Raw genomic sequence first — 57463 nt, forward strand, 5'->3', positions numbered from 1 at the left:
CCTCCCACATTTGATCTCCACAGGACACACCCCAGCAAAAAGCCCCCGACTCTCACGAGCCGGGGCTTTTTGTTGGTGCGCTACAACGGCTTAGCCGTTGAACACATCATCCACGCTTTGCAGCGGGTAGTTCTTCGGATACGGCAGAGTGGCCACACCGGTCTCGATGGCGGCTTTGGCCACGGCATCGGAGATCAGGGTGATCAGGCGCTTGTCCATTGGTTTCGGGATGATGTACTCACGACCGAATGCCAGCGGGGCACCACCGTAGGCGTCGCACACGTCCTGCGGCACTGGCAGTTTGGCCAGTTCACGCAGGGCGTTGGCGGCAGCCACTTTCATCTCTTCGTTGATGCGTTTGGCGCGAACGTCCAGGGCACCACGGAAGATGAACGGGAAGCCCAGAACGTTGTTGACCTGGTTCGGGTAGTCCGAACGGCCGGTGGCCATGATCACGTCGTTACGGGTGGCGTGAGCCAGTTCCGGCGAGATCTCTGGGTCCGGGTTGGAGCAGGCGAACACGATCGGGTTGGCCGCCATGGACTTCAGGCCTTCAGCGCTCAGCAGGTTCGGGCCGGACAGGCCAACGAACACGTCTGCACCGTCAAGGGCGTCAGCCAGGGTGCGCTTGGAGGAAGGGTGGGCGAACATCGCCTTGTATTGGTTCAGGTCAGTACGCTCGGACTGGATCACGCCCTTGCTGTCGACCATGTAGATGTTTTCCAGCTTGGCACCCATGCTCACGATCAGCTTCATGCAGGAGATGGCCGCAGCACCGGCGCCCAGGCAGACGATCTTGGCGTCGGACAGGGTTTTGCCAGCGATTTCCAGGGCGTTGATCATGCCGGCCGCGGTAACGATCGCGGTGCCGTGCTGGTCATCGTGGAATACCGGAATGTCGCACTGCTCGATCAGGGCCTTTTCGATCTCGAAGCACTCAGGTGCCTTGATGTCTTCCAGGTTGATGCCACCGAAGGTGATGGAGATGCGCTTGACGGTGTCGATGAAGGCCTGCGGGCTTTCGGAATCGACTTCGATGTCGAAAACGTCGATGCCGGCGAAGCGCTTGAACAGCACGCCCTTACCTTCCATCACTGGCTTGGACGCCAATGGGCCGAGGTTGCCCAGGCCGAGAATCGCGGTGCCATCGGAAATCACTGCAACCAGGTTGCCCTTGCCGGTGTACTTGTACGCCAGCTCCGGGTCACGAGCGATTTCACGTACGGGCTCAGCCACGCCAGGGCTGTAGGCCAACGACAGATCGCGGGCAGTGGCAGTGGCTTTGGTGAGCTCTACACTCAGCTTTCCTGGACGAGGATGGGCATGATATTCGAGAGCGGCAGTTTTCAAATCAGACATATCGGCATTCCGCTTTTACTGTTGGTCGACGGACCGCCGAGGATACTCGTGTCGTAAAGCCCCTACAAGACTGGGCAGTCACGGGTGTCAAGGCCCCGCAGCGACGTACTTTAGTCTAAAGCCACGGGACACAAGGGCTGGACTGTTCACAATCGACCTAAAAAATGTCTACAATTATTTATTCAAACGTCGATTTGATCATGCCCGGATCAGTCAGCGGCAACAGCCAACGCGCCTGGCCGGGTTTCAGCCCGCCGCGCCTGGAGCGATCCTGCACCCAGCCACGCGCTTCGATCACCTTGCCTTGCAGACCATCGAGCAGGCTGCTGTCGAATTGTCGGGCCAGATCGGGTGCAATGCGTAATACCAGTGCTTCCTGCAATTCGATCCAGATACCGCCGCGATTGCGTTCGATTTTGCTCACCCGGCCGCTGACCAAGGTAAAGCCGGATTGCTTGAGCTGCGCCACGGGTTGCACCGGCGATTGCCGCCAGAGGCCGAGATTTGCCTGACGGGCGCTGTTTTCCGCAGCCTGCTGGCAGGCGACAAGATCCACATTGGGCGCGACACCCACTTGGAATCCCAGGCCCTCAGCCAGCAATTGTGCCTCCAGGTTCTCGCCATCGGCACCATAAAGATGGGCCAGGGTACGACCGTAATGGTCTTTGGGCTCACGCCCCGGTACCAGGCCGACGCGTCCGCCGCTGGCAGCCACCAATGCCTGCAAACGCTGGCGTGCGGCCACAGCATACGGCTCGTCGGTACGGCCCCTTTTACCGGTCTCCGGCGCATTGAGGCCAATCATCCGCACGCTCCGGCCGTCCTTCAGACGCACCGTATCGCCATCCACCACGCGCTGCACTTCGACCTGGGCCGCAGACGTCGGTGCAGGGCAAAACACCTGCGCGTGGGCGGCCGACAGCCAAATCCCAGGCATAAAAAAGGCGCCCGCGAGGGACGCCTTTTTTAACAGCTGGCAAAAGCCCATAAGGCTCTTGAGCCTTACTCTGCTGGAGTAGCAGGCTTCTTGCCGAAAGCACCAAAGCGATCTGCGAAGCGCTGTACGCGGCCGCCGGTGTCCAGAGTCTTCTGCTTACCGGTGTAGAACGGGTGGCACTCGTTGCATACGTCAGTACCCAGTGGCTTGCACAGGTTCGAGCGAGTTTCGAACTTGTTGCCGCAGCTGCAGGTTACTTCGATGGTTTCGTACGCTGGATGGATATCGGCTTTCATGGCACTTCCTCGGGCTAGCGTGCCGCCACTCGACACTATTGTCGAATACCGCACGTAATTAGGCCGCGGATTCTACCAGACCTTTTTAAACGCGCAAGCGGACCTTACGGCCGATTCCCCACATAAAAGCCCCTTTCATCAGAAAACCGTGGCATACCCAAGCCTTCCCCCGTCTGCTAGGCTCCCGCCCTTGCTCATCATCCTCCTTACTATGGAACCCCGCGTGCCCGACGCCATTTTGCGCCTAGCCCTGCCCTCGCCCCTGCGCCGCCTGTTCGACTACCGGGCCCCGGCCGGCGTGCTGCGAGCGCAATTGCAGCCAGGCATGCGCGTGCGCGTGCCCTTTGGCCGACGGGAAATGATCGGCGTCCTGATAGAAGTCGCCGATCACAGCGAAGTCCCGGCCGAGAAGCTCAAACCGGCCCTGGCCATTCTCGACGCCACTGCGCCGTTGCCGCCCGCGCTGTTCAAGCTGTGCCTGTGGACCGCCCAGTATTACCAGCACAGCCTGGGCGACACCCTGAGCTGGGCGCTGCCGGTGCTGCTACGCCAGGGCGAGTTGGCCGAAGCACGCCAGGAACGCTTCTGGTCGACGGTGCCCGGTGCCCGCCTCGACGACCCGCGCATCGCCCGCGCCCCGCGCCAGCGTGAAGCCCTGGCCACGCTGGCCCAGCATCCCCACGGCGTGGCTCATCAGCTCTTGAGCAAGCTGATGCTGAGCAAGGACAGCCTCGACCTGCTGCTCGCCAAAGGCCTGGTGCAGGTGGAAATCCGCAAGCACGCCCCGGACCCGCGCCACGAACACTGGCTGGCCCAGCCGGAATTGCCGCTCAACCCCGAGCAGCGCGCGGCGTATGAAGCGATTCGCGCAGGTTTCGACAGTTTCCATGCGTTCCTGCTGGCCGGCGTCACCGGCAGCGGCAAGACCGAAGTCTATTTGCAGTTGATCCGCGAAACCCTCCAGGCCGGCAAGCAGGCACTGGTGTTGATCCCGGAGATCAACCTCGGCCCGCAAACCCTGGCGCGTTTCGAGCAGCGCTTCAATGCGCGCATCGCCCTGGTGCACTCGGCGGTCAACGACCGTGAACGCCTGGAGTCCTGGTTGGCGGCGCGGGATGGCGAGGCCGACATTATTATCGGCACCCGCTCGGCGCTGTTCACCCCGATGAAGAACCCCGGCCTGATCATCATCGACGAGGAGCACGATGGCTCCTATAAACAGCAGGAAGGCCTGCGCTACCACGCCCGCGACCTGGCGCTGGTGCGCGCACGCCAGGAAGGCATTCCGATTGTGCTCGGTTCCGCCACACCGTCCCTGGAAAGCCTGCACAACGCCTACACCGGTCGGTATGGCCTCCTACGCCTGAATGAGCGTGCCGGCGGCGCCAAGCAACCACGATTCCTGCGCCTGGACGTCAAAAGCCGTCCGCTGGACAGCGGTATTTCCGGGCCGATGCAGCAAGCCATCGGCCAGACCCTCGCCGCCGGCCAGCAGGTTTTGGTATTTCTCAACCGCCGGGGCTTTGCACCGACGCTGCTGTGCCATGACTGCGGCTGGATGTCTGAATGCGAGCGCTGCGATGCACGCATGACCGTGCACCAACGCCACGGCGAACTGCGCTGCCACCACTGCGGCCATGTAGAACGGGTGCCCCGCCACTGTCCGCAGTGCGGCAAAGTCGACCTGCGACCAGTGGGCGCAGGCACCGAACGTGCCGAAGAACGCCTGGGCATTCTGTTCCCGGATTACCCGGTACTGCGGGTCGACCGCGACAGCACGTCGCGCAAGGACGCGATGAATCAGCTGTTCGCCACTATTCAGAAAGGCCAGCCGTGCATCCTGGTGGGTACGCAGATGCTCGCCAAAGGCCACCACTTTCCACGGGTGACCCTGGTGTCGATCCTCGATGCCGACGGCGGTTTGTTCTCCGGCGACTTCCGCGCCAGCGAGCGCATGGCGCAGCTGATCGTGCAGGTCGCGGGTCGCGCCGGGCGCGCAGAGGAGCCGGGCAAGGTGATTGTCCAGACGCACCTGGCTGACCACCCTTTGCTGATCCAACTGACCGAGCAGGGCTATTTTGCCTTCGCCGAACAGGCACTGAGCGAACGCCGTTCCGCCGGCCTGCCGCCGTTTGCACACCTGGCATTGTTGCGCGCCGAAGCCCATAAGCCGGGCCAGGCCGAAGGTTTTCTCGATGAAGCCTGCAGTATCGCCGAAGGTTTGCTCGGCGAACTGGGCCTCACCGGCATCGAACTGCTCGGCCCAGTGCCCGCGCCCATGGAGCGCCGCGCCGGGCGGTATCGCGCTCAACTGCTCTTGCAGGCAACCTCCCGCGCCCCGCTGCATCGCCTATTAAGTAGCTGGTTGCTTGCCCTGGAGCAAATGCCCAGCGGCCGACAGGTGCGATGGTCATTGGATGTAGACCCGGTAGATTTGTATTAACCCACGCCACAGGTCCCGCGAAGGTTGGCAAGCCCGCCCTCGCCACGGATAATGCCCAGTTTTTCCACCTGCGCATCGCGCGCCGCCGCTTGCGGTCGAAAGAGAACACCATGAAAGACACCATTCGCCAGCTGATCCAACAAGCCCTCACCCAACTCGTCAACGAAGGTGTGTTGCCTGAAGGCCTGACGCCGGCGATCCAGGTGGAAAACACCCGCGACAAGACCCACGGCGACTTCGCCAGCAACATCGCGATGATGCTGTCCAAGCCGGCCGGCATGAAGCCACGCGACCTGGCGGAAAAAATCATCGCCGCACTGCCGGTCGACGAGAGTGTGACCAAGGCCGAAATCGCCGGCCCTGGGTTCATCAACTTCTTCCAGAACACCCAGGCATTGGCTTCGCGCCTCGATGCCGCCCTGGCCGACGCCAAGATCGGCGTGCGCAAGGCAGGTCCCGTTCAGCGTGTGGCCATCGACCTGTCGGCACCCAACCTGGCCAAAGAGATGCACGTCGGCCACCTGCGTTCGACCATCATTGGCGACGGCGTGGCACGGGTGCTGGAGTTCCTCGGCGACACCGTGATCCGTCAGAACCACGTGGGCGACTGGGGCACCCAGTTCGGCATGCTGATGGCCTATCTGCAAGAGAACCCGATCACCAGCAACGAACTGTCGGACCTGGAAAACTTCTACCGCGCCGCCAAAAAACGCTTCGACGAGTCCGAAGAATTCGCCGACCGCGCCCGTGGCCTCGTGGTGAAACTGCAAGCCGGCGACCAGGAATGCCTGGAGCTGTGGAGTCGTTTCCGTGACATCTCGCTGTCCCACTGCCAGGAAATCTACGAACTGCTCAACGTCAAGCTGACCATGGCCGACGTGATGGGCGAAAGCGCCTACAACGACGACCTGATCAATGTGGTCAACGACCTCAAGGCCAAGGGCCTGCTGGTCGAGAGCAACGGCGCGCAGTGCGTGTTCCTCGAAGAATTCAAGACCGCCGACGGCGAGCCGCTGCCAGTGATCATCGTCAAGGCCGATGGCGGCTATCTCTATGCCACCACCGACCTGGCCGCCGTGCGCTACCGCAGTGGCGTGCTCAAGGCCGATCGGGCTCTGTATTTCGTCGACCAGCGTCAGGCGCTGCACTTCCAGCAGGTGTTCGAAGTGGCGCGCCGTGCGGGCTTCGTCACCCACCCGATGCTCATGGAGCACATGGGCTTCGGTACCATGAACGGCGCCGATGGCCGTCCGTTCAAGACCCGCGACGGCGGCACCGTAAAGCTGATCGACCTGCTCAACGAAGCCCAGGACCGCGCCTACAACCTGGTGAAGGAAAAGAACCCGGAACTGGCCGAAGCTGACCTGCGCAACATCGCCCGCGTGGTAGGCATTGGCGCGGTGAAATACGCCGACCTGTCCAAGCACCGCACCAGCGACTACAGCTTCAACTTCGAGCTGATGCTCAACTTCGAAGGCAACACCGCGCCGTACCTGCTGTACGCCTACACCCGCGTAGCCGGCGTATTCCGCAAGCTGGGCAAGGACTTCAGCGAAGTCGAAGGCCAGATCGTGCTGGACGCACCCCACGAACAGGAACTGGCCGCCAAGCTGGCGCAATTGGGCGAAGTGCTGAACAGCGTCGGCGAAAAAGGCACGCCGCATATCCTGTGCACCTACCTGTATGAAGTCGCCGGCCTGTTCTCCAGCTTCTACGAGAACTGCCCGATCCTCAGCGCCGACGACGAAGCCCAGAAGCAAAGCCGCCTGCGCCTCGCCGCATTGGCCGGACGGACCCTCAAGCAAGGCCTGGAGCTGTTGGGCCTGGAAACTCTGGAGCGTATGTAAGTTGGCCGCCAAGAAAAAACCTGCACCCAAGCGCGGCGCCAGCCGCTACCAGGCCCCGGCAAAGAAGCCGATTCCGGGCTGGTTGTGGATGGCCATCGGCCTCACGGTCGGCGCGTTCATCGTGTTCCTGATGAAGCTGGATCCTGGCCAAGGGGATGATGTCAAACGGGTCAAACAGGAGCAGCAGAAGGCCACCAAAATGGCCGAAGCCAATAAGACGGCGCCCAGCCCGACCGCACCCGTGAAGCCGAAATATGACTTCTATACCCTGCTGCCCGAATCAGAAGTGATCGTACCGCCCGACGCCGTGCCGGAGAAAACCCTGCCGACGCCGCAAGTGCCGACCACACCGGTTACGCCGGCTGAAGCCGCGAAGATCGACACCGCCCGCGCCCAGGCGGCCCTGGCCGGCATCACCCCGCCACCCGCGCCGCCGGTTGCCGAGACCAAAGCCGCGCCGGTGACCAAGTTCTTCCTGCAAGCGGGCTCGTTCCCGAAACAGGCGGATGCGGATCGCGTGCGTGCGCAGATCATTCTGCTGGGGCAGACGGTGACAGTGGAATCCGGCACGGTGAAGGACGCGACCTGGTATCGCGTGCTGGTAGGGCCCTTCAGCAACCGCGAACAACTGACCGTGGCGCAGAAGCAATTGGCCGGGGCAGGGTTTAGCAACCTGTTGTTACAACAACGCCAGAGCCGCTGATTCGGGCTCATCAGGAATCAAATGTGGGAGGGGCTTGCCCCCGATAGCGGTAGATCAGCCATTATTTTCGGTGACTGACAGACTGCTATCGGGGGCAAGCCCCCTCCCACATTGGTTTCTCGGTGTTCTCGAAAGTGTGTCAGACAAATAGACACCATTCGTCCGCACCAACCACCCAAGGTTGAAATCACCTCCACGACCCCCATATCAGTTTCCATCAGGGCATTTTCGCCCCGCTGCGTGGAGACTCTCCCCTTGACCACCATCGTTTCAGTACGTCGCCACGGCAAAGTCGTCATGGGCGGCGACGGCCAGGTTTCCCTGGGTAATACCGTGATGAAAGGCAACGCGAAGAAAGTCCGTCGCCTGTACCACGGCCAGGTGCTTGCCGGTTTTGCTGGCGCTACCGCCGACGCCTTCACCCTCTTCGAACGCTTCGAAGGCCAGCTGGAAAAACACCAGGGCCACCTCGTACGCGCCGCTGTCGAACTCGCCAAAGAATGGCGCACCGACCGTTCCCTCAGCCGCCTGGAAGCCATGCTGGCTGTCGCCAACAAAGACGCGTCCCTGATCATCACCGGTAACGGCGATGTGGTTGAACCCGAGCACGGCCTGATCGCCATGGGCTCCGGTGGCGGCTATGCTCAAGCCGCGGCCAGCGCACTGTTGAAGAAAACCGATCTGTCGGCCCGCGAAATCGTCGAGACTGCCTTGGGTATCGCCGGCGACATCTGCGTGTTCACCAACCACAACTTCACCATTGAGGAGCAGGACCTCGCCGAGTAAGCCGTAGGCTTATTCCCGCTTGAGGCCGCCAAACACTATGTCCATGACTCCCCGCGAAATCGTCCACGAACTCAACCGCCATATCATCGGCCAGGACGATGCCAAGCGCGCCGTTGCCATCGCGCTGCGTAACCGCTGGCGCCGGATGCAACTGCCCGAAGAACTGCGCGTTGAAGTGACGCCCAAGAACATCCTGATGATCGGCCCGACCGGTGTCGGTAAAACCGAAATCGCCCGGCGCCTGGCCAAGCTGGCCAATGCCCCGTTCATCAAGGTCGAAGCCACCAAGTTCACCGAAGTCGGTTATGTGGGCCGTGACGTCGAATCGATCATCCGTGATCTGGCCGACGCTGCCCTGAAGATGCTGCGCGAGCAGGAAGTGACCAAGGTCAGCCACCGCGCCGAAGACGCTGCCGAAGAACGCATCCTCGACGCCCTGCTGCCTCCAGCACGCATGGGTTTCAATGAAGACGCGGCGCCGTCTGCCGACTCCAACACCCGCCAACTGTTCCGCAAGCGCCTGCGCGAAGGTCAGTTGGATGACAAGGAAATCGAGATTGAAGTCGCCGAAGTCTCCGGCGTAGACATCTCGGCACCGCCTGGCATGGAAGAAATGACCAGCCAGTTGCAGAACCTGTTCGCCAACATGGGCAAGGGCAAGAAGAAAAGCCGCAAGCTCAAGGTAAAGGACGCGCTGAAACTGGTGCGCGACGAAGAAGCCGGGCGCCTGGTGAATGAGGAAGAACTCAAGGCCAAGGCCCTGGAAGCTGTCGAGCAGCATGGCATCGTGTTTATCGACGAGATCGACAAGGTGGCCAAGCGTGGCAACTCCGGCGGCGTCGATGTGTCCCGCGAAGGCGTACAGCGCGACCTGCTGCCGTTGATCGAAGGCTGCACCGTGAACACCAAGCTGGGCATGGTCAAGACCGACCACATCCTGTTTATCGCCTCCGGTGCGTTCCACCTGAGCAAGCCAAGCGACCTGGTGCCGGAGCTGCAAGGCCGCCTGCCGATCCGCGTGGAACTCAAGGCGCTGACCCCAGGCGACTTCGAACGCATCCTCAGCGAGCCGCATGCATCGCTGACCGAGCAGTATCGTGAGCTGTTGAAAACCGAAGGGCTGGGCATCGAGTTCCAGGCGGACGGCATCAAGCGCCTGGCGGAGATCGCCTGGCAGGTCAACGAGAAGACCGAGAACATCGGCGCCCGTCGCCTGCACACGCTGCTGGAGCGCCTGCTGGAAGAAGTGTCCTTCAGCGCCGGTGACCTGGCCGGTGCGCAGAATGGCGAGGTGATCAAGATCGACGCCGAATACGTCAACAGCCATCTGGGCGAATTGGCGCAGAACGAAGACCTGTCGCGGTACATTCTGTAAGCCGCAAGCTGTAAGCTACAAGCCGCAAGTTGAGCACATTCAACTTGCAACTTGTAGCTTGCAGCCCAAGGTGTCCCCAATGCCGAAATTCCCCACCGCTGTTAATTTGCACAAAACCTCCAACACCCTCGGCCTCACCTACGGGCCCGATGAGGTGTACCAACTTCCCGCCGAACTGCTGCGCACCCACTCCCCCTCCGCCGAGGTCCAGGGCCACGGCAAACCCATCCTGCAATTCGGCAAGCTCAACGTGAAGTTGATCAAGGTAGAACCGGCCGGTCAGTACGCACTGAAATTGACCTTCGACGACGGCCATGACAGCGGACTGTTCACCTGGGACTACCTCTATCAGTTGGCCGTGCGTCAGGACGCGCTGTGGGCTGATTATCTCGCCGAGCTCAAAGCCGCCGGCAAAACCCGCGACCCGAGTGAGTCGGTCGTGCGGCTGATGCTCTAGTCCAGGCTTCTCGCTCTTTAGAGGGCATTTTCTAATTTCATCTGTTTGAATGCCCTGTCGCGTGGTCAATGATTGGCCCGCTTGCGAAAAAAATTAAACTCGGGTAACCAATGGAACTGGCAAGTTCCCTGCATTTGACGATGCGGTATCAACGGTCACCCGAGTCGCAGTACCAGGCTTGTGTTGTGTATCGAAGGTGGTGCACAGCGGTACCCGGTACTCGTCTTTCGGACAATGGAGCGTCGTAGATGAGTAACAAGAACAACGATGACTTGAAACGCCAGGCCTCGGAAAACACCCTGGGGCTGAACCCGATCATCGCGTTACGCAAAAAGGATTTATTGGCCTCAGCGAAGATGGTGCTGACCCAAGCCATCAAGCAACCGTTGCACAGCGTCAAGCACGTCGCCCACTTTGGCGTGGAACTCAAGAACGTGATGTTCGGCAAATCCGAGCTGGTACCTGAGAGCGACGACCGTCGCTTCCACGACCCGGCCTGGAGCCAGAACCCGCTCTACAAGCGCTACCTGCAAACCTACCTGGCGTGGCGCAAGGAACTGCACGACTGGATCGGCGACAGCAACCTGTCGGACCAAGACATCAGCCGTGGCCACTTCGTGATCAACCTGATGACCGAAGCCATGGCCCCCACCAACAGCGCGGCCAACCCGGCGGCGGTCAAACGCTTTTTTGAAACCGGCGGCAAGAGCCTGCTCGATGGCTTGTCGCACCTGGCCAAGGACATGGTGCACAACGGCGGCATGCCGAGCCAGGTCAACATGGGCGCCTTTGAAGTGGGCAAGTCCCTGGGCACCACTGAAGGCGCGGTGGTGTTTCGCAACGACGTGCTGGAGCTGATCCAGTACAAGCCGATCACCGAACAGGTGCACGAACGCCCGCTGCTGGTGGTACCGCCGCAAATCAACAAATTCTACGTATTCGACCTGAGCCCGGAAAAGAGCCTGGCGCGTTTCTGCCTGCGCAACGGCCAGCAGACGTTTATTGTCAGCTGGCGCAACCCGACCAAGGCCCAGCGCGAATGGGGCCTGTCGACCTATATCGAGGCGCTCAAGGAAGCGGTCGATGTGGTCACGGCGATTACCGGCAGCAAAGACATCAATATGCTCGGTGCCTGCTCCGGCGGCATTACCTGCACCGCCCTGCTCGGCCACTACGCCGCGCTGGGGGAGAAAAAGGTAAACGCCCTGACTCTGCTGGTCAGTGTGCTGGACACCACACTGGACACCCAGGTGGCGCTGTTCGTCGACGAGCAGACGCTGGAAGCGGCCAAGCGCCATTCCTACCAGGCCGGCGTGCTCGAAGGCCGCGACATGGCCAAGGTATTTGCCTGGATGCGGCCCAACGACCTGATCTGGAACTACTGGGTCAATAACTACCTGCTGGGCAACGAACCACCGGTGTTCGACATCCTGTTCTGGAACAACGACACCACGCGCCTGCCGGCCGCCTTCCACGGCGACCTGATCGAGCTGTTCAAGAACAACCCACTGGTGCGCGCCAATGCACTGGAAGTGTGCGGCACGCCGATCGATCTCAAGCAGGTCACCGCCGACATCTACTCCCTGGCCGGCACCAATGACCACATCACACCGTGGCAGTCCTGCTACAAATCGGCGCAGTTGTTTGGCGGCAAGGTGGAGTTTGTGTTGTCCAGCAGCGGGCATATCCAGAGCATTCTCAACCCACCGGGCAACCCCAAGGCGCGCTACCAGACCAGCGACAGCCTGGCGGGCAAGCCACTGGAGTGGCAGGAGAACGCGACCAAGCACACTGATTCGTGGTGGTTGCATTGGCAGGTGTGGCAAGCGGAGCGAGCGGGCAAGCTGAAAAAAGCCCCGACGGCTTTAGGTAACAAGACCTACGCAGCAGCGGAAGCGGCACCGGGCACCTATGTACACGAACGCTAAATTGAAATGCGGTCAATGTGGGAGGGGGCACAAGCCCCCTCCCACACTGACCTCACTCCGGCTGTAGGACTTCACAGGGCTTGAGCATGCCGCAACCGTTCATCTTTCGTACCATCGACCTGGATGGCCAGACCATCCGTACGGCGGTACGCCCGGGCAAGCCTCATTTGACGCCGCTGCTGATCTTCAATGGCATCGGCGCCAACCTTGAGTTGGTGTTTCCGTTCGTCCAGGCATTGGACCCGGACCTGGAAGTGATCGCCTTCGATGTACCAGGCGTGGGCGGTTCCTCGACGCCCAAGCGGCCCTATCGGTTTCCCGGCCTGGCCAAGCTCACCGCACGCATGCTCGATTACCTGGACTATGGCCAGGTGAATGCCGTGGGGGTGTCCTGGGGCGGGGCGTTGGCGCAGCAGTTCGCCTACGACTACCCGGAACGCTGCAAGAAGCTGATCCTGGCCGCCACCGCCGCCGGGGCCTTTATGGTGCCCGGCAAGCCGAAGGTGTTATGGCTGATGGCGAGCCCAAGGCGTTACATCCAGCCGTCCCATGTGGTGCGCATTGCGCCAATGATCTACGGCGGCTCGTTCCGCCGCGATTCGAAGCTGGCCGCCGAACACGCCAGCAAAGTGCGTTCGGCCGGCAAGCTGGGTTACTACTGGCAGCTGTTTGCGGGGCTGGGCTGGACCAGCATTCACTGGCTGCACAAGATCCGCCAGCCCACGCTGGTGCTGGCCGGGGACGACGACCCGCTGATCCCGCTGGTCAATATGCGCATGCTCGCCTGGCGCATTCCCAACGCACAGTTGCACATCATCGATGACGGCCACCTGTTCCTGATCACCCGTGCCGAAGCAGTAGCGCCAATCATCATGAAGTTTCTGGAGGAGGAGCGCCTGCGCGCCGTGATTCATCCGCGACCGGCGGTGTAAGGACCACACCGCCGCGCAACTTGCCAGGAACCGACTATGGTTCTGAATTGGCGTGCCTGTTGATGGCTTGACGAAGGAGTGTTGGCTCATGCGAGAAAGACCCGTGACGAACCCGGCGCCCACACCCGCCGCGTTCATCAACGCCCAAAGTGCGATCACCGGCCTGCGCGGTCGGGATCTGCTCTCCACACTGCGCAGCGTCGCTGCCCATGGCCTGCGCAACCCGGTGCATACCGCCCGGCATGCACTGGCACTGGGCAGTCAACTCGGTCGCGTGCTGATGGGCGAAACCGTACATGAGCCCAACCCTCGGGACGGCCGCTTCGTCGATCCGACCTGGACGCTCAACCCGTTCTATCGGCGCAGCCTGCAAGCCTATCTGAGCTGGCAGAAACAGACCCGCCACTGGATCGACGACAGCTCCCTGAACGCCGACGACCGAGCCCGTGCGCACTTCGCCTTCGCCCTGCTCAACGATGCGGTATCACCCTCCAACACCCTGCTCAACCCGCTGGCGATCAAGGAGTTGCTCAACTCCGGCGGCAACAGCGTGGTGCGCGGTGTGAGTAACCTGTTTGAAGATTTACTGCACAACAACGGCCTGCCGCGCCAGGTCAGCAAACACGCCTTTGAAGTGGGCAAGACCGTTGCCACTACCCCAGGCTCGGTGGTGTTTCGCAATGAGCTGCTGGAGCTGATCCAGTACAAGCCCATGAGCGAAAAGCAGTACGCCAAGCCGCTGCTGATCGTGCCGCCGCAGATCAACAAGTACTACATCTTCGACCTGAGCCCGGCCAACAGCTTTGTGCAATACGCCCTCAAAAATGGCCTGCAGACCTTTATGGTCAGCTGGCGCAACCCGGATGTGCGGCACCGCGAATGGGGCCTGTCCACCTATGTGGCGGCGCTGGAAGAAGCGCTCAACGTCTGCCGGGCGATCACCGGCGCCCGTGAAGTCAACCTGATGGGCGCCTGCGCGGGAGGCCTGACCATTGCCGCCCTGCAAGGCCACTTGCAGGCCAAGCGCCAGCTGCGCCGCATCTCCAGCGCCAGCTACCTGGTGAGCCTGCTGGACAGCCAGATCGACAGCCCCGCCATGCTGTTCGCCGATGAGCAAACCCTTGAAGCCGCCAAGCGTCGTTCCTACCAGCAAGGGGTGCTGGACGGCCGCGACATGGCCAAGGTCTTTGCCTGGATGCGTCCCAACGACCTGATCTGGAATTACTGGATCAACAACTACCTGCTGGGCAAGGAGCCGCCTGCCTTCGACATCCTGTACTGGAACAACGACAACACGCGCCTGCCCGCCGCGCTGCATGGCGACCTGCTGGACTTCTTCAAGCACAACCCCCTGAGCCATCCCGGCGGCCTGGAGGTGTGCGGCACGCCCATCGACTTGCAGAAGGTGACGGTGGACAGCTTCAGCGTGGCCGGGATCAACGACCACATCACCCCGTGGGACGCGGTGTATCGCTCCACGCAATTGCTGGGCGGAGAGCGGCGTTTCGTGCTGTCCAACAGCGGACATATCCAGAGCATCCTCAACCCGCCGGGCAACCCCAAGGCCAATTACGTCGAAAACCTCAAGCTGAGCAGCGATCCACGCGCCTGGTACTACGATGCCAATCACGTCGAAGGCAGTTGGTGGCCCCAGTGGCTGGAGTGGATCCAGCAGCGCTCGGGTGTACAGCGCGAAACCCTCACCGCCCTGGGCAACCAGAATTACCCACCGATGGAAGCGGCACCGGGCACCTATGTGCGGGTGCGCTGAGCTCAACGATCACATTAAGAAGGCTGGATGAAGACCCGCGACCGTATCCTTGAATGCGCCCTGCAGTTGTTCAACCACAAGGGCGAGCCGAATGTATCAACCATGGAGGTGGCCAATGAAATGGGGATCAGCCCAGGCAACCTCTACTACCACTTCCATGGCAAGGAGCCGCTGGTCATTGGCCTGTTCGAGCGCTTTCAATGCGAGCTGGCACCGTTGCTGGACCCGCCCGCAGACGCACAACTGAAGGCGGAGGATTACTGGCTGTTCCTGCACCTGATCGTCGAACGCATGGCCCACTACCGGTTTCTGTTCCAGGACTTGTCCAACCTGGCAGGACGCCTGCCGAAACTGGCCAAGGGCATTCGCACCCTGCTCACGGCACTCAAGCGCACCCTGGCCTCATTACTGGCACGATTGAAGGCCGCGGGGCAGGTGGTCAGTGACACCCAGGCGCTGGGCCAGTTGGTGGAACAGATCACCATGACGTTGCTGTTCTCGCTGGATTACCAGCGGATACTGGATCGCGAAGGTGAGGTACGGGTGGTGGTGTATCAAATCATGATGCTGGTAGCGCCGCATTTGCTGCTACCGGCCCGGCTGGCGACAGAGCGGCTGGCACTGCGTTATCTGGAAGATGCGGTTTGAAAGCCCGTCAGCCAGGCTCGCCGAACTGCTGAGTAAACTTGAATAGTTCACTGTCGTTCTTGATGCCCAACTTTCGATAGGCCGATTGTTTTTGCGTACTGATGGTACTTGCACTGCGCGAAAACTTTGCTGCAATGGAATTCACCGACATCCCATCCAGAAAACACCGCAGTACTTCCTGTTCTTTGGGCGTGAGACACACATTCAACTGCATCGGCGTTGATACATCCTGCTTCCACTTCATATTCGCAACATGGGCAAAGGACTGCATGCCTTGCAACGCCGGCACCATACAAGGCTGCAAGTAAATGCGCCCTTGGGCGACCGTTCGGATAGCGGTAATCAGCTCAGTCAGATTCTGGGTTTTCCCCAGAACGCCCCAGCAGCCTGCCTTCAAAGACAGCGATACCGTTGCAGGCGTGTAATGGGAACAGACAATCAAAGGCCTGCATTGGCTGAAGCGTCTATTCAACGCCTGGATCAGGCTGAGGCCATCGCTTTGCGACGGTGCCAGGATAAAGTCCATTACCACGACATCCGCCGGCCGCCGGCCCAGGGCGTCCAGCAGCTCCCGGCCAGTACCGAAGGAGCCGATCACCTCAAGATCGGGCTCCATGTTCAGGCTCAACTCAATGCCCTGGCGAACCATTTCATGGTCATCCAGCAACATCACGGTACACGTATTGCCTTTTGAAGTTGGCATTTCCAGACACCCGCATAAGTAAATGCAGCGCCGCACACAGCCTTTTTATTACCTCAGCTACACACAGGCTTCAATACTGCACAGCAATATATAGCGCTGCATCTTACAGAGTTGCCCTACCGAACTTTCTTACAACAACTTTCATGCCACTCGACGCCCTCGTAAAAATTTTAAATAAAACAATACACTTTCGAACTATCTCGAACCAAAACTCGATACATCTCTATAGATGGAATTCACTTTTCGATACAAATTATGTCATCCGCCACAGGCCAGGCATTCAGAAGACCGCGCTTTACCTGTGGCGAATCACCTAAGTCATTCACAACTGGACTCTCCATGAAACTCATCGTTTTATCCCACGTTGCCGCCGCTCTGACCTTGGCTGGCGCTGTCTCACACTCCGCCCATGCCGCCGATGGTGTTATCAACTTCAGCGGCCTGGTGACAGATGTGACCTGCACGGTCGAAGGGGCTGAACCGGGAGCGGGCAAGGTGGTCAAGGACGTCAACCTGGGCGGCGTGTCTGCCGCACGCCTGGCGACAGCGGGGAATCGCGCCAACCTGACGGGCTTCACCATTCGTATTGGCGCTCCGGGCGAGGGCAGCTGCACCAACGGCCGCACCGCCATGGTTGCCTTTGACCCGACCAGCCCGGCCATCGACGTGGCTACAGGGCGTTTGAACATCGACGGTTACGACGACCCGTCCGACACCACCCACGCCAAGAATGTGCAGGTCGAAGTGACTAACCGTGATGGCTCGCCCATTAACGTCTACACCCAGAAATCGGCAGGCGTGGTGATCGCCGACAATCAGGCCGTTATCCCATTGGCCGCACAAATGTACGCAAGCGGGCCCGCCAGCGAAGGCAAGGTCAGCACCCGCGTAGGCTTCACGGTCGAATACGCCGAGTAAGGCCGGGCAGGCCTGCGCATGCAGGCCTCCTTATGTCATGAGACTTCAGACTATGAAAAAAACAGCCTGGCTTGCTGCCCTTGCGTTTGGCGTGTTGTCGCCACTGGCGCTGCCGTCCAACGCCAGCGTAATTATTCACGGTACGCGAGTGATCTACCCTGTCGGACAACCGGAGGTCGTGGTGCGCCTGGAAAACAAGGGAAGCCGCCCCGCACTGGTACAACCCTGGCTGGACAGGGGCGACCGACACTCGACACCGGCGACAACACAGGTGCCTTTCACGCTGTCGCCATCGATCTTTCGGATTGAGCCCTACCAGCAACAGGCGCTGCGCCTGCGCTACACCGGCGAACCACTGCCCAACGACCGCGAAAGCCTGTTCTGGCTGAACATCCTGGAAGTACCACCGCGCGCGCTGGATGCGGCGCAAAAAAACCAGATTGAACTGTCATTTCGCACCCGTTTGCGCGTATTCCTCAGGCCACAGGCACTGCCCTATACCGTTGGCAGCGCCCCGGAAAAATTGCAGTGGGCACTGGTGGCCCACGAACAGGGCTTTGCCCTGCAGGCTACCAACCCCACGCCCTACCATATTTCACTGGCCTCACTCGACTTGCTGAGCGACGGCAAACGGTTCAGCAAGGCGCCCAGCAAGGACGCCAACGACGGCCTATTGCTCCCGGCCGGTGACGTGAAACTGTTTGTGCTGCCGCTGCTGCGCAATCGCCCCCGTGGCGCAAGCAGCATCGAATTCACCACCGTCAGCGACTTTGGTGCCCGGGTACGCCACTCGGCGAATCTGTGCACCTTGTGCGCAGGATGACCTTTCGCATGAAGACCGCTTCCCTTTCACACCGGCTGGCCAAGCTGCTGACAGCGGTGGTTGCGCTGTTCGCCAGCCACGCCCTGTATGCGAGCGTCGTGATCAACAGCACCCGAATTGTCTACCCGCAGGCCGACAGGGAGGTCACCGTCAGGCTCGAAAGCAAGAACCAGACACCCGTATTGGTGCAGACCTGGCTGGACGATGGAGACGAATACTCGACGCCGGACCTGGCCGGCATCCCCTTTGTGGTCACGCCGCCGATCTTTCGAATGGAGCCCGGAAAACAACAGGTTGTGCGCCTGGCCTACACCGGAGCAACACTGCCGGCGGCGCAGGAAAGCCTGTTCTGGTTCAACCTGCTGGAAGTGCCCTCGCAGTCGCCCGGCGCCCAGCAAGGCAATCAGTTGCAGTTGGCTTTTCGCTCCCGGATCAAGCTGCTTTATCGCCCATCGACCCTGCCTTACGACGTCAACGCCGCGCCTGGAAAACTGCAGTGGCGCGTCGTATCGACGGGGCAACACCAGGCATTGGAAGTCTATAACCCAAGCCCCTACCACGTGACCTTCGAACAGATTGAAGTGCAGGTAGCCGGGCAGCGTCATCCCCGCGAAACATCGGGTTCAAGTGCTGCAAACATGGTGATTCCGGGCGGGCGCAATCGCTTTGAGCTGCCCAGCCTCAAGACTCCGCCGAGCAGCGCCGCGACCGTAGCGTTCGAAACGCTCGACGATTTTGGGGTCAAGGTCCCGCACAACGCCAAGGTCTTGCCATGACGATGTAGACATGCGGCCTTCACCGTAGCTTCCCGACGTTCAGCCATCCGGCTGGCCAAGCCACTCGCTTCATCACACACCTTCTGCTGATGCCCATTTGATGGGGCAGGGACGCCCCATGCCGCCGGTTGGACAGCGGCTGTTTTTGAGAACGTAAACATGAGTTTTAAACTTACAGCGCACTGCCTGCTGCTGGTGAGTGGCGCGCACGCCATGGGTGCCCACGGGGCTGAGCCTGTGGAATTCAACCCCGCCTTCTTTGCAACGGATGCGACCGGGGTGCGGGTTGACGTATCAAAGTTCAACCAAGGCAATGTCACCCTGCCCGGCAACTATCGCGCCGACGTGCACCTCAACGGCCAGTGGACAGGCCGTGAAACCCTGCACTTCGTCGCTATGAACGGTCAGAAAGCCGCACAACTGTGCCTGGAGCGCGATGCACTGCTCAGGTTTGGCATCAACCTGGACACGGTCGCACAGCGGCCTGTCGAAGCCGGTCAGATACCGCCCGCCCCGTTTGCCCGCTGCGCGGATATTGCGACTTACCTGCCCGGCGCCAGCAGCGAGTTCGACCCCGGCGAAAACCGCCTGGACCTGCAGGTTCCGCAGGTTTACCTGGCGCGCAAGGCACGGGGCTATGTCGACCCGCAGCAATGGGACCACGGGATCAATGCCGCCTTTGTACGCTACAACGCCAACACCTTTGCCACCCGGACGAATGGCCGCTCAATCAGCTCCCAGTATCTGGGCCTCAACACCGGGCTCAACCTGGGCGACTGGCACTGGCGCCACAACGGCAGCTACAGCCGCTCCACGCTCAGTTCCGGTTATCAAAGCAGCGCCACTTACGTGCAGCGCGAATGGAGCACGTTGCGCTCACAGTTGATCGCGGGCGAGATCTACACCCCCGGCGAACTGTTCGACAGCGTGCGCCTGCGCGGCGCCAGCCTGTTCAGCGATGACCGCATGCTGCCCGACTCCCAGACCGGATTTGCGCCCGTGGTACGCGGCGTTGCGGAGACGAATGCACGCGTCACGGTGCGCCAGCGCGGCGTGCTATTGGACGAAGTGTCGGTAGCGCCTGGCCCCTTCGTACTCAACGACTTGTTCCCCACCGGGTACGGTGCGACCTGAACGTCACGATCACCGAGGCCGATGGGCGCCAGCGTGAATTCATCGTGCCGTTCGCCGCCAATGCCCACCTGCTGCGCCCAGGTTTCAGCCGTTACTCGTTGAGTCTCGGGCGGCTGGATGAGATCGGCCTGCGCCACCCGCCGATGCTGGCGCAGGCCACTTATCAGCAGGGTCTGAGCAACCTGCTGACCGGGTACACCGGCGGGGTGATGGGCGATGACTACCGCTCACAATTGCTGGGCACCGCCTTCAATACGCCGCTGGGCGCACTGTCGCTTGACCTGACCTATTCCGACGCCCACTTGCCGGGGCATGGATCACGTAAGGGGCAAAGCCTGCAACTGCGCTACAGCAAGAATTTCGCCAATACCGGCACCCACTTTGCCCTCGGCGCGTACCGTTATTCCACCGAGGGTTTTCTGAACGTGGGCGATGCGGCACGCATCCGCGACCTCGCCCTCGACGGGGTGCGCCTGGACAACGTATCGCGACTGCGCGACCGGATGGACATCAGCCTCAACCAGAGCCTGAAGCAGGGCGCGGTTTACCTGACGGGCTCGTCACAGAACTACTGGAACCGTAAAAGCGGCAACCTGACGTTCACCGCCGGGTACAGCGGCACTTGGAGGCGACTGCACTACACCGTGAGTGCGCAGCGCAGCCGGGACCTGCTGAGTGAGCGGGTCGACCAGCAAGTAGACTTCACCCTGAGCCTGCCGCTGGGCAGCGACGCGCACGCGCCAACCTTGACCACCACGGCCTACCGCGGCGATCAAAGCAGCGGCGAACGCGTCAGCCTCGGCGGTAGTCTCGGCGAGCGCAGTGAACTCAGTTACGGCCTGGGGGCCAGCCGAACGCTCGGCAACGGCAACGCCACCAGCGCAGATGTGAAATACCAGGCAAACCCAGGGGTGCTGTCCGCCAGCTACGGCCAGAGCAACACGTATCGCACGACCTCGTTTGGCATGACCGGCGGTCTTGTCGCCCACCCGGACGGCGTGACCTTCGCCCCAGAATTGGGTGACACCATCGGCATCGTCCAGGCACCCGACGCCCTGGGCGCGCGGATCAACGGCAACCACAGTGCACAGGTCGGCAAAAGCGGCTTCGCCGTGGTGCCTCACCTCACGCCTTATCGCCAGAACGTCGTTGAACTGGACCCCAAGGATCTGTCCGTCGACGTCGAACTCAAGACCGCCGCGCAAAACGTCGCGCCTCGCGCCGGGTCGGTGGTGAAGGTGCAGTTTGAAACCGTCAGCGGCCAGGCCCTGTTGATTACGGCACGGCGCAAGGATGGCCGCCCGTTACCGTTCGGCGCGGATGTATTCGATGAAGACGACGCCAGCGTCGGCGTGGTCGGCCAGGGCGGCAAGGCCTTTGTCCGCGTGCCTCGCACGCAGGGGCAGTTGACGGTCAGGTGGGGATCCAGCCCCCGCGCCACCTGCACGCTGCGCTACCACCTCGACGTTCAACCAAGCACCGAGGGCGCCAACCGATTGCGGCAATTGGACTCTGGCACTTGCCGGGCCGGCAAGGCCTATTCCTCACTGCGAGACTGACGATGAAACACTTCATACAATTTATCTCAACACTCCTGGCCCTCGTTCTGCCGATCGCCGCTCATGCAAACTGTGACCGGTATATGAACAGCACGCTCACCCTCAATCTGCCTGACACGATCACCGTACCGGCCAATCTACCGGTAGGCGGGGAAATCATCAGTCGAGCATTCAGCGGTACGGCACCTGCCTTTTTCGCGACCTGCTGGGCCACGCACCTGAGGATTACCGGGCGATTCCTCAACATGCCTCCGAACCCGCCGTTCTATCTCACCGAAGCGCCAGGTGTAGGTGCACGTCTGCGCATCACCGATGCCAGGGGAATCACCAATTACTTTGGAATGCACACTCAACCAGGCGCGCCGTTAAGTGGAACAGCCCCCAGCTTCACAGCCGCAGAATTGACGTTCTACAAAATCGCGCCTGTCGCCGATGGGGTGGTACCGGCCGGAGAAATCTGGTCAGCCAAAAGGGACAGGCGCCCAGACGGTTTTACCCTGCGCCTGGGTAACACTGTTCGCTTTGTCACCCCCGCGGCCACCTGCGACCTGGCGACCGGTGACGTCAACCGTACGGTCTCGCTCGACCCGATCAAAGTCAGCGCCTTCCAAAACACGCCCTTCGCAGGTAACCGGCCTTTCGAATTAACCGCGATTTGCAGCAATGCCGCGAACGTCACCTTTCGATTTTCCGGTACGCCCGCGCCGGGCAATGACCTGCTCTATGCCAATACGGGCACTGCTGCGGACGTTGCACTGTGGCTGTATTCACGCATCAACGGGGTAGACCAGACCCTTCCAGCCAACGGCAGCGACAACACACGCACGCTGGTAGTTTCCGGCGATCGTGCGGTGTTGCCGCTCGGTGCCGCCTACCATCAAAACGGCACCGTCAGCCCCGGCACGCTCGTCAGTACCGCCACCGTCAACATTACCTACAACTGAAACCCCGAGACCCCTCTGATGAGCATTCGAACACTCACCCCGCTGCTGGCAATCACGGCGAGCCTGATAACACATACTGCCCAGGCCGAGACCACGGGCACCTTGACCTTTATCGGGCAAGTCAACGCCGGCACATGCAACCTGGCCGCCGGCGATGAGAACCGCAGCATCACGTTGCCGACGATCAAGATCTCTGACTTCGACACAACCCCCAGTACGGGCGCGTTTGATTTCGAGGTCTCTGCGGACTGCGAGTCGGATATACGCAACGTGACGTTTCTGTTCGCCGGAACAGCCTCCGCCGGCAACGCCAAGCTGTTTTCCAACACGGGGACCTCCAAGGGGACCGCCCTTCAACTGGTGCACCGCGTCTCCCCGGCTTTTGTGATTCCCGCCAACGGCACCCCCGCCCAGCGCAGCCGCAAGGTGGCAACGAGCAGCCACAAAGCCGTGATCCCTCTCACAGCGGCGTACCACAAAACTGGTGCGGCGATCACCCAAGGCACCCTGGCCAGCGCAGTGACCGTTTCGATCACCTACAACTGAACAGAGGCTGGAGTCACGCGCAAAAAAAAGCCCGACCTTTACAGGCCGGGCATTTTTTTGTCCCGAAAGGATCAGGACTGACTGGATGGCGTCGGGGTTGCCGGCGTTGCAGTCGGGGCAGCAGCAGGCGCTGGCGCGGACACCGAGTTGGCTGTCGAAGCGGTTGGCGCTGGCGTTGCAGGCTTGGCGGCTACGGCCGGCTTTGGCGCTGCGGGTTTTTTCGCGACTGCTGGCTTCTTCGCGGCTGCTGGTTTTGCAGCGGGCTTGGCCACCGCCGGTTTGGCAGCAGCTGGTTTAGCGGCTGGCTTGGCGGCTGCGGTTTTAGCAGCAGGCTTGGCTGCCGGTTTGGCGACGGCCTTCACTGCAGGTTTAGCCGCAGGCTTGGCAGCGGCTTTGGCGGCCACTGGTTTGGCTTTGGCTGCTGGCTTGGCGGCAGGCTTGGCAGCCGGTTTGGCAGCGGCTTTAGCCGGCGCCTTGGCCGCAGGTTTCGCAGCAGGCTTGGCGGCGGCTTTTACCAGAGGCTTGGCGGCAGTTTTAGCGGCGGGTTTGGCAGCCGGCTTAGCCGCAGCGGCTTTAGCGGGCGCCACTTTGGCACCGGTGAGTTTTTCGATTTGCTTGGTCAGGGTATCGACCTTGCTGTGCAGCGTTTTCAGCTCGGCCTTGCTCGGCACACCCAGTCGCGAAATGGCACTGTTCAGGCGCTTGTCGAAAGTTTCTTCCAACTTGCCCCAGGTGTCAGAAATACTCGACTTGGCAGAACCGGCAGTTGCCTTGGCCGCTTCAACTTTTTTACCAACCGTGGTTTTGGTCAACTTCTCGGCTTTCTCGCCGTCCTTGACCAAAGTCTCGAAGTACTTGCCGCCGTCACTGCTAACCTTCGAGTACACGCCTAAACCAGCAAGCCAGATCTTACGGGAATATTTTTCAACTTCCCCGACCCACGAGCTGCCTTCTTTCTGAGTAGTCTTTTTAACAGCCATCCCGATGTCTCCTTAGTGTTTACGCGCGACACGTTCGAGCAATGCCGTCAGCTCTTCGAGCTTAGCAGAGAGTGTCTCCACGTCATGTTTAGACGCAATGCCGATTCGATTCAAGGCACTGGCTACACGAGTATCAAAAGCTTTTTCAACTTTATCCAGCTGAACTTCTACCAGACCTTTGACGGCAGAGACATTACTCTTTACTTGGTCAATCTGACTGTTGGCGGCATCAAGTTGTTCAACTGCAACTTTTTTGCCTTTACTTTCAACATGTTGACCGCTCTTTACGAGCTCTTTGAAGTACTCGCCCCCCTCACTGCCGACCTTCGCATAAGCACCAAGACCGGCCAGCCAGATCTTGCGGGCGTAGGTTTTAACGTCAGTCAGGACACCGGTCTGAACGTCGATTTTTTTCTTCAGGATAACTTTGGCCATGGTGCACCTCACGCAGATCAGGTGGGAGGAACGGCCCACAGGAGTTGAGGGCCTGGGCACAAAGTAGGCTGGAAAATTAGAATCGGCACCCTAAGAACAATCGGTCAGGCCAGCGCCTTATCCAGGGCTTTCTCGATTTCAGACTTGATCGTGCCACTCATGGCCGACATCAACAGCCCCAACTCCACATCAATACGCAGCGAATCATCCGCCACTAATACCGTGCCTTTAACCCCGGAACGCTTGAGGTTCAAGGTGTCGCCGGACCACGAAGGCTCCAGGCCGTATTGTTCCTTGAGTTTGAGCGCCAACTTCTCGGCCTTTGCCCGTGCAGCTTCTTTACCCAGGGAATGTGCACGCTCAACGGTGATACGGGCCATTACAATGACTCCTCTTTATAGGGATTTACCTGCCTTCAATGCGGCAAAAGGTCTCGGTGGGCACCTATCTTACCTGCAGCCTTGCCAAGACAAAGCAGGCCTTGGGGATTATCATGTGCCGCATTCTCTTTTGGTGACAGCGATATGACTGATCAGCGCAAAGGCAGCGATGCCGAACCCACCACTCACTTCGGCTTCAAGAACGTCCCGGAAAGCCAGAAAGCGGAAAAAGTCGCAGAGGTGTTCCACTCCGTCGCCGCCAAGTACGACCTGATGAACGACGTGCTCTCCGGCGGCATGCACCGCCTGTGGAAGCGCTTCACCATCGAGTTGTCGGGTGTACGCACCGGCAACCGCGTGCTGGACATCGCCGGCGGCACGGGCGACCTGGCGGCCAAGTTCTCCAAGCTCGTCGGCCCGACGGGCCAGGTGGTACTGGCGGACATCAACGGCTCGATGCTCAAGGTTGGCCGTGACCGCCTGCTCGACAAGGGCGTGGCCGGCAATATTGAATTCGTCCAGGCCGACGCTGAAAAGCTGCCGTTCCCCGACAACCATTTCGACTGCGTGACCATCGCCTTCGGCCTGCGCAACGTGACGCACAAGGAAGACGCGATCCGCTCGATGCTGCGCGTCCTCAAGCCGGGCGGCCGCCTGTTGGTGCTGGAGTTCTCCAAGCCGACCAACGCGCTGATGTCCAAGGTCTACGACACCTATTCCTTCGCCTTCATGCCATTGATGGGCAAGCTGATCACCAACGACGCCGAGAGCTACCGCTACCTGGCCGAGTCGATCCGCATGCACCCCGACCAGGAAACCCTGAAGTCGATGATGGTAGAAGCCGGTTTCGACCGCGTGACCTACCACAACATGACCTCGGGCATCGTCGCCCTGCACCGCGGCATCAAGCCCTGATGCTGTTCGCAGGCCTGCTCGCCAGCGTCGAACACGGCCTCAACCGTGTGTTGCGCCTGGACAGTACCGCCCTGGCGCGGCTCGCGCATTTGAACGGCAAGGTCATTGCCGTCGATTGCACCAGCCCCGCCTTGCAGCTGTTTATCCTGCCCAGCGATGAAGGCCTGCTGCTCGCCAGCCAATGGGCCGCCGACGCCGACTGCACCCTGCGTGCGCCGGCATCGAGCCTGTTGCACCTGGCCTTGAGCCGCAACAAGACCGCCATCCTGCACAGCCCGGAAGTGGCGCTGGAAGGCGACAGCGCGGTGCTGATGGACCTGGCCGCCGTGCTGCAAGACCTGGAACTGGATTGGGAATACGAGCTGTCACGCTGGATCGGCCCCGTGGCCACCCAACTGATCAGCGGGCACCTGCGCAGCCGCACGCGCTGGTACCAGCAAGGGTTCGCCAGCCTCAACCAGAACCTCGCCGAATACCTGAGCGAAGAATCGCGCACCCTTGTCGGAGAACGGGAAGCGCAAGCGCGCTTTCGCGAACTCGACAAGGCCAAAATCGACCTGGAACGCCTTGAGGCCCGCTTCGAGCGCCTGAGCCGTTCCCTTGATCCAAGCGATAACGCATGAAGCTGCTCGCCGTCCGCCGTTTGTTTCGTATCCAGCGCGTCGTAATCCGCTACCGCCTCGATGACCTGCTGTTCGCCCTGCCACTGCCGTGGTTCCTGCTGGCGGTGCGCTATGTGCTGCCGTGGCGCTGGTTCCCGCGCAAGCAACTGGAGCTGAGCCGGGGTGCGCGCCTGCGTCTGGCGCTACAGGACCTGGGCCCGATCTTTATCAAGTTCGGCCAGATCCTCTCGACGCGCCGCGACCTGCTGCCCGAAGACATCGCCGACGAACTGATGCTGCTGCAGGACCGCGTGCCGCCGTTCGACTCCAAGCAGTCGATGGCGTTGATCGAAGAACAACTGGGCAAGAAGATCAGCGAAGTCTTTACCCGCTTCGACGTCGAGCCGCTGGCCTCAGCCTCCGTGGCACAGGTACACGCCGCGCAGCTCAAGACCGGCGAAGAAGTGGTCGTGAAGGTGATTCGCCCAGGCCTCAAGCCGATCATCGGCCAGGACCTGGCATGGCTGTTCATCCTCGCCCGCGCCGCCGAGCGCTTCTCTGCCGATGCACGCCTGCTGCACCCGGTGGACGTGGTTGCCGACTACGAAAAAACCATCTACGACGAACTCGATCTGCTGCGCGAAGCCGCCAACGCCAGCCAGCTCAAGCGTAACTTCGAAGGCTCGCCGCTGCTGTACGTGCCGCAAGTGTATTGGGACTGGTGCCGCCCCAAAGTGCTGGTGATGGAGCGCATCTACGGCGTGCAGGTCACCGACCTCGCGACCCTAGCCGACCAGCGTACCGACATGAAGATGCTCGCCGAACGCGGCGTGGAGATCTTCTTCACCCAAGTATTCCGCGACAGCTTCTTTCACGCCGACATGCACCCGGGCAACATCTTCGTCAGCACCGTCAACCCATGGAGCCCGCAGTACATTGCGATCGACTGCGGCATCGTCGGCAGCCTGACGCCGGAAGACCAGGACTACCTGGCGCGCAACCTGTTCGCCTTCTTCAAGCGTGACTACCGCCGCGTGGCGCAGTTGCACATCGATTCGGGCTGGGTGCCGGCAGAAACCAAACTCAACGAGTTCGAAGCCGCTATCCGCACCGTGTGCGAACCGATCTTTGAAAAACCGTTAAAAGACATCTCCTTTGGCCAGGTGCTGATGCGCCTGTTCCAGACGGCGCGGCGCTTCAATATGGAAGTGCAACCGCAGTTGGTCTTGCTGCAAAAAACCTTGCTCAACATCGAAGGCCTGGGTCGTCAGCTGTACCCGGACCTCGACCTGTGGAACACCGCCCAGCCGTTCCTGGAACGCTGGATGCGCGAGCGCATGAGCCCGAAAACCGTGCTGGGCAACCTGCACAGCCAGATGGAACAACTGCCGCACCTGGCCAACATGACCCGCGACCTGCTGGAGCGCATGTCCCAGCCCCACGCCAAGGACCCGGAGCCACCATGGCGCAAGCGCAAGGACGACTGGTTCCTGCGCCTGCTCGGCGCCGCGCACCTGGTGGGTGGGGTGATGCTGGCGATTGGCGGGCCGCTGAATCAATTGGGCCACTGGCCAGCGGGGATCATGGTCGCCGTGGGTGTTTATCTGATCGTGCGTCGATAGCCAATCCGGTTATACACTGTCGCAAATTGCCGGAGCCGAACATGAAAGACTGGCTGGACGAGATCAAGTGGGACAGTGACGGCCTGGTGCCGGCCATTGCCCAGGACTACAAGACCGGGCGCGTGCTGATGATGGCCTGGATGAACCGCGAGGCCCTGAGCCTCACTGCCACTGAGCAGCGCGCCATTTACTGGTCACGTTCGCGTGGCAAACTGTGGCGCAAGGGCGAAGAGTCCGGCCACGTGCAGACCCTGCACGAGATGCGCATCGACTGCGACGCCGACGTGGTGATCCTCAAGGTCGAGCAGATTGGCGATATCGCCTGCCACACCGGCCGTCACAGCTGCTTCTACCGCGTGTTCGAGAACGGTGAGTGGAAGGTTGTAGAGCCGGTGCTCAAAGACCCGCACGCCATTTATTCCGCAGGACACTGACCATGAGCGATACCCTGAACCGCGTGGCCCAGGTGCTGGAAGACCGCAAAGGTGCGGACGCCGACAGCTCCTACGTCGCCAGCCTGTACCACAAGGGCCTGAACAAGATTCTGGAAAAGCTCGGCGAAGAATCCGTCGAGACGATCATCGCCGCCAAGGACGCACAAATCAGCGGCGACTGCAGCGATGTCATCTATGAAACCGCCGACTTGTGGTTCCATAGCCTGGTCATGCTCGCCCAACTGGGGCAGCATCCACAGGCCGTACTGGATGAACTGGACCGTCGCTTCGGCTTGTCCGGGCATGCCGAAAAGGCCTCGCGCCCGTCCGCTTGAATAACTAAGACTAGAGGATTTGCAGCATGGGCATTTTTGACTGGAAACACTGGATCGTCATTCTGGTGGTCGTGGTACTGGTGTTCGGCACCAAGAAACTCAAGAACCTGGGCACCGACGTGGGCGAGTCGATCAAGGGCTTCCGTAAAGCCATGAACGACGACGAAAAGCCTGCCGACCCGGCCGCCAATCCTGTGCCGCCGGCCCAACCGGTGCACCCGCAGGCCGCCCAGCCGATCACCGAGCGTCGTACCTTCGACGTGCAGGCTGAGAAAGTCGAAGAGCCGACCCGCAAAGACTCGTGAGCACTGACTAATGTTTGGTATCAGCTTCTCTGAACTGCTGCTCGTCGGCCTCGTGGCCCTGTTGGTACTGGGGCCGGAACGCCTGCCCGGTGCCGCGCGCACGGCCGGCCTGTGGATCGGGCGCCTGAAACGCAGTTTCAACGCGATCAAACAGGAAGTTGAACGGGAAATCGGCGCCGACGAGATCCGCCGCCAACTGCACAACGAGCACATTTTGTCGCTGGAGCAGGAAGCCCGGAAGATTCTGTCCCCCGTCCAGGAACCCGCCAAACCGGTGGAGCCCGTGGCCGAGCACAGCATCGCGCCTGCTGTTGAGCCTGCGCCCGCTGCCCCGATTCCGAACGCGCCAACCGAGCCTGCGCCGACGCCTGTTGCGTCGCCCGCGCCCCATGACCCTACTTTGCCGCCGCGAGCCCCATGAGCGCTGATAAACCGGAAAACGACCAGCACATGCCGCTGGTCTCGCACCTCACCGAGCTGCGTACCCGCCTGCTGCGTTGCGTAGCGGCCATCTTCATCATCTTTGCCGGGCTGTTCGCCTTTACCCAGCAGATCTACACCTTCGTCTCCACGCCCTTGCGCCAGTACCTGCCGGCCGGCGCGACGATGATCGCCACCGACGTGTCATCGCCGTTCCTCACGCCGCTGAAACTGACGATGATGGTCTCGCTGTTCCTGGCGATCCCGGTGATCCTGCATCAGATCTGGGGCTTTATTGCGCCGGGCCTGTACAAGCACGAAAAGCGCATCGCCGTGCCGCTGCTGGTGTCGAGCATCCTGTTGTTCTACACCGGCATGGCGTTCGCCTACTTCCTGGTGTTCCCGTTGATCTTCAAGTTCTTCGCCGCTGCCACTCCGGCCGGCGTGGAGATGATGACCGACATCACCAGCTACCTCGACTTCGTGATGACGTTGTTCTTCGCCTTTGGCGTGGCCTTCGAAATCCCGGTGGCGGTGGTGTTGCTGGTGTGGATCGGCGTGGTCAACGTGGCCTACCTGAAGAAAATCCGCCCGTACGTGATCATCGGCTGCTTCGTGGTCGGCATGATCCTGACACCGCCGGACATCTTCTCCCAGACCCTGCTGGCCGTGCCGATGTGGATGCTGTTCGAGATTGGCATCCTGTTCAGCGGTTTGATCAGCAAGCGTGGCGAACACCCGGACGACCAACCCGCCGACGACGACCAGCCGCCAGCGACCCAGCCGTGAACCTGCTGCTGCTTGAAGAGGCCGACTTTATCGCGGCCGACCGGGTGATCCTGCGTGATCGACGCCTGGTGCATATGCAGGAAGTCCACCGCGCCGCCGTGGGCGACAGCCTGCGCGTGGGGCGCATCGGCGGGTTGATGGGCGCCGCGCAATTGCTGCGCCTGGAGGCCAGTGAAGCCGAGCTGCAAGTGAGCTTCGACCAACCGCCGCCGAGCAAACTGCCCCTGACCCTGCTGCTGGCCCTGCCGCGCCCGAAAATGCTGCGCCGGGTGCTGCAAACCGTGGCCGCCATGGGTGTGCCGAAGGTGGTGCTGGTCAACAGCTACCGGGTGGAAAAGAGCTTCTGGCAAACCCCATTCCTGGAGCCCGAAGCGATTCGCGAGCAACTGATCCTCGGCCTGGAACAGGCGCGGGACACGGTGTTGCCCGAGATCATCATCGAGAAACGCTTCAAGCCGTTTGTCGAAGACCGCCTGCCGGCCATGGCCGAAGCCACCCTGGGCCTGATCGGCCATCCCGGCGATTATCCGGCGTGCCCCCGTGGGCTGGATGAGCCGGTGACCCTCGCCATCGGCCCCGAAGGCGGTTGGATCCCCTACGAAGTCGACCTGCTGGCCAAGGCCGGCTTGCAGCCGGTGCAACTCGGCGCCCGGATCCTGCGGGTCGAAACCGCAGTGACGGCCCTCCTCGCCCGCCTCTTCTAAACACACCCCACATTGGTCTGCATCGCTACAGAATCCCGGAACCGTGCCGATAACTCCTGAATAAGTCCAAGCCTTGTTCCACGGGAGTTCGCAGCATGTATCGTTGGTTAGCCGAAAAGCTGGGGAATGTCAGCGTCAAAACCAAGCTGGGCGTAGGCTTCGGCCTGGTATTACTGCTCACAGTGATGATCACCCTCACCGGCTGGAAAGGCCTGGGCGATGTGATCAGCCGCGGTGACAAGCTGGGCTTTATCTCCAGCCTCAATGGGTTGACCAAGGACCTGCGTCTCGCACGCCTGGACTATGACATGCGCCGTGGCGAACAAGGCCCGGGCGCGGTCAGCGAGTTACTGAACAAGCTCGACAGCGGCCTCAAGACCGCCCGCACGCTGATTGAACAACCCGCCGACACGGCCCTGGTCGATGAACAGTTGGCCGCCGTGGACCAGTACAAACGCGCTTTCAGCGACATGGTGCAGGCTGGCGCCAACCGGGAAAACGCCCGCAGCAAGCTGGGCGATACCGCCGACAATGCGGTCGTCAAAATCAACGAGATTGAGAAGTCCCTGCTGCAAGGCGACAGCGTCAGCCTGTTCAACAGCGTGGTAGACGTGAGCAAACTGATCCAGCAGGCGCGCTTCCAGGTGCGCGGCTACACCTACAGCGGCAAGGTCGAAGCCGAGCAGCCGGCACTGGATGCCATCGACAACGCCCTGAAAAAAATCGCCAGCCTCAATGGCCAACTGCCTGAGCAATATTCGACCAATCTGCAACAGGCCAGCGTTTCGCTGCAAGCCTACCGCGCCGCTGTCAGCCAGTACCGCGACTCCCAGGTAGCCAACGCGGCAGCACTCAAGATCATGACCGCACAAGGCGATCTGCTGCTGGGTCACAGCGACAAGCTGACCATTTCCCAAACGGTGGTGCGCGATACCGACGCGGCACAAGCCAAGTACCTCCTGCTGCTGGCTACTGTGTTGGCGTTGATCTTTGGCCTGGTGGCTGCCTGGGCGATCACTCGCCAGATCATCATCCCGCTGGACCAGACCCTCCAGGTCGCCGAGCGCGTTGCCTCCGGCGACCTGAGTCACAACCTGACCTCCTTGCGCCAGGATGAACTGGGCCAGTTGCAACGGGCCATGCAGAGCATGACCGTAGGCCTGCGCGAGTTGATCGGCGGTATCAGCGAAGGCGTGACCCAGATCGCCAGCGCTGCCGAGCAACTGTCGGCCGTCACCGAACAGACCAGCGCCGGGGTCAACAGCCAGAAGGTCGAGACGACCAGGTGGCCACCGCCATGAACGAGATGGCAGCCACCGTGCAGGAAGTCGCCCGCAATGCCGAGGAAGCCTCCGAAGCCGCCGCAGCCGCGGATCAGCAGGCCCGCGAAGGCGACAAGGTGGTCGGTGAAGCCATCGCGCAGATCGAGCGCCTGGCCACTGAGGTCGGCAACTCCACGGTCGCCATGGGCGACCTGAAACGCGAAGCGACAAAATCGGCAGCGTGCTCGACGTGATCAAGTCCGTGGCCCAGCAAACCAACCTGCTGGCCCTCAACGCGGCGATTGAAGCCGCCCGCGCCGGTGAAGCCGGACGTGGCTTCGCGGTGGTGGCCGATGAAGTGCGCAGCCTGGCCCAGCGCACCCAGAAGTCCACCGAAGAGATCGAGGAGCTGATTGCCGGCCTGCAGAGCGGCACGCAACAGGTCGCGACCATCATGGACAACAGCCGCAACCTCACCGACAGCAGCGTCGAACTGACCCGCCGCGCCGGCAGCGCGCTGGAGAACATCACCCGTACCGTCTCGACCATCCAGGCGATGAATTCCCAGATCGCCACCGCCGCCGAACAGCAAAGCGCCGTGGCGGAAGAGATCAACCGCAGTGTGCTGAACGTGCGCGACGTCTCGGAGCAGACGGCTGCAGCCAGTGAAGAAACCGCTGCGTCAAGCACCGAACTGGCGCGCCTGGGCACCCACCTGCAAGCACTGGTGGGTCGCTTCCGCGTCTGACACCCCTCCCCGCGCGCGACCTGCCCTGGGTCGCCGCCTGTAATCTGTGAAATTTCCTACACGTTTTTCAGGCCCACCCGACCTTCAAAGTCACTAGCGTTCAAGTGAGTTCATCGAACTACACCCGTTAGCTCACTTGTCGGAGGTCAATCATGCTTCGTCGAATGACTCACCTGCTGGGTAACGCCAGTGTCACCCTCAAACTGGCCCTGGGATTCGCCCTGGTACTGGCCCTGAGCCTTGTCATTGCCGTGACCGGCTGGCAAGCATTGGCAGCGTCCCTTTACCGCTCACAAACCTTGACCGTGCTGGCGCAACTGGCGGTGGCTGGCGAAGAACTGCGCGCCGACAGAATCCTCTACCGCACTCTGGACGAGGCCAACAGCCTCAGTCGATTGAGCGCCAGCATGGAGAAAGTCGACGGGGCCCTGACGGAGTTGTCCAACCGACTCAAGGTGCCAAAGTCCCTTCAATACTTGCAGGAAATGACGCGGATTTCTGCCACCTTCAAATCCACCCTCAAGGGCGTGCCCGCGCTGGTGGAAAAACGCGAAAATGCCCGCGAACAACTGACACAGAGCACCACTCGGGCTGGCGATGTCCTGGCACAGCTGAGCAGCGACTTGCCTGATCAGGACGATGAAAAAGCCCTGGAGGCCGTCGAAAACCTGCGCCAGGCCATGGAGCAGGCCGAAGACCGTGCCAAGAGTCCAGCCTGGGCGTCCAGCTCACTGGATGCCTATGACCAAGCCGTGGTTGACGCAGAGCGAGGCCTTGAACTCGCCCACGCTGACGTGGCGAAGCTGTCGGTCGACAGCGGGGCGCTCAAAAATGCCGTACTGAGCGTGCGCACCCACCTGACCCGGCTCAAGGACATCCAACTCACGACCGAAAGCGCCCATAACCAGTTGGAGCAGCAGTTGGATCAGTTGCTCGCGCAAAGTGATCTTTTGAGCCAGGATCAGACCCAACGACGCGACCGCGAAGCCGAACAAGCGCGCATCCAGACCTTGGGCATCGCCGCGGCCGCCCTGCTCTTCGGCGCCTTGGCCGCCTGGGTGATCGCCGGGCAAATCGTGCACCCACTGCGCAAGGCGCTGTTGGTGGCCAATCGCATTGCCGAGGGCGACCTGAGCCACGATGTGCAGACACAGCGTCGCGATGAACTGGGCCAGCTGCAACGCAGCATGAGCCAAATGACGCTGAATCTACGAAGGCTGATTGGCAACATCAGCGACAACGCACGGCAAATCGCCAGCGCCGCCGAGGAGCTCTCTACCGTCACCGAACAAACCCGCGCCGGGGTGAATAATCAGCGCGATGAAACCGAGCAGGTGGCGACGGCCATGAACCAGATGCTGGCTACCGCCCAGGAAGTCGCACGCCACGCCGAGCAAGCGTCGATCGCCGCCAGCCAGGCCACTCAACAGGCGGAACTGGGCGATCAGGTGGTGATGGATGCCGTCGCGCAAATTGAACACCTGGCCCACGAGATGGCTCGCTCCAGCGAAGCCATGCTGGGCCTGCAACGCGAAAGCCAGAAGATCGGCAGCGTGCTGGATGTGATCAAGTCGGTGTCGCAGCAAACCAACCTGTTGGCGCTTAACGCCGCGATAGAGGCGGCACGGGCCGGTGAAGCCGGCCAAGGCTTTGCGGTAGTCGCCGATGAGGTGCGCAGCCTCGCCCAGCGGACCCAGCACTCGGCTGAAGAAATCGAAGAGTTGATTGGTGGCCTGCACAGCGGTACGCAGCAGGCTGCCGACATCATGGACTACAGCCGAACGCTCACCGACAACAGCGTCGGCCTGACCCGCAACGCCGGGGACGCACTGACGGAGATTGCCCGCACCGTGGCGGTCATCCAGGAAATGAACCCGCAGATTGCCGCAGCGGCCGAGGAGCAAAGCCTGGTCGCCGAAGAGATCAATCGCAGCGTGTTGAAAGTCCGCGACGTCTCGGAACAAACCGCTGCCGCCAGTGAGCAAACGGCGGCAGCGAGTATCGAGTTGGCGCGACTGGGAATGGATCTGCAGCAGTGTGTAGGAAGGTTCAAGGTCTGAACGGCGTGTGCCTATAGGACCTGACGCAGGAACGCCTGGGCACGTGGGTCTTTCGGTGCATCAAAGAACTCGGCCGGTGCTGCATCTTCCAGCAACTTGCCATGATCGAAGAACAGCACACGGTCCGCCACTTCGCGGGCAAAGCCCATTTCGTGGGTGACGCAGACCATGGTCATGCCTTCCAGGGCCAGGGTCTTCATCACATCCAGCACTTCGCCGACCATTTCCGGGTCCAGCGCCGAGGTGGGCTCGTCGAACAGCATCACCTTGGGCTCCATCGCCAACGCCCGGGCAATCGCCACGCGTTGTTGCTGGCCGCCGGAAAGCCGTGATGGGAACTCGTTGGCCTTTTGTGCAATGCCGACCTTTTCCAGCAGGGCCAGGGCCTTGGCTTCACGCTCTTTCTTGCCGCGCTTGCGCACGACTTTTTGCGCCAGGCACAGGTTTTCCAAGACCGTCATGTGGGGGAACAGATTGAAGTGCTGGAACACCATGCCGACTTCACGGCGATAGGCGTTCACATCGGTTTTCGGATCGGCCAGTTGCAGGCCGTCGATGCTCACTGAACCCGAGTCGAACTCTTCCAGGCCATTGAGGCAACGCAGGAAGGTGGACTTGCCAGAACCGGACGGGCCAATCACCACCAGCACTTCACCCTTGGCCACCTGGGTGGTCACGTGGTCCACCGCACGCACCACATGGCCACGGGTGTCGAAGACTTTTACCAGATCGCGGACTTCAATCACTTTGGGCGAGCCTCCGCTCAAGCCGGCTGGCCATTTTCGACAGCGGCAGGTTGATCAGCAGGTACAGGCCTGCGACGCAGAACAGGATTTCAAACGGCGAGAACGAGGTAGTGATTACCTCACGACCGCTCTTGAGCAGTTCGGTAATGGCGATCACCGAGACCAGCGAGGTGTCTTTCACCAGGCTGATGAATTGCCCTGCCAGGGGCGGCAGTACGCGCTTGAAGGCTTGTGGCAGCACCACATGGCGCATCGACTGGCTGGCACTCAGGCCGAGCGAGCGTGCCGCCTCGTTCTGGCCACGGGTGATGGACTGCACGCCCGCACGAACGATTTCCGCCACATAGGCACCGGTGAACAGCGAGAGCGCGGCGATCCCGGCAAATTCACGGGACAGGTTAAGCACCGTGCCGATAAAGAAATAGAAAATGAAGATCTGCACCAACAATGGGGTGCCGCGTACCAGTTCGACGTAGATCGTCGACAGATCACGCAAGGTCGGGTTGTTCGAAAGTCGGCACAAACCGGTAGCAAGGCCAATCGCCAAACCGAGAATCCCGGAGACCACCGACAGCCACAGCGTGGTCCACAACCCCCACATCAACGGGCCCAGTGCCCAATGACGATTCACACCAATCACATCGCCTTCGGCGACATCGTCGCCGCGTGACACTTGCAGGCTGTTGTCGGCGACCGTCACTTTCTGCTCGGCGCCTGCATCGTTGCGCAGGGTCACTTCGGCCACATCACCTTTGCGGACCAGCTCAATGACGGTGGAGATATCCGCTGCCCGCTGGGCTTCTTCGGCTTGGTACGCGAAGTATTGCGGCACGCGGTTCCAGCGCCATTCGTAGGACATCAGCGAAGTGGCGTAATACAAAGCGCCGGCCAGACCGACCAGCACGACCACGGTCAGCAGGTGCCAGGGCCATTGGGCTTTTTTCTGTTTCATTTCAGGTTCCGGGTTATGTGTCGCCTGGCAGGCCGTCATCGGGGGCAAGCCCCTCCCACATTTTGACCGCATTCTCATGTTGGAACTCGGTCACATGTGGGAGCGGGCTTGCTCGCGAAGGGCGCAACGCGGTGTTTCGCCGAGCTTATTCCATGTCCTTGAGCCACTCGGAGCTCTTGAACCACTTGTCATGGATGCGATCGTAGGTGCCGTCGTTCTTGATCTGGTGCAGGAAGTTGTTGATGAAGTTGATGCTGTCGTAATCGCCTTTCTTCAGGCCAAACGCCAAGGGCTCGAAGGTGAAGGGCTCGTCCAGGAACACCAGCTTGCCGTTGCCGACTTTCTTCTCGGCAACCACGTTGTACGGTGCGTCATACACAAAGGCATCGGCCTTGCCGTTGACCACGTCCAGCACGCCTTCCTGCTCATTGTCATAGCCGTGGTACTTGGCTTTGGAAATCAGCTTCTTGGCGACCATCTCACCGGTAGTGCCCAGCTTGGAGGTCAGGCGGTATTTTTCGTCGTTCAGGTCTTTGTAGGACTTGATGGTGCCTTCCAATTCCTTGCGGATCAGCAGGGTCTGGCCGACCACGATGAAGGGTTCGCTGAAGTTCAGGCGCAGGTTGCGCTCCTGGGTCAGGGTCATGCCGCTGCCGATCATGTCGAACTTGCCGGTGAGGAAGGCCGGGATAATGCCGTCATAGCCGGTGGAAACCAGCTCCAGCTTGACGCCCATGGATTTGGCCATGGCCTTGAGGATGTCGACTTCGAAGCCGATGATTTCACCGCGTTTGTCCGTCATTTCGAACGGCATGTAAGTCGGGTCCATGCCGACTTTCAGGGTGCCGCGCTTGACCGCATCATCAATGGCACCGGCCTGGGCCGCATTGGCGGCGACCAGCGCCGTAACGCCAAGCAGCAGCATCGATAGATACTTTTTCATCATCAAGTCCCCAGAACGATTCTTATAAGGTCGGCGCGCAAAAGGGCTGCACCATTTCGGGGTGCGATCCTACCCCACTCGTTGCCTGTCACAAAGGTTTCACCGGTAATTGTTATCGGCGTATGTCGGATAAGCCCTACAGGCGGCAGTGAAGCGCTGGGATAGACAGCTGCGTGGGCCGTTTCACCAACGGATTGATGTGTAAGAAGGTATGACTTTCAGTCGATGTCCTCCAGCCAGGCCGTGTCTTTGAACCACCGGTCATGCAGGCGATCGTACGTCCCGTCCTGAGCAACTTGATTGAGGAAATGGTTGATCCAGTTGAGGCTGTCGAAGTCGCCTTTTCTCACCCCAAACGCCAGGGGCTCAAAGGTAAACGGCTGCTCCAGGGACAGCAGCGCGCTGTTCTCGGGCCGGCTCAATGCGATCAGGTTGTAGGGCGCATCATGGATAAAGGCATCGGCCATGCCATCCACCACCTGGCGCACGCCTTCTTCCGGCGTTGCAAAGCTGCTCAGCCGAGCGGCCCCCAGAAATCTCCGCGCTGCCGCCTCGCCGGTGGTGCCTTCGGTGGTAGCGATCCTGTAGCTGGCGTCGTCCAGGTCCTCAACGCTGGTGACCTTGCCTACCAGGCTTGGGTGCAGCAGCACGGTCTGGCCCACCACGATGAAGGAGTCGCTGAAGTTCAGCGTCAGGTTGCGCTGCTGGGTGACCGTCATGCCACTGCCTATCAGGTCGAATTTTTTCGCCTTCAACCCTGGCACCAGCGCGATATAGGGCACTGAGACCAACTCAAGCTCAACCCCCAGCGCCTGGCTCATCACCTTGAGCAAATCGATTTCAAAACCGACGATACGTCCTTGTTTATCGGTCATTTCAAAGGGCACGTAGGTGGGCGTGGTGCCGACTTTCAGCACGCCACGCCGGACCGCGTCTTCAATTGCGCCCGCGTGTACCTGGCCGATGTGAATCAATGCGGCAGCGCCTATCAGCAATGCCGAACAATACCTTTTGAGCATGAATCCCCCGTGGCCGAGACAAATTAGGGGGGCGATCCTAACCCAGTCGCGGGCACGCAAAAACGCCTCGGACGAGGGTCTTTTGTTTCGAAATAACAAGGGGTTAGAAAGACAAAGAAGATACGAAAAGCGCTGTAGGACCAGCGTTTGAAACACCCCCGAGGTGTGCCCTCGGGGGTGTCTGAATCAGGCCGGTTGGGCCTGGGACGACAGCGGCTGCAGCGGTAGCAACGGCGCGTGCGGGTCGGCTTTGATCGAGTCACGCCAAGCGGCGAGCCACTCGGCATGCCCTTCGCTCCAGACCTGCTCGTGCAGGCGGGCCAAGGCCACCGGGTCACTGAGCAAGGCCAGGCGCTCGCCATTGTTGAGGCCGGCAGGGCCGACTTTCAACGCATGGCGAACACGTTCGGTACGCAGGTACTCGATCGGCTCGGCCTCACGGTGACGCGAGGTCGCCAAGGCACAGGCCAGGGCGTTCTGCTGCGGGTCGACCACCGAACGCACAAACCCGTCATTGAGGGCGTGCCAGCGGTTTTCGTGGGTGTACTTCTCCGTCGACAGCAGTGCTTGCGGCGGGTTGTACTCCTCAGGGATCAGGAACAGGCTCTCGTCGCGGGACTTGAGGCCCAGCTTGACCCGGCTGGAGATCACCGACACCGGGATCGACAGCATCAGCGAACCCACGATCGGCACCAGCCACCACAGGAAGCTTGGGTTCAACCACACCACCAGCAGCGCCCACAGGAAGCCCAGCACAGTTTGCGGACCGTGGCGCTTGACCGCTTCGCTCCATGGCGTGGAGTCGTCGTCACGCTGTGGCGAGTTCCAGGTCGCGGCCCAGCCGAGGAACGCGGCAAGGACGAAACGGGTGTGGAAGATCATCCGCACCGGCGCCAGCAGCATGGAGAACAGCATCTCCAGCAGCATCGACAGGGTCACCTTGAACTTGCCGCCGAACTCTTTCGCGCCCTTGGCCCAGATCAGGATGATGCTCAGCAGCTTGGGCAGGAACAGCAGCACGATGGTGGTGGAGAACAGCGCCACCGCCTTGTCCGGATGCCATTGCGGCCACAGTGGGTACAACTGGCGCGGTGCCATGAAGTACTGCGGCTCCATCAGCGTATTCACCGCCAGCAAGGCCGTGGACAGCACCAGGAACAGGAACCACAACGGCGCCGACAGGTACGACATCACCCCTGTCAGGAACACCGCACGGTGCACCGGGTGCATGCCCTTGACCAGGAACAGGCGGAAGTTCATCAGGTTACCGTGGCACCAGCGACGGTCACGCTTGAGTTCGTCCAGCAGGTTCGGCGGCAGTTCTTCGTAGCTGCCCGGCAGGTCGTAAGCAATCCACACGCCCCAACCGGCACGGCGCATCAGTGCCGCTTCAACGAAGTCGTGGGACAGGATGGAACCGGCGAACGCACCTTTACCCGGCAGCGGCGCCAGGGCGCAGTGCTCGATGAACGGCTTCATGCGGATGATCGCGTTGTGACCCCAGTAGTGGGATTCACCCAACTGCCAGAAGTGCAGGCCGGCGGTGAACAGCGGGCCGTACACACGGGTTGCGAACTGCTGCATGCGCGCATACAGGGTGTCCATGCCCGACGCACGCGGCGCGGTCTGGATAATCCCGGCATCCGGCGTCGCTTCCATCAGGCGCACCAGGCTGGTCAGGCATTCGCCGCTCATTACGGAGTCTGCGTCGAGCACGACCATGTACTTATAGTCACCGCCCCAGCGACGGCAGAAGTCGTCGAGGTTGCCGCTCTTGCGCTTTACGCGACGGCGACGGCGGCGATAGAAGATCTTGCCGAAGCCACCGGCTTCGCGGCACACGTCGAGCCAGGCTTGCTGTTCGGCGATGCAGATGTCGGCGTCATTACTGTCGCTGAGCACGAAGAAGTCGAAGCGATCCAGGTCACCAGTAGCGGCCACCGATTCGAACGTCGCACGCAGACCGGCGAATACACGCGGCACGTCTTCGTTGCAGATCGGCATTACCAGCGCGGTACGGGCGTCTTTCGGAATCGGCTCGTCGCCGGCACTTTTACCGGAGATCCGGTATTTATCGTGACCGGTGAGCAACTCCAGGAAGCCCATCAACGCAGTCCAGAAACCGGCCGACACCCAGCAGAACAAGATCCCGAACATAATCAGGATGCTGGTTTGCAGGGCGTAAGGCAGTACTTGGGTGGCGGTTTGCAGCAGGGTCTGGTTGCGGATTTCGTCGAAGTCGACCAGCGACCAGCCCTGGTACGGCATGATGCCTTTCATGTACCAGCCGGCAACGATGGTCTGGCCGAGCATCAGCACCAGCAGGATGTACCGACGGATCGAACCCACGGTACGCCAGCGTGCAGCCGGCAATACACGTTCATCCTTCGGCGGTGCCGGCGGGTTGCTGCGGCCGGTAATTCGGCGCCAGCCGCGCACCAGGATATTGGTGCGCCACGGCTCCGGCACCACGCGGGTGCGTCGGATCGGCGGCGTGGCCTTGAGGCACACGCGACCGCTGGCGTCGAGCGCCAGCATTTCGGCGTCTTGCAGCTCTTCGGCGGTGCTGAGGGTCAAGCGGCGGCCAACCGACGCCTGGGCGGCATCGACGGGCGCGTCAAAGGTTGCGGACGACAAACGCTCGTGCAACTCGGTGAAGGATGTGCAGCCCGCCAGTTCGGCGCGCTGCTCAGCGGTCATCGGGAGATGCGCCAGGTACTCGGACAGAGTCTCTGGCGTGACTTGAGAATTACTCATCGGCAGGCAACTGATAGCTCCAGGTTTCGGTCAGGACTTGCTCGGTCTTGATCGGCTCCGGCGTGGCTGGGGCAGCTTCTGGCTGCTTGGCTTCCTTGTCCTTCGCGTCCTTCTTGGCCTGTTTCTCGTGTTGCTTGGCCAGGACCTTGTCAGCCTTGAGCACTTGGCTAGACACCTTCTCCGGCTCAGCCTGCGGGATGTCCTGGACCAGGGCCGCACGCATTTCAGTCGGTTTGCCCGCGTCCTTGATCTTCATGCGCAGGGTCAAGCGCCAGCCTTTGGTGTGTTCGTTGTAACGCACGCTGTTTTCTACCAGTTCAGCGTTGTCACCCACGCTCACCTGGCTGCGCACCGGGGCGTCCGGCAGCAGTTTCTTCAGGGACGGGCCTTCGAAGTCCACCAGATAGGCAACGCTGCCATCGGGCTGACGGATCAGGTTGGATTGCTTCACATCACCCGTGGAACGCAGGGTCTGCTTGACCCAGGCGCTGTCCGGCGAGTGGAACGCGGCGTCGTCCAGGGTCCAGTGCAGGCGGTAGGCGACTTCCAGCGGCTTGCCGACTTCCGGCAATTCAGCCGGGCTCCAGAAGGCAACGATGTTGTCGTTGGTTTCATCGGCGGTCGGGATCTCGACCAGATCGACGGAACCCTTGCCCCAGTCACCTTCAGGCTCGATCCAGGCGCTTGGGCGCTTGTCGTAGTTGTCGTCCAGGTCTTCGTAGTGGCTGAAGTTACGACCGCGTTGCAGCAGACCGAAACCACGCGGGTTCTCTACGGTGAAGTTGCTGACCGACAGGTGTTTAGGGTTGTTCAGTGGGCGCCAGATCCACTCGCCGTTACCGGCATGGATCGACAGGCCGCTGGAGTCGTGCAGTTCGCGACGGTAGTTGAGCACCTTGGATGGCTGGTTCGCGCCAAACAGGAACATGCTGGTCAACGGGGCAACGCCCAGTTTGCTGACCTTGTCGCGCAGGAACATCTGGGATTTCACATCGACAACAGTGTCGGTGCCCGGACGCAGGATCAGGCGATAGGCGCCGGTCGCACGTGGGGAATCGAGCAGGGCAAAGATCACCAGGTGCTTGTCACCCGGTTTTGGACGCTCGATCCAGAACTCGGTGAAACGCGGGAATTCTTCGCCGGACGGCAGCGCGGTGTCGATCGCCATGCCACGGGCGGACAGGCCATAGACCTGGTCCTTGCCGACGACACGGAAATAGCTCGCGCCGAGCATGGTCATGATTTCGTCTTGCTTGTCGCTCTTGTTGATCGGGAACAAGACACGGAAGCCGGCATAACCCAGCTGTTCGGTGGCTTTAGGATCAAACTTCACATCGCCGAAATCGAAGCGCGACGGGTCGTATTTGATTTCCTGGACGCTGTCAGCGGTGACTTCGTTGATTTTCACCGGTGTATCGAAGTGCATACCCTGGTGATAGAAGGACAGCTTGAACGGGGTGTTCTGATCGGCCCACTCGGCTTTTTCGTTGCGGAAACGAATCTTCTGGTAGTCCGCGAACTTCATCTCGCGGAATTCGTTCGGCAGATTGCTGCGCGGAGCTTCGTACTTCTGCCCGGCCAGCTCTTTTGCCTTGGCCGACACATCATCCAGACTGAATGCCCACAGTTGACCCGCGCCGAACAGGCAAAACAGGGCTGAGCCCGTTACCAGTGCGTTTCGTAACCGTTTGGCAGACAATTTTGGTGCATTACAGGGACTAACAATCACGAGCAACCCTCGCCGAAAACAGATCAAAAAACCAACGGCCAGCTATCTATATGCCAGGTTGGCGAGCATTGTTCCGACTCCCGTGGGTCAAAATGATTCCCCAATGGTTGTCGGACAAGTCTCTACCTAAGTCAAAATGGACCAAACAACGCTGATCCCCGTAGCGCGCGATTATCTAGTAGCCCGCGACACAACGCATCAGGGGCAGCGAAGTATTTGTAGCGAAATCCTGCGTTTTTAGGCATTAAAAGTCGTTTTTAATACATTCATGTCTGTAACAGAAATGTCACAGGGCCATCATTGACCAAATGCACCTGCATATCGGCGCCAAAACGCCCCGACGCCACCTTGCCATGCAATTGTTGCGCTTGTAGCAGCAAGTGATCAAAAAGCGCCGCTCCCAGGGCCGGTGGGGCCGCTGTGGAGAAGCTTGGCCGCAGCCCGCTCTTGGTATCCGCCGCCAACGTAAACTGCGACACCAGCAACAAACCGCCGCCGATGTCCTTGAGCGACAGGTTCATCTTGCCCTCGGCATCGCTGAACACCCGGTAGTTGAGCAATTTGTGCAGCAACTTATCGGCGCTTTCAGGCGTATCTGAAGGCTCAACGGCTACCAGCACCAGCAAACCCTGGTCGATGGCGCCGACAACTTCGCCCGCGACCTCGACCCGGGCGCCACGCACCCGTTGCAACAGGCCCTTCATGCTTCTTCTGGCGGCAGATCAAGCAGACGCCGTGCCATTTCACCGGTCGCGCGGACCAATGCATCGGTAATACCAGGCTCAGACGCCGCATGACCCGCTTCGCGAATCACCTGCAGTTCGCTGTTCGGCCAAGCCTGATGCAGCTCCCATGCGTTATCCAACGTGCAGATCATATCGTAGCGGCCATGGATGATTACGCCAGGCAGATGGGCGATCTTGTGCATGTCGCGAATCAGCTGGTTGGGTTCCAGGAAGGAATTGTTGGTGAAGTAGTGGCACTCGATCCGGGCGATGGACAAGGCACGCTGCGGCTCGGAAAAACGCTCCACATGCTGCGGGCTTGGGCACAGCCCCAGCATGCGCCCTTCCCAGCCGGACCAGGCCTTGGCCGCGTGCATCTGGGCGATCTGGTCGTTGCCGGTCAGGCGCTTGTGATAGGCGGCGATCATGTCGTGGCGCTCGTCCGCGGGGATCGGCGCCAGGTAATCCTGCCAGTAATCCGGGAACAAGCGGCTGGCGCCGGCCTGGTAGAACCATTCGATGTCCTGCGGGCGAGCCAGGAAAATGCCGCGCACGATCAGGCCATGCACACGCTCAGGGTGGGTTTGGGCGTAGGCCAGGGCCAACGTGGAGCCCCAGGAGCCGCCAAACAGCACCCATTTTTCAATACCCAAGTGCTCGCGGATCCGCTCAAGGTCGGCGACCAGATCCCAGGTGGTGTTGTTTTCCAGGCTGGCGCGGGGCGTGGAGCGCCCGCAACCGCGCTGGTCGAAGGTGACGATGTGGTAGAGATTGGGATCGAAATAGCAGCGACTCTGGGCGTCGCAACCGGAACCAGGACCACCGTGAATGAAGACGACAGGCAGGCCTTCGGGGGAGCCACTTTCATCGACATACAGGGTGTGGGTGTCATCGACTGCCAGATCGTGCCGGGCGTAGGGTTTGATCTGCGGGTACCAAGTCTGCATTGCGCGCTCCGTAGGGGGTCGGGTTCATCCCTGGGGGGACGTCTTTTATTTTGCCGTCTGGCACTATAAACCCGAATTGTGCAATGAGCATGTCCTTGAGCGCTTAGACCGGTGTCAGCAGTTCGCCATGTAGGTAGTCCAACAGGTAAGCGAACAGCCGATCCACCTCCGGCGCTTGGCGGCGAGCGCGCAAACAGCCGTGGACCAGGCCTTTTCCTGGATAAAGCCGCGTAGCGACGCCTGCCGCTTGCAGGCGCTCGGCATACAGCATGCCGTCGTCGCGCAGTGGGTCGAACTGCGCCACGGCGATCAAGGCGTTGGGCAAACCACTGTAATCCTTGGCCAACAGCGGCATGGCGTAGGGCGACGGCTGACCCGCCCCTCGCAGGTAAAGTGCCAGGTAGTATTCGGCGTCGGCGGTGCTGAGCAAAGGCGCGTCCCTGCAATCACTGCGTGACGGCAAATCAGCTGGACCGCCCAACCCGGGATAAACCAGCACTTGGGTGCGAGGCAGCGGTTGGCCGTCGTCGCGCAGGCCCAGGCACAGCGCCGCAGCCAGATTGCCACCGGCACTGTCGCCCATTACGACCAGACGTTGCAGATTAACCGCGTGCAGCCCCTCGCCCGCCTGGATTGCCCGCCATACGGCGCGGCAGTCCTCGTACGCCGCCGGGAACGGGTATTCAGGTGCCAACCGGTAATCGATGGCGATCACCAACACGTTCAATCTGCTGGCCAGTTCGAAGCAGATGAAGTCGTGGGAATCCAGGCCACCGACCACCCAGCCGCCGCCATGTATATAAAGGAGGCATGGCCAGCCATCGGCTGGTTGCAGTGCCGGGGGCAGATAGCTGCGCACGCCCACACCAGCCAGGGTGAAGTCCGCTAGATGCAGCCCTTGCGGTTTCGGCGGGGTGAATGCCTGGCACATGCGGTCGTAGCTTTGGCGCAGGCCCGTCAGGGAAGCGTCGTCGCCGGTGAAGAACTCGGTTTTTTCGACGAAGGCTGCAAGTTGCGGGGAGATTGGGTACATACGCGATAATCTCTGGCACAGCAGGTTCAAGGGGGGCTTGCTGCAATTGCGCTGGATCAGCCACCTGACAAGTTGTCTGGCATGGGGCTATCGGGGGCAAGCCCCCTCCCACAGGTGGAGCAGCACTTGGCTTAGGGTTTGAGGCTCGCCTGCACTGCGGTCACGCCATCGCTGCCATCAAACGCGACAACACCGGCCAACCAGCGCTGCAAGTCTTCGGGATGATCACGCAACCACTGCTTGGCCACCTCCTGCGGCGACTGGCGTTCCATGATCGGCACCATCAACTGGCTTTCCTGGGCGGCGGTGAAGGTGAGGTTTTCCAACAGTCGATTGGCATTGGGGCAGCGTTCGGCAAAGTCCGGCGCCGTCACGGTGGAGACCGTGGCGCGGCCTTCGTCGGGGCCGAACACGTCTTCACTGCCGGTGAGGTAGGCCATTTCCATATTGATGTTCATCGGGTGCGGAGTCCAACCGACAAACACCACGAATTCCTTGCGATTTACCGCACGCTGCACCGCGGCCAGCATCCCGGCTTCACCCGAGGCGACCAGCTTGAAGCCGCCCAGGCCGAAATGGTTGGTGTCGATCATTTTCTGGATATCGGTATTGGCGCCGCTGCCGGGCTCGATGCCGTAGATCTTGCCGCCGAGTTTGTCCTTGAAGCGGGCGATGTCGGCAAAGGTCTTCAGCCCGGCATCAGCCACGTATTGCGGCACGGCCAGTGTGGCTTGCGCGTCGGCCAGGCTGGGCGTGTCGAAGACCTTGACCTGCCTGGCGGCCAGGAACGGCGCGATATTGTTGTCCATCGCCGGTTTCCAGTAACCGAGGAAGATATCCAGGCGCTTATCACGGATGCCGGCGAAGATGATCTGCTGCACGGCGCTGGTCTGTTTGCTGTCGTAGCCCAGGCCGTTGAGCAGCACGTCGGCCATGCCGGAGGTCGCGACGACGTCGGTCCAACTGACGACGCCCATGCGGATGGTTTTGCAGGAAGCCGGCTCGGCGGCCATGGTTTGGGCGCTGAGCAGTGTTGCGCAGGCGAGGGTCAACAACAGTCTGTGCATGGATGAGGGCTCACTCGGCAGTTTTTATTGTGGGGAGTGGCGTCTGGTGCGCCGTATCCACAACCTTACCCAGCGAGACTCCGATAAAAGCGACCTGTGACGACCGAGAATTGCACCCATGCGACCCTTCCAACCCTCGACTATCGCTAAACAATATAAAGAACTGTCAACTGTCACAGGTGACACTCGATGACGGTCGCGATCAAATCACACACAGCCCTTACGTTAACTTCCTACTCAATGGAGACTGGTGCGATGTGCTCTCAATCCATCCAAGATGAGCTGCAGGAATTTTTCCGCGCACATGTGATCTTTTCAACCCATAGCGAAAAACTCATCGCCACTAGAGCGGAATTTGTGAGTGTAAAGAGCGTTGATGCTCATCCAGTTGATTGTTGGAAGATAAGGTTCTTTGAGGACACGATAAATAAAACAACTCAGACGACCGAAATCAATTTGGTCCAGTTTTTCCTGGAACAAAACGCGACAAGTTTCGACCATTCGCTTGCCCCGGTCACACCTGATTCAGGTGTTAAGAAAAATACTGCAAGCTTCTACAAGTTTGAAGACAGCCCTGACGACGACGCCATAGTGGATGCCGCCTATGATTTCCCTCTCCGAAAAGGCTGGATTACTTACCAATGGGGCCAGGACAAAACCACTATACGTGCCACCTTCGACCTGACGCTCGAAAACCCGGATAAGACCACTTTCCAAATGATGGGGAGCTTCAATGTAAAACAAGGCAGCACTCACGACATTGCCCCTAAGGCCGAATAAATGTAGAGGTGCACACTTTTTGCTATCGAGATCGCACCCCGCCGGCTTATCAGGTATGTCTTAGACGTTGGGTTACAGCGGCTACTGCGCAGGCGCAGTAGCCAGGTCAGCTGTAACGTCTTTTTGCCCAGCCCAACATCCTCTCCAGCAACTGCTTCAACACCACCCGCGTCGGCTCGGCCAGATCCGGGCGATAGCGGAACGGCTCGAACTCCTCCATATACGTGCTCTGGCACAACTCCAACTGCACCGCATGGATATCCTGCGCCGGGTCGCCGTAATGTCGGGTGATATGCCCGCCCTTGAAACGCCCGTTCAGCACATGGCTGTACTGCGGATGCTGCGCGCAGATAGCTTCCAACTGGCTGGCCAGTTCCGGATCACAGGCGGCGCCGTTGAAGGTGCCGAGGTTGAAGTCCGGCAGTTTGCCGTCGAACAGGTGCGGGATCACCGAACGGATCGAGTGCGCATCGAACAGCAGCGCGTAGCCGAACTCGGCCTTGAGCCGTGCCAGTTCCTCTTGCAGCGCACGGTGATACGGGCCCCAGATTTTTTGCAGGTAGCTGGCGCGCTCTGCCTCGCTCGGCTCCAGGCCTTCACGGAACAACGGCACACCCTCGAACAGCGTGGCCGGGTACAGGCCGGTGGTGGCGCCGGCGTACAGCGGTTTGTCGTCGGACGGCCGGTTGAGGTCGATGACAAAGCGTGAGTACTGCGCCGAGAGCGTGCTGGCGCCCAGTTCCTCGGCAAAGTCGTACAGCGTGGGGATATGCCAGTCGGTGTCGGGCAGGCTTTGTGCCTCGGGGATCAACCCGGCCTCCACCGCAGGCGTCAGGCGCAGGCCGGCGTGGGGCATGCTGATCAGCAGCGGCGTGCGGCCTTGTTTGAAGTTCAGAACCTTATCCACAACAGCACTCCTTACACAGTGACATCGACGCCATGGCGTACGACGCGTTTATCCAGATCGCCGCCCAGCCAGTAGGCGAGGTCGGCGGGTCGATCAATCTGCCACGCCACAAAATCCGCCACCTTGCCCACTTCCAGCGAGCCATGGGTCTCGCCCATGCCCAGCGCAGTGGCCGCATGTTGAGTGGCACCGGCCAGGGCTTCTTCGGGGGTCATGCGGAACAGGGTGCAGGCCATGTTCAGCATCAGGCGCACCGAGAGTGCCGGTGAGGTGCCGGGGTTGAGGTCGCTGGCGATGGCGATTTTCACGCCGTGCTTGCGCAGCGCGTCCATCGGCGGCAACTGGGTTTCGCGCAGGAAGTAGAACGCCCCCGGCAGCAGCACGGCGACAGTGCCCGACGCAGCCATGGCGATGGCGTCTTCTTCGGTCATGAACTCCAGGTGATCCGCCGACAACGCGTGGTAACGCGCCGCCAGACTGGAGCCATGCAGCGACGACAGCTGCTCGGCATGCAGCTTTACTGGCAGACCGAGTTGCTGGGCGACCTTGAACACGCGCTCCACTTGCTCGGTGGAAAACGCCAGGTATTCGCAGAAGGCATCCACGGCGTCCACCAGCCCTTCGGCTGCCAGCGCCGGTAGCATTTCGGTGCAGATATGCTCGATGTAATCGTCGGCGCGGTCCTTGTACTCCGGCGGCAGGGCATGGGCCGCCAGGCAGGTGGCGCGCACGCTGACCGGCAGTTCATCGCCGAGGCGCCGGGCCACGCGCAGCATCTTGCGTTCGTTGGCCAGGTCCAGGCCGTAGCCGGATTTGATCTCCACCGTGGTCACGCCGTCGCGCAGCAGGCTGCGCAGGCGCTTTTCAGCACTGGCAAACAGTTCATCTTCTGTCGCCGCGCGGGTGGCGCGCACGGTGCTGGCGATACCGCCGCCCTTGGCCGCAATCTCGGCATAGCTCACGCCCTCAAGGCGTTGCTCGAATTCGCCACTGCGATTGCCACCAAACACCGTGTGGGTGTGGCAGTCGATCAGCCCGGGGGTGACCCACGCGCCTTGCAGGTCATGCACTTGGGCGTAGTCCGCCGTCGGCACTTGGCTGCGCGGGCCGATCCACTCGATGAGTGAGCCGGCAGTGACCATGGCAGCATCCTCGATGATCGAGTAGTGACCGTCAGCCATAGTTGCAACGTGGCAGTGTTGCCAAAGGGTTTTCATCAACGCCTCCCTAAGTTATCGATGAGACACAGCCGGGTCGTAATGGACGGTGGCCGCTTGCCCGGCGGCGGGTTTGACCCACAGCAGGTAGGCAACGACCAGCAGCACGATCCACACGGCGCCGACCAGCAAGGCTGCCTGGGTGTCCGGGAAGTAACCCAGCACACCAAATACAAACAGCATGAATACGATGGCCGCCGCTGGCGCATAGGGCCAGAACGGCACCGGGAATTTCAGCTCGGCGACCTGTTCTTTGGTCATCGAGCGACGCATCGCGACCTGGGTGAACAGAATCATCAGCCATACCCACACCGTAGCGAAGGTGGCAATCGAGGCAATCACCAGGAACACGTTTTCCGGGATGAGGTAGTTGAGCAGCACGCCGCCGAGCAGCGCTGCGCCCATCACCACCACGGTCATCCACGGCACGCCCTGTTTGGACAGCTGGGCAAACCCCTTTGGCGCCTGCCCTTGCTGAGCCAGGCCGTACATCATGCGTCCGGCGCCGAAGATGTCACTGTTGATTGCCGAAACTGCCGCCGAGATCACCACAATGTTGAGGATGGTCGCCGCCGAGCCGATGCCCAGGTTGCTGAAAATCTGCACGAACGGGCTGCCTTGGCTGCCGATCTGCGGCCATGGGTAAATGGCCATCAGCACAAACAGTGTCAGCACATAGAACAGCAGGATGCGCAACGGCACGGCGTTGATCGCCTTGGGGATGACACGCTGCGGGTCCTTGGCTTCCCCGGCGGTGATGCCGATGATTTCGATACCGCCGAAGGCAAACATCACCACCGCAAACGAGGCGATCAGGCCGCCGACGCCGTTGGGCATGAAGCCGCCGTGAGCCCACAGGTTGCTCAGCCCGCTGGCCTGGGTCTCGCCTGCCGAGTGGATGCCGAACAGCATGATGCCGAAACCGCCGAGGATCATCGCCACGATGGCGCCAACCTTGAGCAACGACAGCCAGAACTCCATCTCGCCAAACACTTTGACGTTGCACAGGTTCAGGCCGCCGATCAAAAACACGATGCCAAGCACCCAGACCCAGCGCGCCACCTCGGGAAACCAGAAGCCCATATAAATGCCGAACGCGGTGACGTCGGCGAGGCAGACGATGATCATTTCAAACGCGTAGGTCCAGCCGAGGATAAACCCGGCCATGGGGCCCAGGTAGGTGCTGGCGTACTGGCCGAAGGAGCCGGAAACCGGGTTGTGCACCGCCATTTCACCGAGGGCGCGCATCACCATGAATACGGCGGCGCCGCCGATCAGGTAGGCCAGCAGCACGGCGGGACCGGCCATCTGGATGGCTGACGCGGAGCCGTAGAACAGCCCGGTGCCGATCGCGGAACCGAGTGCCATGAAGCGAATATGTCGGGCGCTGAGGCCGCGTTTCAATCCTTTTTCCTGCTGGTGCATTTCTCGTCCTTAATTATTTTTATCCTGAGAAAATTAGAACCCCCGCTCGGGACAACTGCTTTTTTTGTGGTGAGCGGGCTTGTTGTGGTGAGCGGGGCAAGCCCGCTCACCACAGAGCGAGTGTCGCTTACAGGCTCGGCAACAACTTGGCCGGCACCAGCTCATTCAGGCAGCGGCTGGCGAGCAATTCGCTGGCGGCGATGATGTCCGGAGCGAAGAAACGGTCCTTGTCGTAGAACGCCACTTTGGCGCGCAGGATGCCACGGGCCTTTTCCAGTTTCGGCGAGGTTTTCAGGCCTTCACGCAGGTCCAGGCCCTGGCACGCGGCCAGCCACTCGACGGCGAGGATGCCACGGGTGTTCTCGGCCATTTCCCAGAGACGTTTGCCCGCAGCCGGCGCCATGGACACGTGGTCTTCCTGGTTGGCGGACGTCGGGATGCTGTCGACGCTATGGGGATGGGCCAGCGCCTTGTTTTCGCTGGCGAGCGCGGCAGCGGTCACCTGGGCGATCATAAAGCCGGAGTTCACGCCGCCATTGCCCACCAAAAACGGCGGCAGTTGCGACATGTGCTTATCCATCATCAACGAGATACGCCGCTCACTGAGCGAGCCGATTTCGGCGATGGCCAACGCCATGTTGTCGGCGGCCATGGCGACCGGTTCGGCGTGGAAGTTACCGCCGGAAATCACATCGCCTTCAGCCGCGAACACCAGCGGGTTGTCCGACACGGCGTTGGCTTCGACCACCAGCACGTCGGCGGCCTGGCGGAACTGGGTCAGGCACGCGCCCATCACTTGTGGCTGGCAGCGCAGGGAGTACGGGTCTTGCACCTTGTCGCAGTTCTGGTGCGACAGGGAGACCTGGCTGCTGTCGCCGAGCAGGTCGCGGTAAGCGGCAGCTGAATCGATCTGCCCACGCTGGCCGCGTGCAGCATGAATGCGCGCGTCGAACGGCGAGCGCGAACCCAGTACCGCTTCCACCGTCAGGCCGCCACAGGCCAGGGCGCCGGCGAACAGATCTTCACCTTCGAACAGGCCGCGCAGGGCATAAGCGGTGGACACCTGGGTGCCGTTGAGCAACGCCAGGCCTTCTTTGGCGGCGAGGGTCAGTGGCGTGAGGCCGGCGACTTTCAGCGCTTCGCTCGCTTCCAGCCATTCGCCTTTGTAGCGCGCCTTGCCTTCGCCCAGCAGCACCAGGGACATATGGGCCAACGGCGCCAAGTCACCGGACGCACCGACCGAGCCTTTCAACGGAATATGCGGATAAACCTCGGCGTTGATCAGCGCAATCAGCGCGTCGATCACTTGCCGACGAATCCCGGAGAACCCACGGCTCAGGCTGTTGACCTTGAGCACCATGACCAGCCGCACCAACGCATCGCTGATTGGCTCACCGACGCCGGCGGCGTGTGACAGCACCAGCGAACGCTGGAGGTTTTCCAGGTCTTCGCTGGCGATGCGGGTCGAGGCCAGCAGACCGAAACCGGTGTTGATGCCGTAGGCGGTGCGGTTCTCGGCGAGAATCTGCTCCACGCAGGCCACACTGGCTTCGATCTGCGCCGAGGCACTGTCATCCAGACTGAGCGTCACCGGCTGCTGGTAGATGGCCCGCAGTTGGGCAAGGCTCAGTTGGCCTGGAATCAGATTTAGCGCAGTCACGTTCGTACTCCTTGTAAATTATTTTTCGAATAAATAAGTGTTCAGTGCAAATTGGGTAACGCGGTGTCTTTGAGCAGCTTGGCGGCGGCTTCGATGTCCGGTGCCAGCCAGCGGTCCTGCTCGTAAGCCGGGACTACTTCACGCAGCAATCGCCAGGCGCGGTCGGTGCCCGCGCCGAAACGCCGGTCCTTCAAGAATTCAAATGCCTGGCCCGCCAACAAGTATTCGATGGCGAGGATCTGGGTAACGTTGGCCAACAGTTGATGCAGCTTGAGCGCGGCGTTGGTGCCCATGCTCAAGTGGTCTTCCTGCAAGCCCGAGGTGACAAAATTGTCGAGCACCGCGGGCTGCGCCAGCTGGCGGTTTTGCCCACACAGCGATGCGGCGACGTATTGCACGATCATCATCCCGGAGTTGACCCCGGGGTTGCTCACCAGGAACGCCGGCAAGCCACTGACGTGGGGGTTGATCAGGCGGTCCAGGCGGCGCTCGGCCACCGAGCCGATTTCAGCCATGGCGATGGCGAGCAGGTCAGCGGCCAAGGCGACGGACTGGCCGTGCGGGTTGGCCTGGGACACCACGCGGTAGCTGTCCGGCGTGCCGAGCAGCAACGGGTTGTCGGTGGCGCTGTTGAGTTCGGTCTCGATCTGGCGGGTGGCGTGCTCCACTTGGTCCCGCGCCGCGCCGTGGATCTGCGGGATCGAGCGGATGCTCAACGCGTCCTGGGTGCGAATGCCTTTGCTGCTGGCGATCACTTCACTGCCGTCGAGCAACGCACGCAGGTTGACGCCAACGCGCTGCATGCCGGGGTGCGGCTTGAGGGCGATGATTTCTTCATCAAAGGCGTCGATCTGACCGCGCTGGGCTTCGAAACTCATGGCACCAATCACGTCGGCCCATTGCAGCAGGTGATGGGCATCAGCCAGGGCCAGGCAGCTCAGGCCGGTCATGCACGGCGTGCCGTTGACCAGGCACAGGCCGTCTTTCGCGCCGAGCACCACGGGCTGCAAGCCTTCAGCCTGCAAGGCGGCGTGTGCCGCCACGATCTGGCCGCGATAGCTCACTGTGCCGACACCCAGCAGCGCCACGCCGACATGAGCCATATGGGTCAGGTAACCCACCGAACCCTGGGACGGCACCTGCGGCGTAATGCCGTGATTGAGCAGCGCCAGCAACGCCCGCACCACCTGCGGATGCAGGCCGGACTTGCCGTGGCTGTAGTTGATGACGGCCGCGCAGATGATTGCGCGGGTCTGTTCATCGCTGAGCACCGGGCCGACGCCGCAGGCGTGGCTCAGCAAGGTATTGCGCGACAGTTGGCTGAGTTGCTCGCCCGCAAGCGACACATTGCACAGCGCGCCCAGGCCGGTGTTCACGCCATAGGCGCGTTCGCCGCTGGTGACGATGCGCTGCACGATGGCCTGGGCATTGTCGATCCGCGCCCAGGCCTGGTCCGAGAGTTCGAGGACGGCGCCGTGGCGGGCGACGGCGACGACGTCCTGCCAGTGCAGGGGGGTGTCGGCGATGGTGATTTTTGTTGCCTGGGACATCTTCATACCTTCTTTAATGCTTGTGCAGGCTTACCGGCCCTATCGGGGGCAAGCCCCCTCCCACATTTGGAATGCGATCCCCTGTGGGAGGGGGCTTGCCCCCGATAGGGCCAGCAGCCTCACCACCAAACCAGGATCAGACCACCGCCGCCCGCCGCTGAACAAACCGGTCCACATACTCGTCCGCAGGCGAATGCAGGATCTCCCGAGGCGTGCCGACCTGGATCAGCTTGCCGTCCTTGAGGATCGCAATGCGGTTGCCGATGCGCACGGCCTCGTCGAGGTCGTGGGTGATAAACACGATGGTCTTGTGCAGGGTCTTTTGCAGCTCCAGCAACTGGTCCTGCATCTCGGCGCGGATCAGCGGGTCGAGGGCGCTGAAGGCTTCGTCCATCAGGATGATGTCGGTGTCGGCCGCCAACGCACGGGCCAGGCCGACGCGCTGGCGCATGCCGCCGGAGAGCTGGTGCGGGTATTTGTTTTCGTAGCCCTTGAGGCCCACGGTTTCGATCCAGTGCAGTGCACGTTCGGCGCACACCTGCTTGGTTTCGCCACGCACCTTGAGGCCGTAGGCGACGTTGTCGAGCACGCTTTTGTGGGGCAACAGGCCGAAGCTCTGGAACACCATGCTGATCTTGTGGCGGCGGAATTGGCGCAGGGCATCCATGTCCAGTTGCAGGATGTCTTCGCCGTCCACCAGGATCGCGCCGCTGGTGGGGTCGATCAGGCGGTTGAAGTGGCGCACCAGGGTCGACTTGCCGGAGCCCGACAAGCCCATGATCACGAAGATCTCACCGGTGCCGATGCTCAGGGACAGGTCGTTCACACCCACCACACAACCGGTCTCGGCCAGCACCTGGTCCTTGGTCTTGCCCTGCCCGACCATCGCCAGTGCGTCCTTGGAACGCGCACCAAAGATCTTGAAGACGTTTTTGACTTCGATTTTGCTGACAGTCGTCATTTGCTCGCCTCATGCCGTGGACGGCCATAGGCCTGGGTAATGCGGTCGATGACCACTGCAAGAATCACGATCGCAAGCCCCGCTTCAAGGCCACGGCCAACGTTGAGGGTCTGGATGCCGACGAGCACGTCTTCACCCAAGCCACGGGCGCCGATCATCGAGGCGATCACCACCATCGACAACGCCATCATGGTGGTCTGGTTGATACCGGCCATGATGCTCGGCAGCGCCAACGGCAATTGCACACCAAACAGTTGCTGCCAGCGGTTGGCACCGAAGGCGTTGATGGCTTCCATGACTTCGCCGTCAACCTGGCGAATGCCCAAGTCAGTCAGGCGAATCAGCGGCGGCGCGGCGTAGATCACTGTGGCAAAAATCGCCGGCACCTTGCCCAGGCCGAACAGCATCAGTACCGGGATCAGGTACACGAAGCTGGGCATGGTCTGCATGATGTCGAGCAGCGGCATCAACACCGAACGCAGGCGATTGCTGCGTGCCGAGAGGATGCCCAACGGAATGCCGATCAGCACCGAGATCACCGTGGCAACCATCATCAAGGCCAGGGTCTGCATCAGCTTGTCCCACAGGCCAACCGCGCCCACCAGGAACAGCAAACCGACAATTACAGCCGTGGTCACGACCTTGCGCGTGGCATGCCAGGCGACAGCACCGACGATCGCCAGCATCAGCCACCAGGGCGCTGCGCGCAGCAGGCCTTCGAGGTTGACGATGGCCCACAGCAGCGTGTCGGAAATCTGCCGGAACACATCACCGTAGTTGGTGACCAGTGAATCCACCCAACCGTTGACCCAGTCGGCAATGGAAAACGTAAAACTCTCAGGAAACATAGCGTGCTCTCGATCCAATGGGTTGTGGCCAGTCGCCCGGCCACCCCTGAGGGTAGCCGTGCACACTTGACCTACAAGGCCGCGTCGATTTTCTTGGCTGCGTCTTCGCTCACCCAGGCGTGCCAGACTTCAGGATGTTCCTTGAGGAAGATCTTCGCCAGTTTCGGCGACTCAATGCGTTCCTTGGCCATGCGCCCCAGGTTCTGGTTCAGCAGGTCGATGGGCAGGTTGACCTTTTCCAGCACAGCCACCAGTTCCGGGGCCTGTTCATGGAAGGTCTTGGACAGGCCGACCTTGATGCTCACGCTTTTATCCACACCGGGTTTTTCTTCGAGCTTGACCAGGTCGACCTGACCCATCAGCGGCGTCGGCGACCAGTAGTAGAACAGGATCGGCTCGCCGCGCTTGTAGCTCGACAGCACCGCCGCATCCAGCGCCGGGCCGGTGCCTGGGCGGAAGTTGGTGTAGGTGCTTTCCAGGCCGTAGCTTTTGAGCATTTCGCTGTTGTCCAGTTCACAGGTCCAGCCGGCCGGGCAGTTGTAGAAGCGGCCCTTGGACGGCTCTTCCTGATCCTTGAACACCGAGGCGTACTTGGCCAGGTCGGCGATGTTTTTCAGGTCCGGCGCCTTGGCTTCCAGCTTGCGCTTGGCGTCGCCTTCGATCACATAGCGCGGCACGTACCAACCCTCGATGGCACCTACCACAGGCGCGCCGACGCCGATGACTTTGCCGGCCTTCTCGGCCTTGTTCCAGACTTCGCTGCGGCCGACCCATTCTTCGGCAAACACTTGGATGTCGTTGCTGCTCAGGGCGTTTTCCATAGTGATGGAGTTGCCTGGCAGGCTGTCGGTTTTGCAGTCGTAGCCTTTTTCCAGCACGGTTTGCAGGATGTCGGTGAGCAACATGCCGCTTTCCCAGTTCAGGCCGGCGAATTTCACCGGTTTACCGGACTCGCACCAACCGGCCGCCTGGGCGCCAGCGCTGGCCAGCAAGCCTGCAGAGAACAACGTGGTCAGCAGGGTCTTATGCATTTTCATTGTGTGACGCTCCCAATCATGAAATGGATTACGGCAGTCAAAAGGCGTCCTGCCTTGTCCACGTCCCATCAGGCCTGTGCAGCCAGCCCGGTTGTTGTTGGTGTAGCGCCCTGCTCTACCGGCAGGATCAGTTGATCGGGCACCCTGCCGTGCCATTTTTTCGCACACAGGTAATACAGCGCGGCAGGCAGCAGCAGGCCGATGATCCAGGAGATATCCACACCCCCAAGGGCGCTCACCAACGGGCCGGTGTAGAACTTGGTGGAGATGAACGGCATCTGCAC

The 57463-nt window shown here is 61.0% G+C and carries 53 protein-coding genes and 4 pseudogenes (1 of these 57 cut by a window edge); 31 read left to right on the forward strand and 26 right to left on the reverse strand.

What is annotated here, in order from left to right; genetic code table 11:
• Positions 1-90: 90 nt before the first annotated feature.
• The 3 genes from IQK56_RS02520 to rpmE all read right to left on the reverse strand — a co-directional run bounded on the left by IQK56_RS02520 (position 91) and on the right by rpmE (position 2592).
• Positions 91-1359 carry a malic enzyme-like NAD(P)-binding protein gene (locus IQK56_RS02520; RefSeq protein ID WP_122305733.1) on the reverse strand — a complete coding sequence of 423 codons (1269 nt, stop codon included), beginning with the start codon at positions 1357-1359 and terminating at the stop codon, positions 91-93.
• Between the two features lie 178 nt (positions 1360-1537).
• Complete coding sequence (locus IQK56_RS02525; protein WP_193864302.1) at positions 1538-2347, reverse strand: thermonuclease family protein; 810 nt, start codon at positions 2345-2347, stop codon at positions 1538-1540.
• 14 nt (positions 2348-2361) lie between these two features.
• Entirely contained in the window at positions 2362-2592 is a 231-nt protein-coding gene (gene rpmE, locus IQK56_RS02530) for a 50S ribosomal protein L31 (RefSeq protein WP_049710411.1), read from the reverse strand.
• Between the two features lie 223 nt (positions 2593-2815).
• Between rpmE and IQK56_RS02535 the strand changes: the two genes are divergently transcribed.
• From IQK56_RS02535 to IQK56_RS02580, 10 genes are all read left to right on the forward strand, one after another.
• Positions 2816-5035: a primosomal protein N' gene (locus tag IQK56_RS02535; RefSeq protein ID WP_193864301.1), complete on the forward strand. Its 2220-nt coding sequence runs from the start codon at positions 2816-2818 to the stop codon at positions 5033-5035.
• 110 nt (positions 5036-5145) lie between these two features.
• Positions 5146-6882, forward strand: a complete 1737-nt coding sequence (gene argS, locus IQK56_RS02540; protein WP_122305735.1) for an arginine--tRNA ligase — start codon at positions 5146-5148, stop codon at positions 6880-6882.
• A gap of 1 nt (position 6883) precedes the next feature.
• Complete coding sequence (locus tag IQK56_RS02545; RefSeq protein WP_027605014.1) at positions 6884-7585, forward strand: SPOR domain-containing protein; 702 nt, start codon at positions 6884-6886, stop codon at positions 7583-7585.
• Positions 7586-7840: 255 nt separating this feature from the next.
• A complete protein-coding gene (hslV, locus tag IQK56_RS02550) occupies positions 7841-8371 on the forward strand; it encodes an ATP-dependent protease subunit HslV (protein ID WP_010563201.1) in 531 nt (176 codons plus the stop codon).
• Positions 8372-8408: 37 nt separating this feature from the next.
• Positions 8409-9746: an ATP-dependent protease ATPase subunit HslU gene (hslU, locus tag IQK56_RS02555; protein ID WP_122305736.1), complete on the forward strand. Its 1338-nt coding sequence runs from the start codon at positions 8409-8411 to the stop codon at positions 9744-9746.
• Between the two features lie 79 nt (positions 9747-9825).
• The gene (locus tag IQK56_RS02560; protein ID WP_150762340.1) at positions 9826-10203 is read left to right on the forward strand and encodes a gamma-butyrobetaine hydroxylase family protein; all 378 of its coding nucleotides are present in this window, start codon (positions 9826-9828) and stop codon (positions 10201-10203) included.
• 248 nt (positions 10204-10451) lie between these two features.
• Complete coding sequence (gene phaC / locus IQK56_RS02565; RefSeq protein ID WP_122305738.1) at positions 10452-12131, forward strand: class II poly(R)-hydroxyalkanoic acid synthase; 1680 nt, start codon at positions 10452-10454, stop codon at positions 12129-12131.
• Positions 12132-12217: 86 nt separating this feature from the next.
• Positions 12218-13063: a poly(3-hydroxyalkanoate) depolymerase gene (gene phaZ, locus IQK56_RS02570; RefSeq protein ID WP_017526534.1), complete on the forward strand. Its 846-nt coding sequence runs from the start codon at positions 12218-12220 to the stop codon at positions 13061-13063.
• A gap of 88 nt (positions 13064-13151) precedes the next feature.
• Positions 13152-14834: a class II poly(R)-hydroxyalkanoic acid synthase gene (gene phaC, locus IQK56_RS02575; RefSeq protein ID WP_193862146.1), complete on the forward strand. Its 1683-nt coding sequence runs from the start codon at positions 13152-13154 to the stop codon at positions 14832-14834.
• Positions 14835-14861: 27 nt separating this feature from the next.
• A complete protein-coding gene (locus IQK56_RS02580) occupies positions 14862-15482 on the forward strand; it encodes a TetR/AcrR family transcriptional regulator (RefSeq protein WP_122305740.1) in 621 nt (206 codons plus the stop codon).
• A gap of 7 nt (positions 15483-15489) precedes the next feature.
• Here IQK56_RS02580 and IQK56_RS02585 read toward each other — a convergent pair whose 3' ends face one another.
• Positions 15490-16152, reverse strand: a complete 663-nt coding sequence (locus IQK56_RS02585) for a response regulator transcription factor (RefSeq protein ID WP_193862147.1) — start codon at positions 16150-16152, stop codon at positions 15490-15492.
• 372 nt (positions 16153-16524) lie between these two features.
• On the opposite strand from IQK56_RS02585, the gene IQK56_RS02590 reads away from it, so the two are divergent.
• The 7 genes and pseudogenes from IQK56_RS02590 to IQK56_RS02615 all read left to right on the forward strand — a co-directional run bounded on the left by IQK56_RS02590 (position 16525) and on the right by IQK56_RS02615 (position 22885).
• Entirely contained in the window at positions 16525-17103 is a 579-nt protein-coding gene (locus tag IQK56_RS02590) for a fimbrial protein (RefSeq protein WP_122305742.1), read from the forward strand.
• A 52-nt stretch (positions 17104-17155) separates the two neighbouring features.
• Entirely contained in the window at positions 17156-17926 is a 771-nt protein-coding gene (locus IQK56_RS02595) for a fimbria/pilus periplasmic chaperone (RefSeq protein WP_122305743.1), read from the forward strand.
• Positions 17927-17934: 8 nt separating this feature from the next.
• Positions 17935-18702, forward strand: coding sequence for a fimbrial biogenesis chaperone (locus IQK56_RS02600; RefSeq protein ID WP_122305744.1), 768 nt, complete (start codon positions 17935-17937; stop codon positions 18700-18702).
• 213 nt (positions 18703-18915) lie between these two features.
• Positions 18916-21023: pseudogene (locus tag IQK56_RS02605) on the forward strand (fimbria/pilus outer membrane usher protein); the annotation flags it as partial.
• Between the two features lie 51 nt (positions 21024-21074).
• Positions 21075-21395, forward strand: coding sequence for a FimD/PapC C-terminal domain-containing protein (locus IQK56_RS30990; protein ID WP_341869478.1), 321 nt, complete (start codon positions 21075-21077; stop codon positions 21393-21395).
• 2 nt (positions 21396-21397) lie between these two features.
• Entirely contained in the window at positions 21398-22339 is a 942-nt protein-coding gene (locus IQK56_RS02610; RefSeq protein ID WP_150762345.1) for a fimbrial protein, read from the forward strand.
• An 18-nt stretch (positions 22340-22357) separates the two neighbouring features.
• Positions 22358-22885, forward strand: a complete 528-nt coding sequence (locus IQK56_RS02615) for a fimbrial protein (RefSeq protein WP_193862148.1) — start codon at positions 22358-22360, stop codon at positions 22883-22885.
• A gap of 71 nt (positions 22886-22956) precedes the next feature.
• On the opposite strand, the gene IQK56_RS02620 is transcribed toward IQK56_RS02615, so the two are convergent.
• The 3 genes from IQK56_RS02620 to IQK56_RS02630 form a co-directional block, all read right to left on the reverse strand.
• On the reverse strand, positions 22957-23865 hold the full coding sequence (locus IQK56_RS02620; RefSeq protein ID WP_193901528.1) for a phasin family protein: 909 nt from the start codon (positions 23863-23865) through the stop codon (positions 22957-22959).
• A gap of 12 nt (positions 23866-23877) precedes the next feature.
• Positions 23878-24300: a phasin family protein gene (locus IQK56_RS02625; protein ID WP_099583819.1), complete on the reverse strand. Its 423-nt coding sequence runs from the start codon at positions 24298-24300 to the stop codon at positions 23878-23880.
• A 104-nt stretch (positions 24301-24404) separates the two neighbouring features.
• Positions 24405-24680, reverse strand: coding sequence for a polyhydroxyalkanoic acid system family protein (locus IQK56_RS02630; protein WP_150762347.1), 276 nt, complete (start codon positions 24678-24680; stop codon positions 24405-24407).
• Positions 24681-24824: 144 nt separating this feature from the next.
• Here IQK56_RS02630 and ubiE point away from each other — a divergent pair, with 144 nt between their 5' ends.
• From ubiE to IQK56_RS02685, 13 genes and pseudogenes are all read left to right on the forward strand, one after another.
• Entirely contained in the window at positions 24825-25595 is a 771-nt protein-coding gene (gene ubiE / locus IQK56_RS02635; protein ID WP_003171186.1) for a bifunctional demethylmenaquinone methyltransferase/2-methoxy-6-polyprenyl-1,4-benzoquinol methylase UbiE, read from the forward strand.
• Positions 25595-26218 (forward strand): ubiquinone biosynthesis accessory factor UbiJ, encoded by a 624-nt coding sequence (locus IQK56_RS02640; protein ID WP_099583823.1) that lies wholly within the window; start codon positions 25595-25597, stop codon positions 26216-26218. The genes ubiE and IQK56_RS02640 overlap by 1 nt, the downstream gene beginning before the upstream one ends.
• Positions 26215-27819, forward strand: coding sequence for a ubiquinone biosynthesis regulatory protein kinase UbiB (gene ubiB / locus IQK56_RS02645; protein WP_122305749.1), 1605 nt, complete (start codon positions 26215-26217; stop codon positions 27817-27819). The genes IQK56_RS02640 and ubiB overlap by 4 nt, the downstream gene beginning before the upstream one ends.
• Before the next feature lie 41 nt (positions 27820-27860).
• The gene (hisI, locus tag IQK56_RS02650; protein WP_012721796.1) at positions 27861-28253 is read left to right on the forward strand and encodes a phosphoribosyl-AMP cyclohydrolase; all 393 of its coding nucleotides are present in this window, start codon (positions 27861-27863) and stop codon (positions 28251-28253) included.
• A 2-nt stretch (positions 28254-28255) separates the two neighbouring features.
• The gene (locus IQK56_RS02655) at positions 28256-28588 is read left to right on the forward strand and encodes a phosphoribosyl-ATP diphosphatase (RefSeq protein WP_003209299.1); all 333 of its coding nucleotides are present in this window, start codon (positions 28256-28258) and stop codon (positions 28586-28588) included.
• A 26-nt stretch (positions 28589-28614) separates the two neighbouring features.
• The gene (locus tag IQK56_RS02660; RefSeq protein WP_017738835.1) at positions 28615-28893 is read left to right on the forward strand and encodes a twin-arginine translocase TatA/TatE family subunit; all 279 of its coding nucleotides are present in this window, start codon (positions 28615-28617) and stop codon (positions 28891-28893) included.
• A gap of 10 nt (positions 28894-28903) precedes the next feature.
• Positions 28904-29314: a Sec-independent protein translocase protein TatB gene (gene tatB, locus IQK56_RS02665; protein ID WP_122305750.1), complete on the forward strand. Its 411-nt coding sequence runs from the start codon at positions 28904-28906 to the stop codon at positions 29312-29314.
• Positions 29311-30102, forward strand: coding sequence for a twin-arginine translocase subunit TatC (gene tatC / locus IQK56_RS02670; protein WP_049710428.1), 792 nt, complete (start codon positions 29311-29313; stop codon positions 30100-30102). The genes tatB and tatC overlap by 4 nt, the downstream gene beginning before the upstream one ends.
• Positions 30099-30806, forward strand: a complete 708-nt coding sequence (locus tag IQK56_RS02675) for a 16S rRNA (uracil(1498)-N(3))-methyltransferase (protein ID WP_193862149.1) — start codon at positions 30099-30101, stop codon at positions 30804-30806. The genes tatC and IQK56_RS02675 overlap by 4 nt, the downstream gene beginning before the upstream one ends.
• A gap of 95 nt (positions 30807-30901) precedes the next feature.
• The gene (locus IQK56_RS31635; RefSeq protein ID WP_425274640.1) at positions 30902-32107 is read left to right on the forward strand and encodes a methyl-accepting chemotaxis protein; all 1206 of its coding nucleotides are present in this window, start codon (positions 30902-30904) and stop codon (positions 32105-32107) included.
• On the forward strand, positions 32104-32322 hold the full coding sequence (locus tag IQK56_RS31640; RefSeq protein ID WP_425274641.1) for a hypothetical protein: 219 nt from the start codon (positions 32104-32106) through the stop codon (positions 32320-32322). Before IQK56_RS31635 ends, IQK56_RS31640 begins: the two co-directional genes overlap by 4 nt.
• A 5-nt stretch (positions 32323-32327) precedes the next feature.
• Positions 32328-32816, forward strand: a pseudogene (locus IQK56_RS31645) (methyl-accepting chemotaxis protein); the annotation flags it as partial.
• Positions 32817-32968: 152 nt separating this feature from the next.
• Positions 32969-34876 (forward strand): methyl-accepting chemotaxis protein, encoded by a 1908-nt coding sequence (locus IQK56_RS02685; RefSeq protein ID WP_191632589.1) that lies wholly within the window; start codon positions 32969-32971, stop codon positions 34874-34876.
• Between the two features lie 11 nt (positions 34877-34887).
• Here the strand turns inward: IQK56_RS02685 and IQK56_RS02690 are convergent, their stop codons facing one another.
• The 10 genes and pseudogenes from IQK56_RS02690 to IQK56_RS02735 form a co-directional block, all read right to left on the reverse strand.
• Positions 34888-35622, reverse strand: a complete 735-nt coding sequence (locus tag IQK56_RS02690) for an amino acid ABC transporter ATP-binding protein (protein ID WP_017738829.1) — start codon at positions 35620-35622, stop codon at positions 34888-34890.
• Entirely contained in the window at positions 35615-36574 is a 960-nt protein-coding gene (locus tag IQK56_RS02695; protein ID WP_122306022.1) for an amino acid ABC transporter permease, read from the reverse strand. The genes IQK56_RS02690 and IQK56_RS02695 overlap by 8 nt, the downstream gene beginning before the upstream one ends.
• A 145-nt stretch (positions 36575-36719) precedes the next feature.
• Positions 36720-37517 (reverse strand): transporter substrate-binding domain-containing protein, encoded by a 798-nt coding sequence (locus IQK56_RS02700; RefSeq protein WP_053140467.1) that lies wholly within the window; start codon positions 37515-37517, stop codon positions 36720-36722.
• Positions 37518-37735: 218 nt separating this feature from the next.
• Positions 37736-38536 carry a transporter substrate-binding domain-containing protein gene (locus IQK56_RS02705; RefSeq protein WP_150676068.1) on the reverse strand — a complete coding sequence of 267 codons (801 nt, stop codon included), beginning with the start codon at positions 38534-38536 and terminating at the stop codon, positions 37736-37738.
• Positions 38537-38720: 184 nt separating this feature from the next.
• Positions 38721-41293: pseudogene (gene mdoH, locus IQK56_RS02710) on the reverse strand (glucans biosynthesis glucosyltransferase MdoH); the annotation flags it as partial.
• A complete protein-coding gene (locus tag IQK56_RS02715; RefSeq protein ID WP_183140455.1) occupies positions 41286-42965 on the reverse strand; it encodes a glucan biosynthesis protein G in 1680 nt (559 codons plus the stop codon). The gene IQK56_RS02715 and the pseudogene mdoH, both read right to left, overlap by 8 nt.
• Before the next feature lie 323 nt (positions 42966-43288).
• On the reverse strand, positions 43289-43726 hold the full coding sequence (gene dtd / locus IQK56_RS02720; protein ID WP_122306025.1) for a D-aminoacyl-tRNA deacylase: 438 nt from the start codon (positions 43724-43726) through the stop codon (positions 43289-43291).
• Positions 43723-44694 (reverse strand): prolyl aminopeptidase, encoded by a 972-nt coding sequence (gene pip / locus IQK56_RS02725; RefSeq protein ID WP_099583838.1) that lies wholly within the window; start codon positions 44692-44694, stop codon positions 43723-43725. Before pip ends, dtd begins: the two co-directional genes overlap by 4 nt.
• Before the next feature lie 103 nt (positions 44695-44797).
• Positions 44798-45727 (reverse strand): alpha/beta hydrolase, encoded by a 930-nt coding sequence (locus IQK56_RS02730; protein WP_193862150.1) that lies wholly within the window; start codon positions 45725-45727, stop codon positions 44798-44800.
• Between the two features lie 131 nt (positions 45728-45858).
• On the reverse strand, positions 45859-46794 hold the full coding sequence (locus tag IQK56_RS02735; protein ID WP_150762016.1) for a choline ABC transporter substrate-binding protein: 936 nt from the start codon (positions 46792-46794) through the stop codon (positions 45859-45861).
• Positions 46795-46983: 189 nt separating this feature from the next.
• Between IQK56_RS02735 and IQK56_RS02740 the strand changes: the two genes are divergently transcribed.
• Positions 46984-47574 (forward strand): hypothetical protein, encoded by a 591-nt coding sequence (locus IQK56_RS02740; protein ID WP_193862151.1) that lies wholly within the window; start codon positions 46984-46986, stop codon positions 47572-47574.
• A gap of 106 nt (positions 47575-47680) precedes the next feature.
• Here the strand turns inward: IQK56_RS02740 and hutG are convergent, their stop codons facing one another.
• From hutG to IQK56_RS02785, 9 genes and pseudogenes are all read right to left on the reverse strand, one after another.
• Positions 47681-48481, reverse strand: a complete 801-nt coding sequence (gene hutG, locus IQK56_RS02745) for an N-formylglutamate deformylase (protein WP_150762014.1) — start codon at positions 48479-48481, stop codon at positions 47681-47683.
• Between the two features lie 11 nt (positions 48482-48492).
• Entirely contained in the window at positions 48493-49698 is a 1206-nt protein-coding gene (hutI, locus tag IQK56_RS02750; RefSeq protein WP_122305434.1) for an imidazolonepropionase, read from the reverse strand.
• A 15-nt stretch (positions 49699-49713) separates the two neighbouring features.
• Entirely contained in the window at positions 49714-51123 is a 1410-nt protein-coding gene (locus IQK56_RS02755) for an amino acid permease (RefSeq protein ID WP_150676063.1), read from the reverse strand.
• Positions 51124-51250: 127 nt separating this feature from the next.
• Positions 51251-52783 carry a histidine ammonia-lyase gene (hutH, locus tag IQK56_RS02760; RefSeq protein ID WP_122305432.1) on the reverse strand — a complete coding sequence of 511 codons (1533 nt, stop codon included), beginning with the start codon at positions 52781-52783 and terminating at the stop codon, positions 51251-51253.
• A 41-nt stretch (positions 52784-52824) separates the two neighbouring features.
• Complete coding sequence (locus IQK56_RS02765) at positions 52825-54333, reverse strand: HAL/PAL/TAL family ammonia-lyase (RefSeq protein ID WP_193862152.1); 1509 nt, start codon at positions 54331-54333, stop codon at positions 52825-52827.
• Positions 54334-54469: 136 nt separating this feature from the next.
• Positions 54470-55294 carry a quaternary amine ABC transporter ATP-binding protein gene (locus IQK56_RS02770; protein ID WP_016972280.1) on the reverse strand — a complete coding sequence of 275 codons (825 nt, stop codon included), beginning with the start codon at positions 55292-55294 and terminating at the stop codon, positions 54470-54472.
• Positions 55291-56142 carry an ABC transporter permease gene (locus IQK56_RS02775; protein WP_053140441.1) on the reverse strand — a complete coding sequence of 284 codons (852 nt, stop codon included), beginning with the start codon at positions 56140-56142 and terminating at the stop codon, positions 55291-55293. Before IQK56_RS02775 ends, IQK56_RS02770 begins: the two co-directional genes overlap by 4 nt.
• Before the next feature lie 71 nt (positions 56143-56213).
• Positions 56214-57179 carry an ABC transporter substrate-binding protein gene (locus tag IQK56_RS02780; protein ID WP_122305431.1) on the reverse strand — a complete coding sequence of 322 codons (966 nt, stop codon included), beginning with the start codon at positions 57177-57179 and terminating at the stop codon, positions 56214-56216.
• Between the two features lie 68 nt (positions 57180-57247).
• Positions 57248-57463 (reverse strand): annotated as a pseudogene (locus tag IQK56_RS02785) (purine-cytosine permease family protein); it runs 1228 nt beyond the window's last position.

Origin of the sequence: Pseudomonas cyclaminis (genome assembly GCF_015163715.1) — a bacterium.
Lineage (GTDB): Bacteria > Pseudomonadota > Gammaproteobacteria > Pseudomonadales > Pseudomonadaceae > Aquipseudomonas > Aquipseudomonas cyclaminis.

Bases quoted from the DNA above. Each gene is read 5' to 3' on its own strand.
- IQK56_RS02655 (WP_003209299.1), top strand. From the start codon at position 28,256: ATGAGCGATACCCTGAACCGCGTGGCCCAGGTGCTGGAAGACCGCAAA.
- IQK56_RS02615 (WP_193862148.1), top strand. From the start codon at position 22,358: ATGAGCATTCGAACACTCACCCCGCTGCTGGCAATCACGGCGAGCCTG.
- rpmE (WP_049710411.1), bottom strand. From the start codon at position 2,592: ATGAAAGCCGATATCCATCCAGCGTACGAAACCATCGAAGTAACCTGC.
- IQK56_RS02600 (WP_122305744.1), top strand. From the start codon at position 17,935: ATGAAGACCGCTTCCCTTTCACACCGGCTGGCCAAGCTGCTGACAGCG.
- IQK56_RS02735 (WP_150762016.1), bottom strand. From the start codon at position 46,794: ATGCACAGACTGTTGTTGACCCTCGCCTGCGCAACACTGCTCAGCGCC.
- pip (WP_099583838.1), bottom strand. From the start codon at position 44,694: ATGCAGACTTGGTACCCGCAGATCAAACCCTACGCCCGGCACGATCTG.
- IQK56_RS02625 (WP_099583819.1), bottom strand. From the start codon at position 24,300: ATGGCCAAAGTTATCCTGAAGAAAAAAATCGACGTTCAGACCGGTGTC.
- IQK56_RS02580 (WP_122305740.1), top strand. From the start codon at position 14,862: ATGAAGACCCGCGACCGTATCCTTGAATGCGCCCTGCAGTTGTTCAAC.
- hutI (WP_122305434.1), bottom strand. From the start codon at position 49,698: ATGAAAACCCTTTGGCAACACTGCCACGTTGCAACTATGGCTGACGGT.
- IQK56_RS02730 (WP_193862150.1), bottom strand. From the start codon at position 45,727: ATGTACCCAATCTCCCCGCAACTTGCAGCCTTCGTCGAAAAAACCGAG.
- ubiB (WP_122305749.1), top strand. From the start codon at position 26,215: ATGAAGCTGCTCGCCGTCCGCCGTTTGTTTCGTATCCAGCGCGTCGTA.
- IQK56_RS02770 (WP_016972280.1), bottom strand. From the start codon at position 55,294: ATGACGACTGTCAGCAAAATCGAAGTCAAAAACGTCTTCAAGATCTTT.
- IQK56_RS02695 (WP_122306022.1), bottom strand. From the start codon at position 36,574: ATGAAACAGAAAAAAGCCCAATGGCCCTGGCACCTGCTGACCGTGGTC.
- phaC (WP_122305738.1), top strand. From the start codon at position 10,452: ATGAGTAACAAGAACAACGATGACTTGAAACGCCAGGCCTCGGAAAAC.
- IQK56_RS02560 (WP_150762340.1), top strand. From the start codon at position 9,826: ATGCCGAAATTCCCCACCGCTGTTAATTTGCACAAAACCTCCAACACC.
- IQK56_RS02700 (WP_053140467.1), bottom strand. From the start codon at position 37,517: ATGAAAAAGTATCTATCGATGCTGCTGCTTGGCGTTACGGCGCTGGTC.
- IQK56_RS02640 (WP_099583823.1), top strand. From the start codon at position 25,595: ATGCTGTTCGCAGGCCTGCTCGCCAGCGTCGAACACGGCCTCAACCGT.
- IQK56_RS02590 (WP_122305742.1), top strand. From the start codon at position 16,525: ATGAAACTCATCGTTTTATCCCACGTTGCCGCCGCTCTGACCTTGGCT.
- IQK56_RS02525 (WP_193864302.1), bottom strand. From the start codon at position 2,347: ATGGGCTTTTGCCAGCTGTTAAAAAAGGCGTCCCTCGCGGGCGCCTTT.
- IQK56_RS02740 (WP_193862151.1), top strand. From the start codon at position 46,984: ATGACGGTCGCGATCAAATCACACACAGCCCTTACGTTAACTTCCTAC.
- IQK56_RS02620 (WP_193901528.1), bottom strand. From the start codon at position 23,865: ATGGCTGTTAAAAAGACTACTCAGAAAGAAGGCAGCTCGTGGGTCGGG.
- IQK56_RS02685 (WP_191632589.1), top strand. From the start codon at position 32,969: ATGCTTCGTCGAATGACTCACCTGCTGGGTAACGCCAGTGTCACCCTC.
- IQK56_RS31640 (WP_425274641.1), top strand. From the start codon at position 32,104: ATGAACGAGATGGCAGCCACCGTGCAGGAAGTCGCCCGCAATGCCGAG.
- IQK56_RS02630 (WP_150762347.1), bottom strand. From the start codon at position 24,680: ATGGCCCGTATCACCGTTGAGCGTGCACATTCCCTGGGTAAAGAAGCT.
- IQK56_RS02595 (WP_122305743.1), top strand. From the start codon at position 17,156: ATGAAAAAAACAGCCTGGCTTGCTGCCCTTGCGTTTGGCGTGTTGTCG.
- dtd (WP_122306025.1), bottom strand. From the start codon at position 43,726: ATGAAGGGCCTGTTGCAACGGGTGCGTGGCGCCCGGGTCGAGGTCGCG.
- tatB (WP_122305750.1), top strand. From the start codon at position 28,904: ATGTTTGGTATCAGCTTCTCTGAACTGCTGCTCGTCGGCCTCGTGGCC.
- phaZ (WP_017526534.1), top strand. From the start codon at position 12,218: ATGCCGCAACCGTTCATCTTTCGTACCATCGACCTGGATGGCCAGACC.
- IQK56_RS02780 (WP_122305431.1), bottom strand. From the start codon at position 57,179: ATGAAAATGCATAAGACCCTGCTGACCACGTTGTTCTCTGCAGGCTTG.
- ubiE (WP_003171186.1), top strand. From the start codon at position 24,825: ATGACTGATCAGCGCAAAGGCAGCGATGCCGAACCCACCACTCACTTC.
- IQK56_RS02660 (WP_017738835.1), top strand. From the start codon at position 28,615: ATGGGCATTTTTGACTGGAAACACTGGATCGTCATTCTGGTGGTCGTG.
- tatC (WP_049710428.1), top strand. From the start codon at position 29,311: ATGAGCGCTGATAAACCGGAAAACGACCAGCACATGCCGCTGGTCTCG.
- IQK56_RS02765 (WP_193862152.1), bottom strand. From the start codon at position 54,333: ATGTCCCAGGCAACAAAAATCACCATCGCCGACACCCCCCTGCACTGG.
- IQK56_RS02705 (WP_150676068.1), bottom strand. From the start codon at position 38,536: ATGCTCAAAAGGTATTGTTCGGCATTGCTGATAGGCGCTGCCGCATTG.
- IQK56_RS31635 (WP_425274640.1), top strand. From the start codon at position 30,902: ATGTATCGTTGGTTAGCCGAAAAGCTGGGGAATGTCAGCGTCAAAACC.
- argS (WP_122305735.1), top strand. From the start codon at position 5,146: ATGAAAGACACCATTCGCCAGCTGATCCAACAAGCCCTCACCCAACTC.
- IQK56_RS02775 (WP_053140441.1), bottom strand. From the start codon at position 56,142: ATGTTTCCTGAGAGTTTTACGTTTTCCATTGCCGACTGGGTCAACGGT.
- phaC (WP_193862146.1), top strand. From the start codon at position 13,152: ATGCGAGAAAGACCCGTGACGAACCCGGCGCCCACACCCGCCGCGTTC.
- IQK56_RS02520 (WP_122305733.1), bottom strand. From the start codon at position 1,359: ATGTCTGATTTGAAAACTGCCGCTCTCGAATATCATGCCCATCCTCGT.
- IQK56_RS02585 (WP_193862147.1), bottom strand. From the start codon at position 16,152: ATGTTGCTGGATGACCATGAAATGGTTCGCCAGGGCATTGAGTTGAGC.
- hslU (WP_122305736.1), top strand. From the start codon at position 8,409: ATGTCCATGACTCCCCGCGAAATCGTCCACGAACTCAACCGCCATATC.
- hisI (WP_012721796.1), top strand. From the start codon at position 27,861: ATGAAAGACTGGCTGGACGAGATCAAGTGGGACAGTGACGGCCTGGTG.
- IQK56_RS02610 (WP_150762345.1), top strand. From the start codon at position 21,398: ATGAAACACTTCATACAATTTATCTCAACACTCCTGGCCCTCGTTCTG.
- IQK56_RS02755 (WP_150676063.1), bottom strand. From the start codon at position 51,123: ATGCACCAGCAGGAAAAAGGATTGAAACGCGGCCTCAGCGCCCGACAT.